The 57,671-nt window shown below is 72.9% G+C and carries 48 protein-coding genes (1 of these 48 only partly in view); 27 read left to right on the top strand and 21 right to left on the bottom strand.

The annotated features are described in order from the left end of the window. Positions 1 to 1,023: the 5' portion of a penicillin-binding transpeptidase domain-containing protein gene (locus AB0I42_RS00565; protein ID WP_357532814.1), read on the bottom strand. It extends 933 nt beyond the left edge of the window; 1,023 of the gene's 1,956 nt are visible here — the first part of the coding sequence; the start codon lies at positions 1,021 to 1,023; the stop codon falls past the left edge of the window. Between the two features lie 266 nt (positions 1,024 to 1,289). Between AB0I42_RS00565 and AB0I42_RS00560 the strand changes: the two genes are divergently transcribed. After that, positions 1,290 to 6,374, top strand: a complete 5,085-nt coding sequence (locus AB0I42_RS00560; RefSeq protein WP_357532812.1) for an NAD-glutamate dehydrogenase — start codon at positions 1,290 to 1,292, stop codon at positions 6,372 to 6,374. Between the two features lie 61 nt (positions 6,375 to 6,435). On the opposite strand, the gene AB0I42_RS00555 is transcribed toward AB0I42_RS00560, so the two are convergent. Beyond that, on the bottom strand, positions 6,436 to 6,843 hold the full coding sequence (locus AB0I42_RS00555) for a four-helix bundle copper-binding protein (protein ID WP_357532811.1): 408 nt from the start codon (positions 6,841 to 6,843) through the stop codon (positions 6,436 to 6,438). Positions 6,844 to 6,994: 151 nt separating this feature from the next. On the opposite strand from AB0I42_RS00555, the gene AB0I42_RS00550 reads away from it, so the two are divergent. After that, positions 6,995 to 9,217 carry a heavy metal translocating P-type ATPase gene (locus AB0I42_RS00550; protein WP_357532810.1) on the top strand — a complete coding sequence of 741 codons (2,223 nt, stop codon included), beginning with the start codon at positions 6,995 to 6,997 and terminating at the stop codon, positions 9,215 to 9,217. Between the two features lie 51 nt (positions 9,218 to 9,268). Here the strand turns inward: AB0I42_RS00550 and AB0I42_RS00545 are convergent, their stop codons facing one another. The 3 genes from AB0I42_RS00545 to AB0I42_RS00535 all read right to left on the bottom strand — a co-directional run bounded on the left by AB0I42_RS00545 (position 9,269) and on the right by AB0I42_RS00535 (position 11,733). Beyond that, positions 9,269 to 9,409 (bottom strand): hypothetical protein, encoded by a 141-nt coding sequence (locus AB0I42_RS00545; RefSeq protein WP_357532808.1) that lies wholly within the window; start codon positions 9,407 to 9,409, stop codon positions 9,269 to 9,271. 10 nt (positions 9,410 to 9,419) lie between these two features. Next, positions 9,420 to 10,625 (bottom strand): glycosyltransferase family 2 protein, encoded by a 1,206-nt coding sequence (locus tag AB0I42_RS00540; protein ID WP_357532806.1) that lies wholly within the window; start codon positions 10,623 to 10,625, stop codon positions 9,420 to 9,422. A 184-nt stretch (positions 10,626 to 10,809) separates the two neighbouring features. Further along, the gene (locus tag AB0I42_RS00535; RefSeq protein WP_357532804.1) at positions 10,810 to 11,733 is read right to left on the bottom strand and encodes an AraC family transcriptional regulator; all 924 of its coding nucleotides are present in this window, start codon (positions 11,731 to 11,733) and stop codon (positions 10,810 to 10,812) included. 89 nt (positions 11,734 to 11,822) lie between these two features. Here AB0I42_RS00535 and AB0I42_RS00530 point away from each other — a divergent pair, with 89 nt between their 5' ends. Continuing rightward, complete coding sequence (locus AB0I42_RS00530; RefSeq protein WP_357532802.1) at positions 11,823 to 12,743, top strand: NADP-dependent oxidoreductase; 921 nt, start codon at positions 11,823 to 11,825, stop codon at positions 12,741 to 12,743. On the opposite strand, the gene AB0I42_RS00525 is transcribed toward AB0I42_RS00530, so the two are convergent. The 4 genes from AB0I42_RS00525 to AB0I42_RS00510 all read right to left on the bottom strand — a co-directional run bounded on the left by AB0I42_RS00525 (position 12,744) and on the right by AB0I42_RS00510 (position 15,993). After that, the gene (locus AB0I42_RS00525) at positions 12,744 to 13,442 is read right to left on the bottom strand and encodes a TetR family transcriptional regulator (protein WP_357532801.1); all 699 of its coding nucleotides are present in this window, start codon (positions 13,440 to 13,442) and stop codon (positions 12,744 to 12,746) included. Further along, positions 13,405 to 13,854: a DCC1-like thiol-disulfide oxidoreductase family protein gene (locus AB0I42_RS00520; protein WP_357532799.1), complete on the bottom strand. Its 450-nt coding sequence runs from the start codon at positions 13,852 to 13,854 to the stop codon at positions 13,405 to 13,407. Before AB0I42_RS00520 ends, AB0I42_RS00525 begins: the two co-directional genes overlap by 38 nt. Then, a complete protein-coding gene (locus tag AB0I42_RS00515) occupies positions 13,851 to 14,396 on the bottom strand; it encodes a hypothetical protein (RefSeq protein WP_357532797.1) in 546 nt (181 codons plus the stop codon). Before AB0I42_RS00515 ends, AB0I42_RS00520 begins: the two co-directional genes overlap by 4 nt. Positions 14,397 to 14,538: 142 nt before the next feature. Next, positions 14,539 to 15,993, bottom strand: coding sequence for a glycoside hydrolase family 3 N-terminal domain-containing protein (locus AB0I42_RS00510; protein WP_357532796.1), 1,455 nt, complete (start codon positions 15,991 to 15,993; stop codon positions 14,539 to 14,541). Between the two features lie 159 nt (positions 15,994 to 16,152). On the opposite strand from AB0I42_RS00510, the gene AB0I42_RS00505 reads away from it, so the two are divergent. The 4 genes from AB0I42_RS00505 (at position 16,153) to AB0I42_RS00490 (ending at position 21,726) form a co-directional block, all read left to right on the top strand. Beyond that, positions 16,153 to 17,328 carry an ROK family transcriptional regulator gene (locus tag AB0I42_RS00505; protein ID WP_357532795.1) on the top strand — a complete coding sequence of 392 codons (1,176 nt, stop codon included), beginning with the start codon at positions 16,153 to 16,155 and terminating at the stop codon, positions 17,326 to 17,328. A 155-nt stretch (positions 17,329 to 17,483) separates the two neighbouring features. Beyond that, positions 17,484 to 19,046 carry an N-acetylmuramoyl-L-alanine amidase gene (locus tag AB0I42_RS00500; protein WP_357532794.1) on the top strand — a complete coding sequence of 521 codons (1,563 nt, stop codon included), beginning with the start codon at positions 17,484 to 17,486 and terminating at the stop codon, positions 19,044 to 19,046. Between the two features lie 133 nt (positions 19,047 to 19,179). Next, on the top strand, positions 19,180 to 19,980 hold the full coding sequence (locus tag AB0I42_RS00495) for an ABC transporter ATP-binding protein (protein ID WP_357532792.1): 801 nt from the start codon (positions 19,180 to 19,182) through the stop codon (positions 19,978 to 19,980). A 117-nt stretch (positions 19,981 to 20,097) separates the two neighbouring features. Next, on the top strand, positions 20,098 to 21,726 hold the full coding sequence (locus AB0I42_RS00490; protein ID WP_357532790.1) for a cellulase family glycosylhydrolase: 1,629 nt from the start codon (positions 20,098 to 20,100) through the stop codon (positions 21,724 to 21,726). A gap of 86 nt (positions 21,727 to 21,812) precedes the next feature. Here the strand turns inward: AB0I42_RS00490 and AB0I42_RS00485 are convergent, their stop codons facing one another. Further along, on the bottom strand, positions 21,813 to 22,799 hold the full coding sequence (locus AB0I42_RS00485; protein WP_357532788.1) for an LLM class flavin-dependent oxidoreductase: 987 nt from the start codon (positions 22,797 to 22,799) through the stop codon (positions 21,813 to 21,815). A 95-nt stretch (positions 22,800 to 22,894) separates the two neighbouring features. On the opposite strand from AB0I42_RS00485, the gene AB0I42_RS00480 reads away from it, so the two are divergent. Together AB0I42_RS00480 and AB0I42_RS00475 are read left to right on the top strand one after the other, a co-directional pair. Further along, entirely contained in the window at positions 22,895 to 23,785 is an 891-nt protein-coding gene (locus tag AB0I42_RS00480) for a ribokinase (protein ID WP_357532786.1), read from the top strand. Positions 23,786 to 23,849: 64 nt separating this feature from the next. Next, entirely contained in the window at positions 23,850 to 24,260 is a 411-nt protein-coding gene (locus AB0I42_RS00475) for a YccF domain-containing protein (RefSeq protein ID WP_357532785.1), read from the top strand. Between the two features lie 42 nt (positions 24,261 to 24,302). On the opposite strand, the gene AB0I42_RS00470 is transcribed toward AB0I42_RS00475, so the two are convergent. From AB0I42_RS00470 to AB0I42_RS00455, 4 genes are all read right to left on the bottom strand, one after another. Next, on the bottom strand, positions 24,303 to 25,115 hold the full coding sequence (locus AB0I42_RS00470) for a hypothetical protein (RefSeq protein ID WP_357532783.1): 813 nt from the start codon (positions 25,113 to 25,115) through the stop codon (positions 24,303 to 24,305). A gap of 125 nt (positions 25,116 to 25,240) precedes the next feature. Next, positions 25,241 to 26,257, bottom strand: coding sequence for a LacI family DNA-binding transcriptional regulator (locus tag AB0I42_RS00465; RefSeq protein ID WP_357532781.1), 1,017 nt, complete (start codon positions 26,255 to 26,257; stop codon positions 25,241 to 25,243). Between the two features lie 223 nt (positions 26,258 to 26,480). Next, on the bottom strand, positions 26,481 to 26,960 hold the full coding sequence (locus AB0I42_RS00460) for a DUF6232 family protein (RefSeq protein ID WP_357532779.1): 480 nt from the start codon (positions 26,958 to 26,960) through the stop codon (positions 26,481 to 26,483). A 62-nt stretch (positions 26,961 to 27,022) separates the two neighbouring features. After that, positions 27,023 to 27,631: a DUF6232 family protein gene (locus AB0I42_RS00455; RefSeq protein WP_357533423.1), complete on the bottom strand. Its 609-nt coding sequence runs from the start codon at positions 27,629 to 27,631 to the stop codon at positions 27,023 to 27,025. Positions 27,632 to 27,780: 149 nt separating this feature from the next. Here AB0I42_RS00455 and AB0I42_RS00450 point away from each other — a divergent pair, with 149 nt between their 5' ends. From AB0I42_RS00450 to AB0I42_RS00440, 3 genes are all read left to right on the top strand, one after another. Then, complete coding sequence (locus AB0I42_RS00450; protein ID WP_357532777.1) at positions 27,781 to 28,554, top strand: enoyl-CoA hydratase-related protein; 774 nt, start codon at positions 27,781 to 27,783, stop codon at positions 28,552 to 28,554. A 158-nt stretch (positions 28,555 to 28,712) separates the two neighbouring features. Then, on the top strand, positions 28,713 to 30,716 hold the full coding sequence (locus AB0I42_RS00445) for an Hsp70 family protein (protein WP_357532775.1): 2,004 nt from the start codon (positions 28,713 to 28,715) through the stop codon (positions 30,714 to 30,716). Positions 30,717 to 30,790: 74 nt separating this feature from the next. Next, a complete protein-coding gene (locus tag AB0I42_RS00440) occupies positions 30,791 to 32,413 on the top strand; it encodes an acetolactate synthase (RefSeq protein ID WP_357532774.1) in 1,623 nt (540 codons plus the stop codon). Here AB0I42_RS00440 and AB0I42_RS00435 read toward each other — a convergent pair. The 4 genes from AB0I42_RS00435 to AB0I42_RS00420 form a co-directional block, all read right to left on the bottom strand. After that, positions 32,386 to 33,945 (bottom strand): hypothetical protein, encoded by a 1,560-nt coding sequence (locus AB0I42_RS00435; protein ID WP_357532772.1) that lies wholly within the window; start codon positions 33,943 to 33,945, stop codon positions 32,386 to 32,388. The genes AB0I42_RS00440 and AB0I42_RS00435 overlap by 28 nt on opposite strands. A gap of 98 nt (positions 33,946 to 34,043) precedes the next feature. Continuing rightward, positions 34,044 to 34,466, bottom strand: a complete 423-nt coding sequence (locus AB0I42_RS00430) for a PLD nuclease N-terminal domain-containing protein (RefSeq protein ID WP_357532770.1) — start codon at positions 34,464 to 34,466, stop codon at positions 34,044 to 34,046. Positions 34,467 to 34,493: 27 nt separating this feature from the next. Further along, positions 34,494 to 34,808 carry a DUF202 domain-containing protein gene (locus tag AB0I42_RS00425; protein ID WP_357532768.1) on the bottom strand — a complete coding sequence of 105 codons (315 nt, stop codon included), beginning with the start codon at positions 34,806 to 34,808 and terminating at the stop codon, positions 34,494 to 34,496. A gap of 144 nt (positions 34,809 to 34,952) precedes the next feature. Beyond that, positions 34,953 to 35,345 (bottom strand): DUF202 domain-containing protein, encoded by a 393-nt coding sequence (locus AB0I42_RS00420; RefSeq protein ID WP_357532766.1) that lies wholly within the window; start codon positions 35,343 to 35,345, stop codon positions 34,953 to 34,955. Positions 35,346 to 35,386: 41 nt separating this feature from the next. Here AB0I42_RS00420 and AB0I42_RS00415 point away from each other — a divergent pair, with 41 nt between their 5' ends. From AB0I42_RS00415 to gatB, 14 genes are all read left to right on the top strand, one after another. After that, on the top strand, positions 35,387 to 36,184 hold the full coding sequence (locus AB0I42_RS00415) for a GNAT family N-acetyltransferase (RefSeq protein ID WP_357532764.1): 798 nt from the start codon (positions 35,387 to 35,389) through the stop codon (positions 36,182 to 36,184). A gap of 2 nt (positions 36,185 to 36,186) precedes the next feature. Then, positions 36,187 to 36,594: a hypothetical protein gene (locus AB0I42_RS00410; RefSeq protein ID WP_357532762.1), complete on the top strand. Its 408-nt coding sequence runs from the start codon at positions 36,187 to 36,189 to the stop codon at positions 36,592 to 36,594. A 200-nt stretch (positions 36,595 to 36,794) separates the two neighbouring features. After that, positions 36,795 to 37,589 (top strand): electron transfer flavoprotein subunit beta/FixA family protein, encoded by a 795-nt coding sequence (locus AB0I42_RS00405; protein ID WP_357532760.1) that lies wholly within the window; start codon positions 36,795 to 36,797, stop codon positions 37,587 to 37,589. 12 nt (positions 37,590 to 37,601) lie between these two features. Next, positions 37,602 to 38,561, top strand: a complete 960-nt coding sequence (locus AB0I42_RS00400) for an electron transfer flavoprotein subunit alpha/FixB family protein (RefSeq protein WP_357532758.1) — start codon at positions 37,602 to 37,604, stop codon at positions 38,559 to 38,561. Between the two features lie 94 nt (positions 38,562 to 38,655). After that, positions 38,656 to 39,834, top strand: a complete 1,179-nt coding sequence (locus tag AB0I42_RS00395; RefSeq protein WP_357532756.1) for a cysteine desulfurase family protein — start codon at positions 38,656 to 38,658, stop codon at positions 39,832 to 39,834. Positions 39,835 to 39,918: 84 nt separating this feature from the next. Next, the gene (mnmA, locus tag AB0I42_RS00390; RefSeq protein ID WP_357532754.1) at positions 39,919 to 40,989 is read left to right on the top strand and encodes a tRNA 2-thiouridine(34) synthase MnmA; all 1,071 of its coding nucleotides are present in this window, start codon (positions 39,919 to 39,921) and stop codon (positions 40,987 to 40,989) included. A gap of 948 nt (positions 40,990 to 41,937) precedes the next feature. Continuing rightward, on the top strand, positions 41,938 to 42,942 hold the full coding sequence (locus tag AB0I42_RS00385) for a methionine synthase (protein ID WP_357532752.1): 1,005 nt from the start codon (positions 41,938 to 41,940) through the stop codon (positions 42,940 to 42,942). A 216-nt stretch (positions 42,943 to 43,158) separates the two neighbouring features. Next, positions 43,159 to 44,178 (top strand): ADP-ribosylglycohydrolase family protein, encoded by a 1,020-nt coding sequence (locus AB0I42_RS00380; RefSeq protein ID WP_357532750.1) that lies wholly within the window; start codon positions 43,159 to 43,161, stop codon positions 44,176 to 44,178. Positions 44,179 to 44,218: 40 nt separating this feature from the next. Continuing rightward, positions 44,219 to 44,344, top strand: a complete 126-nt coding sequence (locus AB0I42_RS00375; protein ID WP_357532749.1) for a hypothetical protein — start codon at positions 44,219 to 44,221, stop codon at positions 44,342 to 44,344. A gap of 172 nt (positions 44,345 to 44,516) precedes the next feature. Continuing rightward, entirely contained in the window at positions 44,517 to 46,643 is a 2,127-nt protein-coding gene (gene ligA / locus AB0I42_RS00370; RefSeq protein ID WP_357532747.1) for an NAD-dependent DNA ligase LigA, read from the top strand. Positions 46,644 to 46,843: 200 nt separating this feature from the next. Then, positions 46,844 to 48,964 carry an EAL domain-containing protein gene (locus AB0I42_RS00365; protein WP_357532745.1) on the top strand — a complete coding sequence of 707 codons (2,121 nt, stop codon included), beginning with the start codon at positions 46,844 to 46,846 and terminating at the stop codon, positions 48,962 to 48,964. 219 nt (positions 48,965 to 49,183) lie between these two features. Further along, positions 49,184 to 49,483: an Asp-tRNA(Asn)/Glu-tRNA(Gln) amidotransferase subunit GatC gene (gene gatC / locus AB0I42_RS00360; protein WP_357532744.1), complete on the top strand. Its 300-nt coding sequence runs from the start codon at positions 49,184 to 49,186 to the stop codon at positions 49,481 to 49,483. Between the two features lie 2 nt (positions 49,484 to 49,485). Continuing rightward, positions 49,486 to 50,964 carry an Asp-tRNA(Asn)/Glu-tRNA(Gln) amidotransferase subunit GatA gene (gene gatA, locus AB0I42_RS00355; protein ID WP_357533421.1) on the top strand — a complete coding sequence of 493 codons (1,479 nt, stop codon included), beginning with the start codon at positions 49,486 to 49,488 and terminating at the stop codon, positions 50,962 to 50,964. 110 nt (positions 50,965 to 51,074) lie between these two features. Continuing rightward, the gene (gatB, locus tag AB0I42_RS00350; protein WP_357532743.1) at positions 51,075 to 52,577 is read left to right on the top strand and encodes an Asp-tRNA(Asn)/Glu-tRNA(Gln) amidotransferase subunit GatB; all 1,503 of its coding nucleotides are present in this window, start codon (positions 51,075 to 51,077) and stop codon (positions 52,575 to 52,577) included. A gap of 44 nt (positions 52,578 to 52,621) precedes the next feature. On the opposite strand, the gene AB0I42_RS00345 is transcribed toward gatB, so the two are convergent. The 3 genes from AB0I42_RS00345 to AB0I42_RS00335 all read right to left on the bottom strand — a co-directional run bounded on the left by AB0I42_RS00345 (position 52,622) and on the right by AB0I42_RS00335 (position 56,763). Then, positions 52,622 to 54,232 carry a metallophosphoesterase gene (locus tag AB0I42_RS00345; RefSeq protein WP_357532741.1) on the bottom strand — a complete coding sequence of 537 codons (1,611 nt, stop codon included), beginning with the start codon at positions 54,230 to 54,232 and terminating at the stop codon, positions 52,622 to 52,624. 77 nt (positions 54,233 to 54,309) lie between these two features. Then, on the bottom strand, positions 54,310 to 55,485 hold the full coding sequence (locus AB0I42_RS00340; protein WP_357532739.1) for a PQQ-dependent sugar dehydrogenase: 1,176 nt from the start codon (positions 55,483 to 55,485) through the stop codon (positions 54,310 to 54,312). A gap of 192 nt (positions 55,486 to 55,677) precedes the next feature. After that, entirely contained in the window at positions 55,678 to 56,763 is a 1,086-nt protein-coding gene (locus AB0I42_RS00335) for a hypothetical protein (RefSeq protein WP_357532737.1), read from the bottom strand. A 212-nt stretch (positions 56,764 to 56,975) separates the two neighbouring features. Here AB0I42_RS00335 and AB0I42_RS00330 point away from each other — a divergent pair, with 212 nt between their 5' ends. Then, on the top strand, positions 56,976 to 57,599 hold the full coding sequence (locus tag AB0I42_RS00330; RefSeq protein WP_357532736.1) for a GNAT family N-acetyltransferase: 624 nt from the start codon (positions 56,976 to 56,978) through the stop codon (positions 57,597 to 57,599). The last annotated feature ends 72 nt before the right edge of the window (positions 57,600 to 57,671 follow it).

Genomic DNA, 57,671 nt, shown 5'->3' with positions numbered 1-57,671 from the left:
CTCGCCGCGGAAAACCTCGGTGCCGGTCTGGGCGACGGTGCCGTCCGGCCCCTTGCGCACGATGGTGACGGCGACCCCGCCGGTGCCGCGTAGCCGCTGCTCGTAGCGCCCCTGCAGGCCGCCGTGGCCGACCAGGTCGCCGAGGACGTACGCGTCGGGGTCGCGCTCCATGTCCTCCTTGGTCACCGCGTCGACGGTGCCGAGCAGGGCGCGGGCGAAGTCCCGGGTCGGCGCGAGGTCGCGGGTCGACTCCTGGAACTTGGTGCCGGGCAGGTCGCGGATCCGGCCCCGGATCTGGTCGTACGCCTCCCGGCGCAGGGTGACGACCTCGACGAACGCGTCGGGCTTGGCCTGGGCGAGCCGGTCCGGCAGCCCGCTGAGGTCGACCGCCGGGATCGCCGGCCGGATCGCCTTGAAGGCGGCGTCCAGTGCCTTGACCAGGGCCGGAGCGTCGTCGACCTCGCTGGGCTGCACCCCGACGGTGACCACCGGCCGGGCGGCGAAGACCGGTTGGCCGGCGCCGTCGAGGATGCCGCCGCGCGGGGCGGGCAGCCGGGCGAGGCTCAGCTGGTCGCCGTCGGTGAGCTGCTCCTGCACCACCTTCGGTTCCCAGATCACCTGCCAGGCGTCGTCGCCGCCGCGGGTGAGCCGTACCTGGGTCGGGTAGGTCCAGTGGGTGCCCCCGGGCAGCGTCCAGTCGACGGTGACGGTGGCGACCGCCACGTCGTTGGTGACCTCGGCCCGGCCGCTGCGCTTCAAAGCCGGCGGGTTGGCGGCGAGGTCGCCGCTGAGGTGCTTGATCTGCCCGGCGACGTCGGCCGCCGGCAGCTTGCGGCCGGCCGGGTCGACGAACGCGACGGCGGCGAGCTCGCCGGTCGGCCAGCCGCCGAGCAGCGCGTCGACGGCCTGGTCCGGCCCGTCGTCGGCGCCGCATCCGGTGAGCAGGCCGGCGGCCATCGTCAGGCCCGCCAGCGCCGCCGCGATCCGCCGCCCGACCCCGGACCCGTTGCTCGACCCCCGCATGTCAGCTCCCCCTTCCGACCGGTGTCGACCATCGACCGTAGTACGGCCGGCCGATTCGTGGTGTCCGGGTATCGGGGCACTGACCGGCGCGGACACCGGTGGTACGGCGGCCGAGGTGATGACGGCGGGCCGATGGGTACTCCTTGCCGGTGCCACGTCGGGTTCCAGACGCTGGGCACACCGATCCACCGGACGGCGATCCGGACGGCAGGGCCTAGGCTGGGGCGGAGTGACCCACAGCGTAGTGGGCCGAGGGGAGTGCACGGATGGACCGGCGGCCGGTGACCAGACCGGAACCCGCCCTCCGGCAGGATGACAGCCGGATCGACGAGTTCCACACTTCAATGGTCGAGGCGGACATCGGAGTGAGCTTGGACACTCTCTATGACGAGGGTCTAGCGATCAATCCGACCGCGGACGACATCGAGGATGTCGACCTTGACGAGCAGGTTCCCAGCGCCGAGCGGCTGGTCGCCCAGGCGGTGGCGCTCGCCGGGCGGGACCAGGACGCGGCAGCCCTGACCGACCGCTTCTGGCGGTTCGCCGCCGACGAGGAACTGGTCGGCTGTACGCCGGAGGAGATGGTCGAGGCCGCCCTGGCCCACCGCCAGCTCGCCGAGCAGCGGCTGCCGGGCGAGCTGAAGCTCCAGATCAGCCAGCCGGTCGGTGACCAGCAGCACACCGTGATCCAGATCGTCACCGACGACATGCCGTTCCTGGTGAGTTCGGTGACCGCGCTGCTCAACACCCGTCAGTTGGACCTGCACCTGCTGGTGCACCCGCTCGTGGTCGTACGCCGGGAGGCCGGCGGCCGGCTGACCGAGGTCGCCGCCGAGGTGGAGCCGGACGACGCGATCGACGGCGACCAGGTCGAGAGCTGGATGCGGCTGGAGATCGACCCGGTCCGCGACGCCGAGGACCGGGAGCGGCTGCGTGCCGACCTGACCCGGGTGCTCACCGACGTGCGCGAGGCGGTCGAGGACTGGCAGTCGATGCGCGAGCGCGCTCTCGCGCTGGCCGACGAGCTGGACACGGTACGGGTCCCGGAGAGCCGGCTGCCGGTGCCGGAGAAGGACATCACCGACTCGGTGGAGCTGCTGCGCTGGATGGCGTACGAGCACTTCACGTTCCTCGGCTACCGCGAATACCGGCTGGCCGGCGCCACCGGCCGCCCGGACGGGGAGAACCGGACGCTGGAGGCGGTGCCCGGCACCGGGCTGGGCATCCTGCGCCAGGACCCGGTGGGGCAGCCCGTCGGGGCCGGCCAGCACGCGCCCCGGGCGCTGGCGTCGATGACGCCGGAGGCGGCCGACAAGGTGCTGGAGAAGCGTCTGCTGATCATCACCAAGGCCAACTCGCGGGCGACCGTGCACCGGTCGGCCTACCTGGACTACATCGGCTTCAAGACGTTCGACGAGCACGGCGAGGTGGTCGGCGAGAAGCGGTTCCTGGGGCTGTTCTCCAGCGCCGCCTACCGGGCCAGCGTCCGTGACCTGCCGGTGGTCAGGCGCAAGGTCGCCGAGGTGATGGAGCGGTCCGGGCTGAGCCCGCGCAGCCACTCCGGCAAGGATCTGATGCAGATCCTGGAGACCTATCCGCGCGACGAGCTGTTCCAGATCAAGACCGACGACCTATACCACGCGGTGATCGGCGTGCTGCGGATGGCGGGCCGCCGGCAGTTGCGTCTCTTCCTGCGCCGGGACGGCTACGGCCGGTTCATCTCGTGCCTGATCTACCTGCCCCGCGACCGGTTCACCACCCAGAACCGGCTGCGGATGCAGGAGATCCTGCTCGCCGAGCTGAACGGGATCGGGGTCGACTACACCACCCGGGTCACCGAGTCGGTGCTCGCCCGGGTGCACTTCATCGTGCGTACCGACCCGGCCGACCCGCCGGGCCAGTTCGACGCCGACGCGCTCGCCGAGCACCTCGCCGACGCGACCCGGCTGTGGGGCGACGACTTCCGGCTGGTGCTGGAACGCAAGCTCGGCGACGAGCAGGCCAAGGTGCTGCACGCCCGCTACGCCGACGCCTTCCCCGACGGCTACCGCGACGACCAGACGCCGTACGAGGCGTTGAAGGACCTGGCGAAACTCGAACTGCTCGAGGAACCGGGCCAGCTCGAGATGCACATGTTCCGCAAGCACAAACCGGCCGGTGAGCCGATCGAGCCGGGCGACCGGACGGTGCGGTTCAAGGTCTACCGGTACGGCGAGCCGATGGTGCTGTCCGCCGTACTGCCGGTGCTGCACTCGCTCGGGGTCAGCGTCGTCGACGAGCGGCCGTACGAGATCACCCGCTCCGACGGGCGGATCTTCCTCTACGACTTCGGGCTGGAGTTGCCGCCGGACGCGCGGGAGCTGACCGGCGTACGCCCGCACGTGGAGAACGCGTTCTCGGCGACCTGGCGCGGTGAGGCCGAGGTCGACGGGTTCAACGAGCTGGTGCTGCGGGCCGGGCTGACCTGGCGGCAGGTGGTGGTGCTGCGGGCGTACGCGAAATACCTGCGCCAGGCCGGCGCGATCTTCTCGCAGGAATACATGGAGGCGACGTTCATCGCCTACCCGGCGATCGCGGCGCTGCTGGTGCGGCTCTTCGAGATCCGGTTCGATCCGCGGCGGGGACTGTCGGCCGAGGAACGCACCCTGGAGAGCAAGGAGCTGCTGACCGCGGTCGGGCAGCAGCTCGACGACGTGGCCAGCCTCGACCAGGACCGCATCCTGCGCTCCTACCTGACGCTGATCCAGGCCACCCTGCGGACCAGCTTCTACCAGCGTGGCGACGACGGGCGCCCGAAGTCGTACGTGGCGTTCAAGCTCGACCCGCAGGCGATCCCGGACCTGCCGGCGCCCCGGCCGAAGTACGAGATCTTCGTCTACTCGCCCCGGCTGGAGGGCGTACACCTGCGGTTCGGGCCGGTGGCCCGGGGCGGGCTGCGCTGGTCCGACCGGCGCGAGGACTTCCGTACCGAGGTGCTGGGCCTGGTCAAGGCGCAGATGGTGAAGAACGCCGTGATCGTGCCGGTCGGCGCAAAGGGCGGCTTCGTGCTAAAGCAGTTGCCGGGCGACCGGGACGAGGCGGTCGCCTGCTACAAGCTGTTCATCTCGGCGCTGCTCGACGTCACCGACAACATCGTCAGCGGCGAGATCGTCCCGCCGGCCGAGGTCGTACGCCACGACGGCGACGACCCCTACCTGGTGGTGGCGGCCGACAAGGGCACGGCGACGTTCTCCGACATCGCCAACGAGATCTCGAGGGCGCACCGGTTCTGGCTCGGTGACGCGTTCGCGTCCGGCGGTTCGGCGGGCTACGACCACAAGAGGATGGGCATCACCGCGCGCGGTGCCTGGGAGTCGGTCAAGCGGCACTTCCGGGACATGGGGCTGGACACCCAGACCGAGGACTTCACGGTGGTCGGCGTCGGTGACATGTCGGGTGACGTGTTCGGCAACGGCATGCTGCTGTCGGAGCACATCCGGCTGGTGGGCGCGTTCGACCACCGGCACATCTTCCTCGACCCCGACCCGGACGCGGCCCGCTCGTACGCCGAGCGCCGCCGGCTGTTCGACCTGCCGCGTTCCTCGTGGACCGACTACGACACACAGTTGATCTCCGAGGGCGGCGGCGTCTTCCCCCGTACGGCCAAGTCGGTGCCGATCTCGCCGCAGGTCCGCGCGGCGCTCGACCTCGACGCGCAGGTCACCTCGATGTCGCCGCAGGATCTGATGAAGGCGATCCTCCAGGCACCGGTGGACCTGGTGTGGAACGGCGGCATCGGCACGTACGTGAAGGCGGCGACCGAGTCCAACGCCGAGGTGGGCGACAAGTCCAACGACGCGATCCGGGTCAACGGGCGCCAGCTGCGGGCCCGGGTGGTCGGCGAGGGCGGCAACCTGGGCTTCACCCAGCTCGGCCGGATCGAGTACGCGATGGCCGGTGGCCGGGGCGGGAACACCGCCGGGCCGGGTGGCACAGGCGGGCGCATCTACACCGACTTCATCGACAACTCGGCCGGGGTCGACTGCTCCGACCACGAGGTCAACATCAAGATCCTGCTCGGCGGTGCGATCACCGACGGCGAGCTGACCCGCCCGGAGCGCGACGAGCTGCTGGCGGAGATGACCGACGAGGTCGCCGAGCTGGTGCTGCGCGACAACTACGAGCAGGCCAGGGCGCTGGGCAGCGCCCGGGCCGGCGCGCAGTCGCTGCTGCCGGTGCACCGGCGGATGCTCACCGAGCTGGAACGCGCCGGCCATCTCGACCGGGCGCTGGAGGCGCTGCCCTCCGACGAGGAACTCGCCGCCCGGGCCGACACCGGCCTGACCCTGCCCGAGTTCGCCGTCCTGATGGCCTACGTCAAGATCGTGCTGGAGCGGGAGATCCTCGGCGACGCCCTCGTCGACGAGCCGTGGACGGCGCGGGTGCTGACCGACTACTTCCCGACGCCGCTGCGAGACCGGTTCGCCCACCGGATGCCCGGTCACCGGCTGCGCCGGGAGATCGTCTCCACCGCGCTGGTCAACGAGGTGATCAACCGGGGCGGTATCTCGTTCGTCTTCCGGGCGGTCGAGGAGACCGGCGCGTCGGCGGCCGACGTGATCCGGGCGTACGTGGTGGTCCGTGAGGTGTTCGCCCTCGACGAGTTGTGGGCGGCGGTCGAGCGGCTGGACAACCAGGTGCCCACCGAGGCGCAGACCTCGGTCCACCTGGAGGCCCGGCGGCTGCTCGACCGGGCGGTGCGGTGGCTGGTGACCAACCGCCGCTCGCCGCTCGACGTGCCGGCCGAGATCGATCGGTTGCGGGCCGGGGTGTCCCGGTTGCTCACCCGGTTGGACGAGCTGTTCGCCGGCGCCGAGCGGGAGGCACTCCAGGGGCACGTCGCGGTCAACATGGGTCGTGGGCTGCCCCGCGAGGTGGCCGAGCGGGCGACCCGGATCATGTACAGCTTCGGTCTGCTCGACGTCGTCGAGACGGCTGCCGAGACCGGGCGGGAAGTCGACGAGGTCGCCGGGGTCTACTTCGCGCTGTCCGAGCGGTTCCGGGTCGACGCGCTGCTGTCGAAGATCTCGCTGCTGCCGCGGGAGGACCGGTGGCAGACGCTGGCCCGGATGGCGTTGCGCTACGACCTCTACGCCGCCCTCGCCGCGCTGACCGTCGAGGTGCTCAACTCGACGTCGGCGGCCGACGACGCGCCGGAGCGGGTGGCCCAGTGGGAGGCGGGTAACGCCACCTCGATCACCCGTGCCTACAAGGCGATGGGGGAGTTCGACGAGTCGCGGGCCGACCTGGCGGCGCTGTCGGTGCTGCTGCGTCAGATCCGGACTCTGGTCCGTACGAGCGGCAAGGGCTGACGCCGGCGCCGAACGGATGCCGCCGCCCGGGATCGGGCGGCGGCATCGGTGTCCGTGGGGGTCAGGTGAGCCCGTCCAGCAGTTCCTGGCAGGCCCGCTCGCAGTGGCGGCAGGCTTCGGCGCAGACCCGGCAGTGTTCGTGCATGGCCGCGTGCCGGTCGCACTCCTCGGCGCAGCTCCGGCATGCCGCGACGCAGGCGACCAGCATGGCGCGGGTCACGTTGCGGTCGTAGCCGGTGTGCCGGGACAGCACCCGGCTGGTCGTCTCGCACAGGTCGGCGCAGTCGAGGTTGATTCGGATGCAGACGGTCAGCGCGGCGACCTGTTCCTCGCTGAGGCAGGCGTCGGCGCAGGCGGTGCACGCCTGGGCGCAGGCGACGGAGGCGTCGACGGCCGTGTTGAGCAGGGCCCGGTCGAGCCCGCCGAACTCCCCCGGGTGGCTTCCGAGTATCGAGCTGGCGTAGGACATCAGGACCACTCCCCGTTCGCGTCTGCTGAACCGTGCCCACGGCAGCCGGTGGGGTACCCGGCCCCCGGTGACCCAAACGGCCTGTCCTATACCGCTGGGGGGTAGGGGTAGGCTCGATGGAGCGGAGAACCGGGCCGGCGGGAGGAGCGGGGTGGCCACCAACCTGATCGAGCTCACCATCGGCGGGATGACCTGCGCGTCCTGTGCGTCCAGGATCGAGAAGAAGCTCAACCGGATCGACGGCGTCACCGCGACCGTCAACTACGCCACCGAGAAGGCCACCGTCACCGCCGCGCCGACGGTCACCCCCGCCGACCTCATCGCGGTCGTCGAGCAGACCGGCTACACCGCCGTGCTGCCGGCCCCGCCCGCCGGCCCGGCCGACGGCGACGGCGCCGAGACCGCCCAGAACGCCGAGCTGCGCCTGCTACGCGACCGGCTGCTGGTCTCGGTCGTGCTCGCCGTACCGGTGATCGCCCTGGCCATGGTCCCGCCGCTGCAGTTCACCAACTGGCAGTGGCTCTCGCTCACCCTCGCCGCCCCGGTCGTGGTCTGGGCCGGCCTGCCGTTCCACCGGGCCGCCTGGACCAACCTGCGGCACGGCGCGGCGACCATGGACACCCTCGTCTCGCTCGGCACCCTCGCCGCCTTCGGCTGGTCGCTCTGGGCGCTGTTCCTCGGCACCGCCGGCCATCCCGGCATGACCCACGGCTTCGAGTGGACCGTGCCGCGCGGCGCCGGTGCCGGCACCATCTACCTGGAGACGGCCGCCGGGGTGACCATGTTCATCCTCGCCGGCCGCTACTTCGAGGCGCGTGCCAAGCGCCGGGCCGGCGCCGCGCTGCGCGCCCTGCTCGACCTCGGCGCCAAGGACGTCGCGGTGCTGCGCGGCGGCGTCGAGACCCGCGTCCCGATCGCCGAGCTCGCGGTCGGCGACACCTTCGTCGTACGGCCCGGCGAGAAGATCGCCACCGACGGCGTGGTCGACGACGGCACCTCCGCCGTCGACCTGAGCATGGTCACCGGCGAGTCGGTGCCGGTCGAGGTCGGCCCCGGCGACCAGGTGGTCGGCGGCACCGTGAACGCCGGCGGCCGGCTGCTGGTCACCGCCACCCGGGTCGGCGACGACACCCAGCTTGCCCAGATGGCCCGGCTGGTCGAGCAGGCGCAGAGCGGAAAGGCACGGGTGCAGCGGCTCGCCGACCGGATCAGCGGAGTCTTCGTACCCGTGGTCATCGCGCTGGCCGCCGGGACGCTCGGCTACTGGCTGGGCACCGGCGCCGGAACCGTCACGGCGTTCACCGCCGCGGTCGCCGTGCTGATCATCGCCTGCCCGTGCGCCCTCGGCCTGGCCACCCCGACCGCGCTGCTGGTCGGCACCGGCCGGGCCGCCCAGCTCGGCATCCTGATCAAGGGGCCGGAGGCGCTGGAGTCGACCCGCCGCGTCGACACCGTCGTGCTCGACAAGACCGGCACGGTCACCGCCGGGCGGATGGCCCTGGTCGACACCGTCGCCGTCGAGGGCGAGGACCCGGAGCGTGTCCGGCGGCTCGCCGCCGCGGTCGAGGCCGCCTCCGAACACCCGATCGGCCGGGCCGTGGCGGCCGCCGTACCCGGGCCGCTGCCGCCGGTCACCGGGTTCGCCGCCGTCGAGGGACTCGGCGTACGCGGCACCGTCGACGGGCACGAGGTCGTCGCCGGCCGGGCCGCCTTCGCCGGCGAACTGCCCGGAGCACTCGCCACCGCGGCGGCCGAGGCCGAGTCGGCCGGCCGCACGGTGGTCACCGTCGGCTGGGACCAGCGGGTCCGCGGCCTGCTGGTGGTCGCCGACACGGTACGGCCGACCAGCCGACAGGCGGTCACCGCGCTGCGCGGGCTCGGCCTGACCCCGGTGCTGCTCACCGGCGACAACGCCGCGGCGGCCCGGGCCGCCGCCGACGAGGTCGGGATCGACGAGGTGTTCGCCGGGGTCATGCCGGCCGGCAAGGTCGACGTCGTACGCCGGCTCCAGGAGCGGGGTGCGGCGGTGGCGATGGTCGGCGACGGGGTCAACGACGCGGCCGCCCTCGCCCAGGCCGACCTCGGACTGGCGATGGGCAGCGGCACCGACGTGGCGATCGAGGCCAGCGACCTGACCCTGGTCCGGGGCGACCTGATGGCGGCGGTCGACGCGATCCGGATGTCCCGGCGCACGCTGCGGGTGATCAAGAGCAATCTGTTCTGGGCGTTCGCCTACAACGTGGCGGCGATCCCGCTGGCCGCCGCCGGGGTGCTCAGCCCGATGATCGCCGGTGCCGCGATGGCGCTGTCGTCGGTCTTCGTGGTGACCAACAGCCTCCGCCTGCGCCGCTTCCACCCGACCCGCCCCTCATGATCCCCGTGATCAGGGAGATCATGGCCGGGGCCGGCGCCGGGGCGGACCTGCTCAGCCGATCCGGCGGCGGGCCTTCGCGCCCCACTGGGCCACGGTCACCAGCAGCGCGCCGACCGCCAGCGTGATCGCGCCGATCACGCCGACCGCGGCCGCCGAAGCGCCGGTCAGGGGCAGTTCCTGGTTGGCTGACATGCCGTACTCCTCATACTCGGGTGGGTCGCGGGGTGCCGATACGGGCGGGCGACGCCCACACGCACCGGTCGACGGTCGGCTGGCGGATGGCCTTCACCAGCGCGTGCACCATGACGACCCGGTAGAGCAGGTCGGTCAGGGTGATCAGGGGCAGGAAGAGGACCAGCCGGGGCCGGCGCAGCCGCCAGGCGGCCAGCAGCACCCAGACCGACTGACCGGCCAGGAGCAGCAGTAGTCCGGTGCCGGCGCCGAGGCCGGCGGTGGCCAGCACCCACACGGTCAGCGGCGCGCCGACGACGTACAGCGCCCAGTGCAGCATCAGCAGCACGTACGCGTAGTCGAAGCGGGTGGCCCGGCGGCCGACCCGGTGGCCGATGACGCCCTGGAAGGTGCCCCACATCCAGCGCAGGTTCTGCCGGTACCAGTCCCGCATGCTGGTCGGATCCTGCAGGTGGGCCACGGCGCGCGGAGCGTAGACGACCCGGCCGAGGCGCCGCCGGTGCGTCTCCAGCACCCAGTACGTGTCGTCCACGATGTACGGCGGCCGCTGCGGCAGGACGGCGTCGAGCAGTTCGGTGCGGTAGAGCGAGTTGCTGCCGGAGATGCAGTTCATGACGTTGAAGTGGCTCTGGATCCGGCGGGTGAGCACCTGGTAGCTCCAGTAGCTGTAGGCCCGCTTGGCCAGCCACGGGTTCCACCGGCGCTCCTTCGGCCACCAGGTCACGTTGTGGCCGACGACGATGGCGGTCTGGTCCTCCAGGTGGGCCAGAGCGGCGGTGACGAAGCCGGCGTCGACGAGCACGTCGTCGTCGAGGATCGCGACCGCGCGGAATCTGGTGCCGAGCCCGAACCGCACGTACCCGGCGTGCAGCGCGGCGGGCTTGCCGACGTTGACGGGGAGGGTGAGGACGTGGGCGCCGGCCTCGCCAGCGATCCGGGCGGTGTCGTCGGTCGATGCGTCGGAGACGACGTAGACGGGGACGCCGGTGGCCCGGGCGGCCGTGACGGCCGACGCGATTGTCGACGCACCGTTACGACAGGCGATCATGATGGCCACCTGGTCGGCGCCGACCGGGCCGTACCGGGGGTAGGCCGGTGGGCGGCGCCGGTGCGCGGCACGGTCCGGCCGGACGAATCCGTACACGAACGCGACGATCACGGAAAGTAGCAGCAGGCTGCTGAATGCGATGGATGCGATCAGGAAAGACTTCAGCATTTGCATGCCTTTGCGCAGGTTGCGGGCGTAGTGAAGCGCCGCAGCGGCGCGGCTGTCGGTAACGCTACGTAGCGTCCCTCCGGGCGCCAAGGGTGACCCGTCCGAATTGGCCGTTCGGCCAACTTGGCTCGGATTTGCGGCTTACATCGGTAGGGGAACTGATCGACGCTTGGCCTGAGCGCGATTACTCAGAGTGCCGATACCTGCCGGGGGCGACGCCGAACCGGCGCTTGAACGCATTGGCGAACGCGAACTCCGAGGCGTAGCCGACCCGAGCCGCGATCGAACTCAGCGGCGCGTCGGACCCCCGGAGCCGGCGGGCCGCGAGGGTCATCCGCCACCAGGTCAGGTAGCCCAGCGGCGGCTGGCCGACGAGCGCCGTGAAGCGGCGGGCGAACGCCGCCCGGGACAGCCCCGCCTCGGCGGCCAGGGCCGCGACCGTCCAGGAACGGGCCGGATCCCGGTGCATCGCCCGCAGCGCGGCGCCGACCGCCCGGTCGGCGAGGGCCGCCGGCCAGCCGGTGGCGGGGCCCGGCGTCGACCGCTCCTCCAACCAGGCCCGCAGGATGTGGAGCAGGAGGGTGTCGAGCAGGGCGGGAACGATGGCATCGGTGCCGGGCCGGGGCTGCCGCAGTTCGGTGGTGAGCAGTTCCACGGTCGCCCGCAGCACGGGATACCGGTCGAGGTGCGCCGGAAGGTGGACGAGTTCGGGCAGGTCGTGCAGCAGGGGATGGGTACGGGCCGGTTCGAGTTCGTAGGCGCCGCAGAGCGTCACGGTGGCCGGCACGCCGCTTCCGGCGGGCGGGTCGACGGCGGTGTAGCGCCCGACGGAGTCCGGATCGCAGTCCGGTCCGGTGACCGGGGTCGACGGGCTGTCGGCCAGCACGTGCCCCGGCCCGTGCGGACGGAACACCACGTCACCGACGGCCAGTGGCACCGGGTCGGTGTCCGGCCGGATCAGCCAGCACGGCCCCGCCAGGACCATCTGGAAGCCGGCCGAACCGGGTACGGCGGCGAACCGTCGCGCCCACGGTGCGGGCCAGGCCAGCAGTGCGGCCCGTGGCCGGCCGGTCCGCATGACCGCGAGCATGTCGCTGAGCACGTCCATCCCGGGCAGTATCCGTCGCAAGACGATCGGGTATGGACCGAGGAGCCGTACGCATGGTCCGGTTCCGCCGTCGTTCATAGATTCGGGACATGCGAGCCATGCGAATCCACGGGTACGGCGACGTGTCGGTCATCCGCCAGGACATCGTTCCCCGCCCGGTGCCGGGCCACGGCGAGGTGCTGATCCGCGTCGCGGGGACCTCGTTCAACCCTTCCGAGCTCGGACTGCGGTCCGGCCTGCTCAGCTCCGTCTTCCCGCTGGACCTGCCGTACACGCTCGGCTGGGACGTCGCCGGCACGGTCGTCGCGGTCGGTGGCGGGTCCACTCTCGTCGTGGGGGACCGGGTCGTCGGCCGGGTCGACAGCGGCGGCGCCGCGGCCGAGTACGTGACGGCCGCGGCCGACCGTCTCGTCCGGGCGCCCGCCGCCGTCCCGCTCACCGACGCCGCGGCCATCCCGGTCGCCGGTCTCACCGCGTGGCAGGCGGTGTTCGAGCACGCCCGCGTCACGCCCGGGCAGTGGGTGCTCGTCAACGGCGCGGGCGGCGGTGTCGGCGGGTTCGCCGTCCAACTCGCCCGGCACGCCGGAGCACGGGTCGTCGCCACCGCCAGCCCCCGCAGCGCCGACGCCGTACGTCGACTCGGCGCCGACCGGGTCGTCGACTACACCACCACGCCGCTCGACGACGCGCTCCCCGGGCCGGTCGACGCCGTGCTCAACCTGGTCGCGACCGGTCCGGAACGGGTGGCGGCCCTGCTGCCGCGGGTACGGCCGGGCGGCGTGCTGGTCAGCATCACCGTCGGGGTCGAGGTGCCCGCCGGCGTACCGGTGACGGCGAGCCAGTTCGTCGCGCGCAACGACCCGGCCCAGCTCGCCGAGTTGGTGAAGCTCGTCGATGCCGGCGCGGTCCGGGTCGACGTCGCCGCGTCCCGCCCGCTGGCCGACCTGGCCGCCGTGCACCGGGCCGCCGAGGCCGGCCTGACCCGGGGCAAGATCGTCCTCGTCCCGTGACTACTGGCGCAGGCTCCGGATCAGCGCCATGACCTCCCGGGTCACCGGGCGCAGCACCCGCAGCCGGGACAGCCCCACCAGCCGGTCGATCAGCGGGGTGGCCCCGTCGATCAGCCGGCGGGTCTTGGCCTGCCCCGGCGACCGGTCGTGCACCCAGTAGAGGACCACCCCCATGTACGCCAGCCACAGCAGCTCCGGCAGGTCGGCGCGCAGTTCCGGGTCCACCTTCGCCGTCGACCCCTCGACCACCTCGCGGAACAGCGCGATCGACGCCTCCCGTGCCCCCGACGACTCGGCCGAGAACGGGCTCAGCGGCGAGGTCGGCTCGGCGGCCGTCTTGAAGAACGTCGCCGCGAACGCGTGGTAGGGCGCGTTCGCGTCGATGCCGGCGTGCAGCACCCCGCGCAGCCGGGCCGCGAAGTCCGACTCGTTGTGCAGCACGGGTGTCGCCGCGGCTCGGTGTTCGACCTGCGTGCCGGCGTAGAACTCCTGGATCAGGTGTTCCTTCGAACCGAAGTAGTAGTAGGCGTTGCCGACCGCGACGCCCGCCTCCTTCGCGATTGCGCGCATCGTCGTCTGGGTGTAGCCGCGCTCGCGGAAGAGTCGCATCGCGGTGTCGAGGATGAGCCGGCGGGTCTGCTCGCCCTTGGCGGTCGCCGGCTCAGCCGCAGCGGTCGTCGGCACACTCGCTTCGCTCATCGTCACCACCGTAGTACGGCTCCCGGTAGCGTTCCCGCAGCGCCGACGCGGTCTTCACGACCCGCCTCGCCACCGGCAGCAGGTCCGGCCGGGCGAGCCGGTCGGCCAGCGCCCGGTAGTCGGCGAGCGCCCACAGGCAGGCCAGCCAGGCGCCGTCGCCGACGTACACCTCGCCGGTGTCGGCGATCACGCTGATGTCCCGCAGCGTCGCGGCGTGGTCGAGGTCGGGGAACAGCAGCCGGGCCTGGGGCGATCCGGCCGGCACGAACGACAGCGGTACGAGCTGGTCGCGCGCCGCCAGCCAGGCGCGGGCCGTACGGCAGACCGGGCACCGCTCGTCGTAGAGGACGGTGAACCCGGCGATCCCACCGCCCCCGTGTGCGGTGGGATCGCCGGGCCGGGCACCGGTCACGGCTGCGCCGGCGGCTGGTGCGGCGGCGTGGGCGGCCCGGCCGGGGGAGCGGCTTCGGGCGACAAGCCGGGGCGGGCGGCGCCGGGATGCTGCGGCGGTACGGGCGGCCGGCCCGGCGGGAACCCGACCGGGCCACCGGCGTACGGGCCGGCCATGGCGAGCCGGCCGGCGGGCGGCACCGGCGGCCGGGGGGCCTGTTGCCGCAGCCGTCCGCGCCGGTAGCGGTTGAGGGCGAAGACGTTGAAGAAGTGCAGGATGCCCAGCACCAGGAGCATCAGGCCGATCTTCAGCGACAGCTCCTCCATCGCGTGGGCCATCGAGGTGATCCGGCCGCCGTAGCGCAGGTTGAACATGGCGAAGCCGAGGTTGAGCAGGTAGAAGCCGACCACGAGCAGGCTGTTGATCGCCTTGGCCAGCTTGCTGTCGTCGAAGACCTCGACGAGGAAGACGAGCCCGTTGCGCGACAGTACGCCGGCCACCCAGACGACCAGCCCGATGCTGATCACGAGGTAGCTCAGGTACATCCAGACCTTCAGGTCCACCGTCGACCCCTTTCTCGAACGTGTTCAAGTTTTGGTCGTCCTGAGCGTACGACTGCTTTTGAACGCGTTCAAGCGAGACGCCGCTCACACGGAGGCGGCACCGCACCCCGCGATCGGGTGCGGTGCCGCCGGAAGGTGGTGGTCAGCCGGCCAGGCCGAGGGTCTCCGCCGCCGCGCGGCCGTTGGCGTGGCTGGCGCCGTACGTCGTCACGAAGGCGCGTACGCCCGCCGGCCGCCAGGGCGACGGCCAGCCCATCTCGACCAGGACCACCGGGTGGGTGGCGGCCAGCGCCTCGACCAGCGCCGGTGCCTCGGCCAGCCGGTGCACGTGCCGCCCGACCAGCACGATCGGCCGGCCGCCGGCCCGTTCCACCAGGTCGGGTACGTCGGTCTCGGTGGCCACCACGCGCAGTTGCTCGGCGCCGCCGACGTGCGGGCCGAGGCCCCACGGCACCCGCCCCTCGGCGATCGTCGACGACGACACGAGTTGCACCACGAGGGGCGTACCCAGGTCGGTGAGGGTGCCCTCGACGCGGACCGCGCGCCGGGCGGCCGCGTACCCGAGGTCGGTCGCCACGGTCTCGTCCGGCGCGGCGGCCCGGGTCCAGGCGGCGAGTTCGGCGGCGCGGCCGGCGGCCTGCTCGACCCGGGCGAGGTCGAGCCGGCCGTCGCCGAGGGCCGCGACGACATGCGCCACCACCTCCTCGACCAGCGTCGGCTCGTCGATGTCGGCGCCGATGCAGAGCAGGTCGGCGCCGGCCGCCAGGGCGCGTACGGCCGCCGGGGCGACGCCACCGGCGGCGAGCGCGGCCCCCTTCATCTCCAGGGCGTCGGTGACGACCGCGCCGGTGAAGCCGTATTCGTCGCGGAGCAGGTCGACCAGGACGGCGCTGGTGAAGGTGGCCGGCGCGGGACCGGTCAGGGCCGGCACCCGGATGTGCGCGGTCATGACGGCCTTGGCGTCGGCGGCGATGACCGCCGCGAAGGGCGGCAGGTCGCGGGCCCGCAGCACGGACAGCGGTACGTCGACGGTCGGCAGTTCGTGGTGCGAGTCGGTGACCGTGGCGCCGTGGCCGGGGAAGTGCTTCGCGCAGGCGGCGACTCCGGCGGTCTGGAGTCCGGTGACCGCGGCGGCGGCGTGGGCGGCGACCCGGACCGGGTCGCCGCCGAACGAGCGGGTGCCGATGATCGGGTTGTCGTCGTGTGAGTTGACGTCGACGGTCGGCGCGAGGTTGAGGGTGACGCCGGCGGCCGCGAGTTCGGTGCCGATGGCCTGGTAGACGCGCCGGGTGAGGCCGACGTCGCCGACCGCGCCGAGGGCGGCGTTGCCCGGGTACGGGCTGCCGGTGGCGTGCGCGAGCCGGGTGACGTCGCCGCCCTCCTCGTCGATGGCGACGACGACGTCGGGGCGGGCCTGGCGCAGCGCGGCGGTGGTCGCGGCGACCTGGGCGGGGTCGACGACGTTGCGGCCGAAGAGGGTGTGCCCGGCGAGCCCGTCGGCGACCAGTTCGACCGCCCAGGGCGGGGGTGCGGTCCCCGGGAACGCCGCGAGCAGGGTGCGCAGCACGAGCCGCCGAAGTCCTGGGTCGATCGTCACCTGGTCTCCCTCTTGCCCCGCCGGCGCGCGTCACGTGCCGGCAGGGGTCATCCTGTCGCCGGTGGGTGCCGGCCGTTGTCATGATCTGCGATTACGCTACGGCTACCGGTAAGGCCCAGTTATCGATAAGAAACTTTACTAAATATAGAGGACGTCTCCATGGCTTCCACCCGTCTGCCCGGCACACCCCGCCTCCTCCGTGCGCTCAACGACCGCGCCGCCCTGGAACTTCTGCTCGACCGGGGCCCGCTCACCCGCGCCCAGCTCGGCGAGCTGACCGGCCTGTCCAAGGTCACCGCCTCCCAGCTCGTCGAACGCCTGGAGGAGCGCGGCCTGGTCACCCGGGTCGGCGAGCAGGCCGGCGGCCGCGGCCCCAACGCCCAGCTCTACGCGGTCACCCCGGGCAGCGCGTACGTCGTCGGCGTCGACGTCGGCCCGGACCGGGTGGTCGCCGCCTGCGCCGACATCACCGGCGGGGTGATCGGCCGGGTCGAGCAGTCCACCCGCGACACCGACGACCCGGTCGGCGTGGTGCACAACGCGGTCGTCCAGGCGGCCGGCGAGGCGCATGCCCAGCTCGCCAGCGTACGCCGGGTGGTGCTCGGCACCCCCGGTCTGGTCGACCCCGCCACCGGCGACATCACGTTCGCGTTCAACCTGCCGCGCTGGCACCGCGGGCTGCTCGCCGCGCTGCGCGAGGACCTGCGCATCCCGGTCGTGTTCGAGAACGACGTCAACCTGGCGGCGGTCGCCGAGGCGCACACCGGGGCGGCCCGTGGTGTCGACAACTTCGTCCTGGTCTGGGCCGGCGTCGGTATCGGTCTCGCCATCATGATCAACGGGCGGATGCACCACGGCAGCACCGGCGCGGCCGGCGAGATCGGCTATCTCCCGGTGCCCGGCGCGCCCATCCCGCGCGACGTGTCGCGCCGGGCCAAGCCCGCCTTCCAGCAGGTCGCCGGCGCCGACGCGATCCGGGCGGTGGCCCGCGAGCACGGCTTCCGGGCGGCCACCGCCGCCGAGGCCGTGCGCGCGGCGATCGCGGCCGGGACCGAGGGTGGCCCGTTCCTCGACGAGCTGGCCCGCCGGCTGGCCCTCGGTGTGGCCGGCACCTGTGTGGTGCTCGACCCGCCGCTGGTCGTGCTGACCGGCGAGGTCGGCCAGGCCGGCGGCAGCGCGCTGGCCGAGCGGGTGCAGCACGAGGTGGCCGCGATCACGCTGGTGTCGCCCCGGGTGCAGGTGACCGAGCTGACCGAGGAGCCGGTGCTCCAGGGCGCGTTGCGCACCGCGCTGGACGCGGTCCGGGACGAGGTCTTCGGGTCGACGGTCGGCTGAGCCGGTGCCCGCGCCACATCCCGTCATGTGAAGGAATTCTTCAACAAAGTAAACAGTACTGCAAGCTCTCGACATAGATGGATATCTGGCTATACCGTTCGGTCACCCGACGTCCCCGGCGACCGGGGGCGTCCATCACTTCGGGAGGAGTGACGGTGACCGTACGAAACCCCCTGCGTCGAGCCGCCCGCCTGATCGGCGGCGGCGCCCTCGTCCTGGCCGTCGGCCTGTCCGCCCAACCGGCCCAGGCCGCGCCGGCAGACCGGGCCCTGGGTGCGGCCGACCCGCTCGCCGCCGCCTTCGAGGCCGCGGCCCAGCGCTACGACGTGCCGCGCGACCTGCTCGCGGCGCTCGGCTACGCCGAGACCCGTCTCGACGGGCACGACGGCGAGCCGAGCGCCTCGAACGGCTACGGCGTCATGCACCTGACCAGCAACCCGAACGTCCGGACCCTCGACGAGGCGGCCGCCCTCACCAAGCTGCCCGCCACCGAACTGCGCACCGACACCGCCGCCAACATCACCGGGGCCGCCGCCGTGCTCCGGTCGTACGCCGACGCGGCCGGGCTGACCGACGTCCAGCGCGACGACGTCGACCGCTGGTACGGCGTGGTGGCCCGCTACGGCGGCGGCTCCACCCCGGCGACCACCCGCCTCTACGCCGACGCCGTCTACGACCTGCTCGGCACCGGCTTCGCCGCCGGCGGCGCGCTCAGGATCCCCGGCCGCCCGGTCGCCCCACAGCGCGGCGCGCTCGCCTCGGTCGCCCCGGTCGGTGCCGCCGACCCCGGCATCGGCACGCTGAGCGCCGACTACGGCCCGGCCGCCTGGGCGCCCGCGCACAGCAACAACTACACCGTGTCCAGCCGGGAGTCGACGTACGACATCCGCTACGTGATCATCCACGTGGCACAGGGCTCGTACGCCGGCACGGTGAGCTGGTTCCAGAACCCCGGTGCCGGGGTCAGCGCCCACTACACGATCCGCTCGTCGGACGGCGCGGTCACCCAGTCCGTACGGGACAAGGACGTCGCCTGGCACGCCGGCAACTGGACCTACAACACCCAGTCGATCGGCATCGAGCACGAGGGCTTCGTCAACAACGCCTCGTGGTTCACCGACGCGATGTACCGCTCGTCGGCCGCGCTCACCCGGCACCTGGCCAACCGGTACAACATCCCGAAGACCCGTTCGTACATCCTCGGCCACAACCAGGTGCCGGGTGCCACGCACACCGACCCGGGGCCGAACTGGAACTGGACCCGCTTCATGGAGCTGGTCAACGGTGGCGGCACCACCCCGCCGCCGAGCTGGACGTCCACCGTCGACAACGACACCGCGGGCCGGTTCACCGCCAGCGGCAACTGGGGCTCGTCGGCGTACTCCAGCCAGCGGCACGGCGCCAACTACCGGTTCGCCGACCCGGTCCTGGCCAGCGACTCGGCCTGGTACAAGTTCAACATCCCGGCGACGGCGACGTACCGGGTCGACGCCTGGTGGCCGGCCGACGCGGGATACAACAACTCGACCCCGTACGTCATCGTCACCTCCGGCGGGAACCAGACGGTCAACGTCAACCAACGGCTGACCGGCGGCCAGTGGCGGGTGCTCGGCACCTACACCCTGACCGCCGGTGACGCCAACAAGGTCGCGGTGAGTCGCTGGACCTCCGGTACCGGTCTGGTCATCGCCGACGCGATCCGCATCACCCGGGTCTGACCCGGCGCGCCACGCGCCCCCACCCACGCCCCGCGATCTTGCACTTATCTCCCCCTTTCACGGCCTATGTCGGGCGACGAGTGCAAGATCGCGGGGGCGGGGGGCGGGGAACGTCGAGGTGGTGCGTGGTTGGATGGGCATCGTGGCGGACGAGGACCTGGTGATCGACCTCGACGGGGTCGGCGTGCAACGATCCGGCAACCACCTGCTGCGCGACGTGACGTGGCAGGTCGAACTCGACGAGCGGTGGGTGGTGCTCGGGCCCAACGGGGCCGGCAAGACCACCATGCTCAACCTCGCCGCCGGTCGGCTGCACCCGACCACCGGCACGGCCCGGATCCTCGGCGAACGGATCGGCCGCACCGACGTCAACGAGCTGCGTACCCGGATCGGCCTGTCGACGGCGGCGCTCGCCGAGCGGATCCCGGCGCGGGAGCGGGTCGTCGACGTGGTCGTGACCGCAGCGTGGTCGGTGGTGGGCCGGTTCCGGGAGAGCTACGACCCGGCCGACGAGGCCCGCGCCCGCGGGCTGCTCGCCCAGCTCGGGGTCGCCGGGCTCGCCGAGCGGGACTACGGCACCCTGTCGGAGGGGGAGCGCAAGCGGGTGCAGGTGGCCCGGGCGCTGATGACCGACCCGGAGCTTCTGCTGCTCGACGAGCCGGCGGCCGGGCTCGACCTGGGCGGCCGGGAGGACCTGGTCGCCCGGCTGGGCGAGCTGGCGATGGACCCCGATGCCCCGGCGATCGTGCTGGTCACCCACCACGTCGAGGAGATCCCGCCGGGCTTCACCCACGCCCTGCTCGTGCGTGACGGCGAAATCGTGGCGCAGGGGCTGATCGGCCGGACGCTGACCGGTGAGCTGTTGTCCAAGACGTTCGGCGTGTCGCTGATCGTCGACCGGCACGGCGACCGGTTCACCGCCCGGGCGGCCTGAATTCCGCTGCCACCACTGTGTGGATTGCTGTCGATGGGTTGACCTGACTGTAAGTCATCTTTACAGTTCTGTTTCGACGCGTGTCGGCAGCACCCCCACGACAGTAGAGGCAGTGAAATGTCCAGACTGCGCTTGATTGCGGCCGGGGTCTCCGCCGCCGCGCTTGCCCTCGCCGGCGTCCTGGTGGCCGCCCCCGGCGCACATGCCGCGACCGCCAGCTTCGCCAAGGTCCAGGACTGGGGCAGTGGCTACGAGGCCCGCTTCACCGTCCGTAACGACACCAGCAGCACGATCACGAGCTGGCGGGTCGACTTCGACCTGCCGTCCGGCTCGACCCTCGGCAGCTACTGGGACGCCCTGCTCACCAGCAGCGGCAACCGGCACAGCTTCACCAACCGGTCCTGGAACGGCACCCTGACCGCCGGTGCCACCGCCACCTTCGGCTTCATCGTCAACGGCGCGGGCACCCCGGCCAACTGCACGGTCAACGGCGGCTCCTGCACCGGCGGCGGGAGCGGCGACACCCAGGCCCCGACCGTGCCCGGCAACCTGCGGTCCACCGGCACCACCTCGTCGAGCGTGTCGCTGGCCTGGAACGCGTCGACCGACAACGTCGGCGTGACCGGCTACGACGTCTACCGCGGCGGCACGATCGCCACCACGGTCACCGGCACCAGCGCCACCATCAGCGGCCTGAGCCCGTCGACCTCGTACGCCTTCTCGGTGCGCGCCCGCGACGCCGCCGGCAACACCTCGGCGCAAACCGGCGCGCTCAACGTCACCACCGCGTCCGGCCCCGGGACCGGCGGCACCCCCGCCGCCATCAACGGCCAGCTCCGGGTCTGCGGTGTCCAGCTCTGCAACCGGTACAACCGCCCGATCCAGCTGCGCGGCATGAGCACCCACGGCATCCAGTGGTACGCCCAGTGCGTCAACAACGCCTCGCTGGACGCGCTCGCCACCGACTGGAACGCCGACGTGCTGCGCATCTCCATGTACATCCAGGAGGGCGGCTACGAGACCAACCCGCGGCTGTTCACCGACCGGGTGCACGACTACATCGAGCGGGCCACCGCCCGCGGCATGTACGCGATCGTCGACTGGCACATGCTCACCCCGGGCGACCCCAACCACAACCTGGCCCGCGCCCGCACCTTCTTCACCGAGATCGCGCAGCGCCACAAGGACAAGACCAACATCCTGTACGAGGTGGCCAACGAGCCCAACGGGGTGAGCTGGTCGTCGATCAAGAGCTACGCCGAGCAGATCATCCCGGTCATCCGGGCCCAGGACCCGGACGGCGTCGTGCTGGTCGGCACCCGCGCCTGGTCGTCGCTCGGCCTCTCCGAGAGCTCGTCGGAGACCGAGATCATCAACAACCCGGTCAACGCGACGAACATCATGTACACGTTCCACTTCTACGCCGCGTCGCACGGCACGACGTACCTCAACGCGCTGTCCCGGGCCGCCGACCGGCTGCCGATCTTCGTCACCGAGTTCGGCACCCAGACCGCGTCCGGCGACGGGGCGAACGACTTCACCCGCGCCCAGCAGTACCTCGACCTGATGGCGACGAAGAAGATCAGTTGGGTCAACTGGAACTTCTCCGACGACTTCCGCAGCGGCGCCGTCTTCAACACCGGCACCTGCAACGGCAGCTCGTACACCGGCACCGCGGTGCTCAAGCCGGCCGGTGTCTGGATCCGCGACCGCATCCGTACCCCGGACAACTTCCCGACCAGCTGACGGTTCCGCGGCGGGGCGGGACGGCCATGGCCGTCCCGCCCCGTCCGTCTGTCCCGGGCGCACGTCCGGGGGCAGGGGTACGACCCTCAGGACCGGGTGCGCAGGGTGGGGAGCAGTTCGTCGGCGGCGAGGGTGATCTGGGCGACGGCGAGCTGCGGATCGGTCGGCGGGCGGAGCACGATCGCGTCGGCCCCGGCCGCCCCGATCCGGTCGTACGCCGCGAGGCACTGTTCGGCCGTACCGGCCATCGCGAACCGGTCCACCCACGCCTCCGGCAGCGCCGCCGCCAGCCCGTCCACATCGGACGAGGCGGCCGTCAGGGCGGCCAACTCGTCGGCGAGTTCGGCGTCGCCGGGCTGCAGGCGCCCGCCGGCCAGCCGGATCGCGATCTCGCGCCGGGCGGTCCGCCGGTCGGGGTCGAACTCGAAGTCGACGTAGACGGTCAGCCGGTGGTCGTCGGTGCGGCCCGCCTCCCGCCGGCCCTCGTCGATCATCTCCCGGGCCCAGCCGATGTAGGCCGGGCTCGCCCCCTCGGCCAGGATCGTGCCGTCGGCGACCCGCCCGGACAGCCGCATCGACCGTTCGGCGCGTACGCCGAGGGACAGCGGCGGCACCTGGGCCGGCGGGAACTCCAGCGCCACGTCGGTCAGCCGGGCGTACCGACCGTCCACTGTGACCGTCTCGCCGGCGAGCAGCGCGCGTACGGCCTGGACGGTCTCGCCGAGCACCGCAAGCGGCGACGGGTGGGCGGCCCCGACCTGTTCGAGCCACCCGCCGACGCCGTGGCCGAAACCGGGCAGCACCCGGCCGGGGAACAGCCGGCAGAGGTTGGCCAGTTCCATCGCGGCCAGGGCGGGGTTGCGGAACGCCGCCGGCAGGATGCCGATCCCGACCCGCAGCCGCTCGGTGCACGCGAGGGCGACCGCCGCCGCCGACACCGCACCGGTGAAGAAGCAGTCCTCGACGACCCACAACTCGTCGTATCCGGCGCGTTCGACCAGCCGTGCGTAGGCCGGCAGGTTCTCCGGCGCGTTCTCACAGCGGTACATGACCCCGATCGGCATCCGTCCCATGCCTGGCAAGCCTGCCAGACCGGACGCCCGCCCGCGCCCCGGCCACCGCCGGACGCACCGGTCCATAGACTGGCGGCCGGATCGGGAGGTGGGTCGTGCAGCGTGTCCGGATCGCCGTCGTCGGCAGCGCCAACATGGACCTGGTGGCGGTGGCGCCGTCGCTGCCCCGACCGGGCGAGACGGTGCTCGGCACCGACTTCGTGATGGTGTCCGGCGGCAAGGGGGCCAACCAGGCGGTCGCGGTCAGCCGGGCCGGCGGCTCGTGCGTGATGCTCGGCGCGATCGGCTCCGACTCCTTCGGCGTCACGCTGAAGGCCCGCATCGCCGGCGCCGGTGTCGACGTGTCGCAGTTGCGGGTCGTCTACGGCACGTCCGGTGTCGCGCTGGTGGTGGTGAACGCCGCCGGCGAGAACACCATCGTGGTCACCCCGGGTGCCAACGGTGCGTTCACCGCGCTGACCGGGCCGGAACTGGACGCCGTACGGGACGCCGACATCATGATCGCCCAACTGGAGATCCCGGTCGAGACGGTGACCGAGGCGGCGCTGGCCGCCCGTGCGGCGGGCACCCGGGTGGTGCTCAACGCCGCGCCGGCCCGGGCCCTGCCCACCGCGTTGCTCGACGCGGTGGACCTGCTGGTGGTCAACGAGGTCGAGGCGCAGGCGCTCACCGGCCGGGGCCGCGAGGAGCCGGCGGCGTTGCTGTCGGTCGTGCCGCGCGCGGTGCTGACCCTCGGCGACGCCGGGGCCTGGTACGTCGACCGCGACGGCGCCGCCGTGCACGTCCCGGCGTATCCGGTGCGGGCGGTGGACTCGACCGCCGCCGGTGACGCCTTCACCGGGGCGCTCGCCGTCGCCTGGGGCGAGGGACGGGACCTGGTCGAGGCGACCCGCTGGGCGTGCGCGGCCGGGGCGGCGTGCGTACGCCGGGTCGGCGCCTCGGTCTCGCTGCCGCACCGCGCGGACATCGACGCCCTCTTCGGCTGACCGGCCCGGTGGGGGGGTGCCGGGCCGAACCGGCACCGTTGCCCCGATCGGGCACCATTGGTACATGATCCGCTTCATCCTGAACCTGCTCTGGCTCGTCTTCGGCAGCGGTATCGTGCTCGCGATCGGCTACGGCATCGCGGCGCTCATCTGTTTCGTGCTCGTGGTGACCATCCCGTTCGGGGTGGCGTCGCTGCGGCTGGCCTACTACTCGCTGTGGCCCTTCGGTCGCACCCTGGTGCCCAAGCCGGGGGCCGGCGTCGGGTCGGGCATCGCCAACATCCTGTGGGTGGTGCTCGCCGGCTGGTGGCTGGCGCTCATGCACATCGTCGCCGGGATCGGGCTGTGCGTGTCGATCGTCGGCATTCCGTTCGGGATCGCGAACTTCAAGCTGGTGCCCGCGGCGTTCTGGCCGCTCGGCCGCGAGGTGGTCGAGATCGACGACCTGCGCCGGCCGGGCACCGTCACGGCGTGACGGCGGTCCCGCCCGGTCGGACCGACCGGGCGGGACCCGTGGTCAGTTGTTGTCGTCGGCCAGCCGCTCTTCGCCGCGCCGGCGCAGCATCCGCAGGCCGGGGATGCCGGCGACGGCGAGCTTCAGGTCGCGGGTCACCTCCAGCAGGTCGTGGATGTCCGGGCCGACCCGGTCGAGGGTGCCAAGGATCGGCAGCACGTCGGAAGTGAGGTGTTCGGTCAACCGGGGCAGCTCGTCGACCAGCCGGATCGCCGCGTCGACCTCCTCCGGGGACAGTTGCTCGACGAAGCGGACGGCCATCGGCGCGGCCTTCTGCAGCGTCGGCGCGTACGTCGTGAGCAACTCGTCGGCCTTGCCCGCCGTGCCCTCGACCCGACCGACCACCCCGGCGGCCTTGGCGGCGACCGCCTCGGCCGCGCCGACCACGACGCCGGCCGAGCCGGCGACCTTCTCGACGTCGGCGAGCACCGTGCCGGCGGCGGTGGCGATCCGGGTCACCTCGGTGATCGTGGCCGACGCGGCGTCGGTGATCGTGTCGACCTGACCGACGGCCGCCTTCGCGGCGGTGGTGATCTCGTCGACGTTGCCGACGGCCCGCTTCGCGGCATCGGTGATCTCGCCGACCTGACCGACCGCCCGCTCGGCGGCACCGACCGCGCTCTCGGCCCGGTCGAGGACCGTCTCGACCCGGTCGACGACCCGGTTGATCCGGTTGACCAGTGCCTCGACGCTGTCGAGCACGGCGAACGCGCGGGCCGGTACGGCGGCCAGCGTCCCGGCGGTGTCCACCGCCTGGCCGACGGCGGCCCTGGTCAGGCCGAACACGGCGGAGGGGCGGGGGAGCGGCAGCGGCATCCCCACATTGTGCGTCGGCGGGACCACCGTCGCCCACGCCGGTCCGGTCGACCCGCTTACGTGGCCCGGTCGAGCCGCCCACGCCGGCCCGGTCGATCCCGCTTACGCCGGCCCGGTCGGTCCGGTCACGTGGTGCCGGCCGGCGCGGCGCCGGCCGCGCTCGCCCGCACGACGAGGTCGACGGGGAAGACCAGGCGCCAGCGGGCGGCGGCCCCGCCGTCGAGCAGCGTCCTGGTCGCGGCGGCGGCCATCTCCTCGACCGGCAGACGTACGGTCGTCATCGGCGGGTTGACGGCCGTCGCGATGACGCTGTCGTCGAAGCCCACCACGCTGACGTCGTCCGGCACCCGGCGACCGGCGGCGGTGAGGGCCTGGATGGCGCCGGCCGCCATCAGGTCGCTGGCCGCGAAGACCGCGTCGATGTCCGGCCGGGTCGCGATCAGGCGGGCGGTCGCCCGGTAGCCCGCCTCCCGGCGGAACTGGCCGTCGCCGGTGATGTCGGGCAGGCCGGTGGCGCGGATCGCGTCGAGGTGCCCGACCCGGCGGCTGGCCGCGCAGGTGTTGCCGGCCGGCCCGTGGACGGCGGCGATCCGGCGCCGGCCGAGGTCGTGCAGGTGGGTGATCGCGGCATGGGCGCCCTGCGCGTTCCGGGCCTCCACCGCGGGCACCCGGTCCGCCGTCGCGCCGAGGGACACGACCCGTTCGCACCGGTCGTGGAACCGGGTGGCCAGCGGTGGCGGGACGTTGACGAGAATCGCGCCCTGGGTGGTCGTCCGCGCGATCTCGTCGATCGACCGGTGTGCGGCGCCCTCGGCGAGGAGGCGTACCCGCAGGTGGGTGTCGGTGCCGGCGAGCGCCGACAGGACTCCGGCGACCACCCGGCTGAGGTACGGGTTGGTGCCGAACCGGGCCGAGTCCGTCTCGAAGCCGACGGCGACGAGGTCGATGACGTCGGTCCGGCCGAGGGCCAGCATGCGGGCCGCCGGGTTGGGCCGGTAGCCGAGCCGGTCGACGGCCTGGTGGACGCGCGAGCGTGCCTCGGCGGACGTGCCCCGGCCATTGTTGATCACTCGGGAGGCGGTGGCGCGGGAGACGCCGGCCACCCGGGCGACGTCCTCGATCGTCGGTCTCCGGTCCTGCATGTCGACGGCCTCCCTCCGGCGCCCGGTTCAACTCATCCAGAGAGCGCTCTCGCGATCTGGTCGCATTCATGCCGAATCAGGTGCTGATCCCCACACTGTAAGGCAGGTCAGGGTGTCAGAGTAGGTGAGAGAGCGCTCTCTAAGCTAGGGGCCGATTAGGTCGTCACGGCGCGCCGATCCGGCCACCCCGGATCGGCGCCGCGCCGCCTGGCCGGACCCGCCGTCATCGCGGCTCACCGTGTTCGACGGCACGCTGCACGGCCCGGTAGATCTGCCCGAACCGGTGCGCGTCGGAGGTGCGCAGCAGCAGGACCTCCTCGCCGGCACACTGCACCCAGATCTCGTTGACGGCTCCACCCCGCGAGTACGAACGGTCGAGCCAGCCGAGCGGCACCTCCAGGAACGGTGCGAGCGCGAACGCCCCGACGGCGCAGACGGCGACGATGATCAGGGCCAGACTCCAGTTGGCCCGGTCGACCGCGGAGTAGGCGAGCGAGAGCAGGCAGACGACCGCGACCAGCGGCGGGGCCGAGACAAGAAAGATCAGCAGGCCGCGTACGGCAACCCGGGTGAAGGTCCGCGCCGACCCGCGCCCGCGCTGGTGCCAGACGTACGTCAGGTCGGCCATCCGGTAGCTGCGCCCCTCGACGTGGATCGAGGTCGAGGTCACCTGCACCGAATCGTCCCGATAGAAGAGCGTCACCCTTCCAGCAAAGCGCGTCGGCCGGAAGACGGACAGACCTTCTTTCGATCACCCGACGACAGTTACGTCGATCGTGGACCGGCCGGGCGCGGGATCCGCCCACCCGCCGGGGTACGGCGCCGGGCCGGTGCCGGGCCGGACGCCGGCGGAACCACTGAGGCGGGACCCGGCGCGCGCCGCACCGGCGGCCCGGCCCGGCCGGGACTCGGCCGGGGAGCCGGCGGGGCCTCCAGCGCCCGCTGCAACGCCCGGTAGATCCGGCCGAACCGGGCGGCGTCGGGTGTGTGCAGCAGCAGCACCGGCGCGCCCCGCACCTCGGCCCAGATCTCCAGGTCGTGCACGCCCCGCTCGTACGACCGGTCGAGGCGGCCGAGCAGCAGGTCGGCGAGCGGGCCGACGGCCAGCCCGACCAGCACCGAGGCGGCGACGACCGCGATCGTCACGGTCACCGAGGCACGGAGCTGCACCGCCACGGCGATGCCGAACGCGGCGGCGACCAGCGGGCCGGCCATGGCGACGCCGATGGCGCCCCGCCCGGCCAGCATCCGCCAGTTGCGGGTGCCCCGCTGGTGCCAGACCCGGGTCAGCGAGTCCAGCGGGTAGGCGCGCGGTCCCACCCGGATGGCCTCCGAGGTGACCTGCACGGCCCGGTCGCGGTAATAGGTGATCATCACAGTGCCCATGTCGAGTCCGTCTCCACGTAACCTACCCAGGACGAGCGGCCGTGGCGCCCGCACGACCGTGATCCGGCCGTGCGGCCAACCGGATGACGTAGACCTGATACGGACCGGACGGCCGGAACCGAGAGGAAGGCGGCACCGTGGGCGAATTCGTACGCGTGGAGATCAACGACGGCATCGGCACGATCCGGCTGGAGCGGCCGCCGATGAACGCCCTGAACAGCGTCGTACAGGAGGAGTTGCGGGCCGCGGCCCAGGCCACCACCGCCGATCCCGGCGTCAAGGCGGTGATCGTGTACGGCGGCGAGAAGGTCTTCGCGGCCGGCGCCGACATCAAGGAGATGGCCGGGATGTCGTACGCCGACATGGCCGACCGCGCCGTCGAACTGTCCAGCGCGCTCGGTGCCATCGCCCGCATCCCCAAGCCGGTCGTCGCCGCGATCACCGGCTACGCCCTCGGCGGCGGCTGCGAGCTGGCGCTGGCCTGTGACTGGCGGGTCGTCGCCGACGACGCGAAGCTCGGCCAGCCGGAGATCAAGCTCGGCGTCATCCCCGGCGCCGGCGGCACCCAGCGGCTGGCCCGCCTGGTCGGCCCGGCCCGGGCCAAGGACATCATCCTCTCCGGCCGGATGGTCGACGCCCAGGAGGCGCTGCGGATCGGGCTCGCCGACCGGGTGGTCCCGGCCGACCGGGTCTACGCGGAGGCGGTCGCGCTGGTCACCCCGTACGTCGACGGACCGACCCAGGCGGTACGCGCCGCGAAGCTCGCCATCGACGGCGGCCTGGAAATGGATCTGGCGTCCGGTCTGGCCTGGGAGAGCCAGCTCTTCGCGGCGCTGTTCGCCACCGACGACCGGCGGGAGGGCATGGCAGCCTTCGTGGAGAAGCGCAAGCCGGACTTCACCGGCCGCTGACCAGGACCTCCGGGCCGGCTCCGGGGACACGCCGCCCCGGGCCGCCGGACCACCGTCGGCCCGGTCGCCCCGGGGGGTGCCGGGCCGGCCCGTCGGGTGTCCGACGGCAGTGTCCTCGATCGACAGCGCGGCGGCCCGCCGGCCGTACACTCGGCGTCATGCCAGCCAACCCGGCGCCGCCATCCGGGCACGCCCTCGGCGTCGATTTCGGCACCTCACACACTGTCGCGGTGGTCCGATGGCCGGACGGCCGGGCCCGCCCGTTGCTGGTCGACGGCTCGCCCCTGCTGCCGTCGGCGGTCTACGCCGAACCGGGCGGGGGTGTTTCGGTCGGCCGCGACGCCGTGCACAGCGCCCGGCTCGACCCGTCCCGGTTCGAGCCCAACCCGAAGCGCCGCATCGACGAGGGCACGGTGCTGCTCGGCGACCGCGAGGTGCCGGTGGTCGACCTCATGGCGGCGGTGCTCGGGCGGGTGGCCGAGGAATGGCGGCGCACCGTCGGTCAGGTCACCCCGCGACTGACCCTCACCTGTCCGGCGACCTGGGGTGCGACCCGGCGCGGCCAGCTTGCCGACGCGGCCGGCCGCGCCGGGCTGGGGCAGGCCCGCCTGGTGGCCGAGCCGGTCGCCGCCGCCACCTACTTCGCCGAGGTGCTCGGCCGGGACGTGCCGATCGGGTCGGTCGTGGTGGTGCACGACTTCGGCGCCGGCACGTTCGACGCCAGCGTCGTCGCCCGCCGGGCAACCGGGTTCGAGGTGCTCGCCGTCGACGGGTGCGACGACGTCGGCGGGCTCGACATCGACGCCGCGGTGCTGGCCCACCTGCGCACCACCTACGCCGACCGCGGCAGCCGGGAGTGGGAGCGGCTCGCGAATCCGTCCACGGTGGAGGAACGGCGGGCCAAGCGGCAGCTGTGGGACGACGTACGGGTGGCCAAGGAGCGGTTGTCGAGGCGGCCGGCGGCCGACCTGGTGATCCCGCTGCTCGACCTGGAGGTGCACCTGACCCGGGAGGAACTGGAGGGGCTGGCCCGGCCGTTGCTGGAGCAGACCATCCGGGTGACCCGGGGCGTCATGGGCCGGGCCAACCTGGCCGACGGTCAGGTCGCCGGCGTCTTCCTGGTCGGCGGTTCCAGCCGTATCCCGTTGCTGGCCACGATGCTGCACCGGACGCTGGGCACCGCCCCGGTCGTGATCGAACAGCCGGAACTGGTGGTGGCCGAGGGAAGCGTCCTGGCCGGCACGGCCCTGCTGGCCAGCGGCCCGTCAGGCGCCGAGCCGCCACCCCCGCCGCCGATCCCCGGCCCGCTGTCTCCGCCACCGATCCCCGGCCCGGCGATGCCGGTCTCCGGGCCGTTGGTTTCCGCGCCACCGGTCTCCGGGCCGCCGGTTCCCGCGCCACTGGTCTCCGGGTCGCCGGTTCCCGCCCCACCGGTCTTCGGGCCACCGGCCGGACATCCGGCGCCGACGTCCGGCGCGCCCGTCTCCGGGGCACCGGTGTCGGGTGCGCCCGTCTCCGGGCCGCCCGTACCGGTCTCACCGGTAGCCGGCCAGCCGCCACGCACCGTCGGGCGGGTCATCGTGCCCGACGCCGTGCCGCCGCCCGGCCGGCCGGCCACCGGTCCGGCCAGTCCGCCGGTGGCACCCACCAGGCAACTGCCGCGGGTCCCCGGTCAGCCGCCGGTCGCCCCGCCATCGGCCGGGCCGGCCCGGACCGACCCGACCCGGATCGAGCCGGTGCCGCCCCGCGCCGGGCCGCTCCCGTCGCCCCCGCGGCCGGCACCCCGGACCGCGCCCACCCGCCTCGACCCCGACCCGCCCCGGTTCGCCGCCGAGCCGCCCCGCCCGGCCGGCGTCCCGCTCCGTCCGGTGTCACCGCCCCCGCGTCAGGTCCCCGTACCCCGTCCGGTGTCGCCGCCCCCGCGCCAGGTCTCCGTACCCCGTCCGGTGTCGCCGCCCGGGCCGCCTCCGGCGTACCCGTCGGCGCCGGTCCGCCGGCGGCCGGGACCGGTCCGCCGGACCCTGCGCACCCTGTTCGTGCTCACGGTGCTGGTGGGTACCCCGGTGCTGGCCGGTGTGATCGCCTTCCGGGTGGGCGAGGGGGAGTCCTTCGCCGAGGTGGTGACCGACCTGCTCGGCATGATCGGCATTCGCCTTAGGTGAGTCCTGTTCATGTTCTGTGAAACTGGCCGGTAACCTGCACCGTGGATCGACGACACGATGGGAGTGGATGGCGCATGACGGAGCAGATCGAGGGACACGGCGGGGAACTTGCCCTCGCCGCCCTGCGGGCGGCCGGGGTCAACGAGATGTTCACCCTCTCCGGCGGGCACGTCTTCCCGCTCTACGACGCGGCGCACAAGACCGAATTCCCGATCTACGACGTACGCCACGAGCAGTCCGCGGTCTTCGCCGCCGAGGCGGTCGCCAAGCTCCAGCGTCGCCCCGGCCTCGCCGTACTCACCGCCGGCCCCGGTGTCACCAACGGGATCTCCGGCCTGACGAGCGCCCACTTCAACGCCTCGCCGGTGCTGGTCATCGGCGGCCGGGCGCCGGCCTTCCGGTGGGGCTCGGGCAGCCTCCAGGAGATCGACCACCTGCCGCTGGTCAGCCCGGTCACCAAGAAGGCGGCGACCGTCTTCGCCACCGACGAGATCCCGGCCGCCGTACGCGACGCGCTCACCGCCGCCCTCACCCCGCACCGCGGCCCGGTCTTCCTCGACCTGCCGCTGGAGGTGTTCTTCTCCACCGGTGAGGCCGACGCCCCGGCCGCCCCCGACGTCCCGGTCGTCGAGTACGACCCCGAGGAGGTGGCGCGGGCCGCGACCCTGATCGCCGGTGCCGTCCGCCCGGTCATCATCGCCGGCTCCGACGTCTACGCCGCCGACGCGGTCGCCGCGCTGCGCGAGGCGGCCGAGGCGTTGCAGGTGCCGGTCTTCACCAACGGCATGGGCCGGGGGGCGCTGCCGCCGCAGCACCCGCTCGCCTTCGCCAAGGCCCGCCGTACGGCGCTGCGCGGCGCCGACGTGATCGTGGTCATCGGCACCCCGCTGGACTTCCGGCTCAGCTTCGGCGACTTCGACGGCGCCCAGGTGGTGCACATCGTCGACGCGCCCGGGCAGCGGGCCACGCACGTCGAGGCGACCGTCTCGCCCGCCGGCGACCTGCGGCTGATCCTGTCCGCCCTGGCCGACCACCGGGGCGACCGCGAGGACCACAGTGGATGGGTCGCCGACCTGCGGGCCGCCGAGGACGCCGCCCGGGCCCGCGACGCCGAGGAGATGGCCGCCGAGACCGACCCGATCCGGCCCGCCCGGATCTACGGCGAACTGCGCCGCGTCCTCGCCGCCGACGCGGTCACCATCGGCGACGGTGGCGACTTCGTGTCGTACGCCGGCCGCTACCTCGAACCGTCGGTGCCCGGCACCTGGCTCGACCCCGGGCCGTACGGCTGCCTCGGCACCGGCATGGGCTACGCGATGGGCGCCCGGGTCACGTACCCCGACCGGCAGATCTGTGTCCTGATGGGCGACGGTGCCGCCGGGTTCTCGCTGATGGACGTCGAGTCGCTGGTCCGGCAGAAGCTGCCGGTCGTGATCGTGGTCGGCAACAACGGCATCTGGGGGCTGGAGAAGCATCCGATGCGCGCGATGTACGGCTACGACGTCGCCGCCGACCTGCAGCCGGAGCTGCGTTACGACGAGGTGGTCCGGGCGCTGGGCGGCGCCGGGGAGACGGTGGCGAAGGCCGCCGACCTCGGTCCGGCCCTCAACCGCGCGTTCGACGCCGGAGTGCCGTATCTGGTGAACGTCCTCACCGACCCCGCCGACGCCTACCCGCGTTCGTCCACTCTGGCCTGAGCCGTCGGTTCGTCGTGGTCCCCGCGCTGGAGCGGCAGCGCGGGGACGGCCGGCTCGGCACCCCCGCCGGCGAGACCGCCGGCCGGGGTGTTCCGGCGGACCGCCAGCAACGGCAGCAGCAGGACACCGAGCACGTACGGCGCCGCCATGTAGCGTGCCGCCTGCACGTTGTTGACGATCATCACCGAGATCTGGTTGCCGGCCGACAGCGTGGCGAAGGCGAGCAGTGCCGGCTCCCGCCGCCGCCAGGCGGCGAACCCGATCACCGCGTAGGCCACGTACGTCCACGTGGCACCCCGCCACAGCAGCCACTCCAGGCCGGGCTCGTTGGCGAGCCGGGTGAGTTTCGTGCCGACCCGGTGCACCCGTCTGTTCAGCGGTCGCATGCGCACGGTGCGGCTGAACGGGCTCCGCTGGAAGGCGGCGTCCCGCTCGACCCAGATCTTCAGGCCCCACTCCGAGGGGTTGCGGCTGATCGCGCCGGCCGGCAGCGGGTTCCAGCCGATCGAACTACGGCAGATCCGGGCGTCCACGATCGTGCCGGGCGCCCGCCGCAGCGCGGCGACCCAGACGTCGACGAGCGCGTCACCGTTGACCGAGGCGGCCCGCCGGTCGAACGGCCGGGCGTAGGTGAGCCCGTCGGCGTGGTAGCAGTCGGCGGAGTCGCGCCAGTGTGACAGGGGAGCGACCCGGGCCATCAACTCGGTGTGCCGGCGCGGAAAACCGGCCGGGTCGGCGGCGTACGCGACCGAGATGTCGGCGAACATCGCCTCGTACGCCACGATCGACCCGCTGTCGCGCACCCCGAGTGCCGGCAGCAGCGCCCAGTTGGTCAGCAGGGCGGCCGTCGCGGCGGCGGCCGCCGGGACCAGCAGCCGCCGGGCGGGCCGCAGCAGCAGCGCGCAGGCGACCGCGACGACGCCCACGACGATGAAGCCGTTCTGCCGGAAGAGGCAGATCAGCGTCATCTCCACGGCGGCGGCGGCGAGCAGTCCGGCCGGCAGGACCGGACGCAGTCCGTCCCGGCGCCGGGCCACCGCCCGGGCCAGGGTGCCGAGCAGGAAGACGTGGCAGATGACGAACGGCACGTCTTTCCAGACGGCGACGACGAACCCGCCGACGGGTGGCAGGGCCACCACGACGACCGCGGCGCCGGCCGCCAGCCAGCCCGGTACGCCGGCCCGGCGCAGCCCGCCGACGGCGTGGGCCAGCCCGATCGCCATCGCCACGGTCTGCAGGAAGGTCAGCGCACCGAGCCCGCCGAAGATCTGCAGCGACAGCCAGACCAGACCCGTGTACGTGACCGGATGGTGGGTGTTCCAGGTGCCGGTGGTCGACTGGGTGATGTAGGCGAGCGAGTCGGGGCTGAACAGGCCGGGATGGTGGACCGCCCACCAGAAGAGCAGCCCGAGCTGGGTGAGGACGTATGTGGCCAGAACCGGCCCGGGCAGCCGGCGACCCGCCGCCGGGGAGGGGCGGCGGCTGGTGGCGACTGCGGTTCCGGCGGCGGTCGGTGGCGTGCCGTCGTGCATGGAAGCCGTCTCTCGGGTCGTGCACCGGGAGGGGACGGTCGCGGTGGGTGGACGCCCGATTCTACGGCTTTGTAAGGGAACGCGGTGCCCCGTCGAGTTCAGCTCTCCGGGGTGGCGTCCCCACGTGGCTGCTCGCCGGCCGGCCGGCGTACGTCGCTCTCCTGTTCACCGGCCTGCCGGCGCAGGTCACCCTCGCGGCGACGCAGGTCCTCCTCCCAGCGCTGGAACATCTCGCGGTCCTGCCGGGCCTGCTCGGCCTCCAGCGACCGCAGGAACTCCGGATCGTCCTCGGGCGCGAGCGGGCGCGGCCGCTCGACGACCGGCCGGGCATCCGGGCGGACCGGCCGGCCGACCCAGAAGTACGCGGCCGGGCCGAGCAGCGGAACGAAAAGGATGAGAAGGATCCACACGGCGCGGGGCAGGGCGCGGATCTCGGTCTTCTCCGGCGTCAGGCAACTGATCAGCGCGGCCGCCGCGAGTGCGACGTGTGCCACGAAAAGGAATAGGAACAGGCGGGCCATCCCGCAATGATGCCCCGCCGGAACGGCTCAGCCCAGGCAGACCAGAACAAGTACGGTCCCGAGTACGGCATAGCCCACGATGATCAGGGCGGCCAGCGGCAGGGTACGGCCGGCAACGGGCGGCCGACCGGCCCGCAGCACGGCGGCCCGGCGCCGGCCCAGGACGAGCAGCCCGACCCAGCCGAGCAGCGCCGCCGTGACGAGCAGCGCACCCGGCACCGGGCCGATCCCCGGTGCGGTGAGCACGGCCCGGGCGGCGAGCACGGCGACCGCGAGCGCCCCGATCGAGGTACGCCGCCAGGCGAGAGTGGTCCGCTCGGGCTGCAACCCCGGATCGCTCACGACGTGCCCGCGCTTCGCTCCGGCCCGTCGTGAGTAGTCCTGAGCTGTCTGGTTCGCTCGCTGCGCTCGCTCACGACGGGCCTGCGCTTCGCTCCGGCCCGTCGTGAGTGGCCCTGAGCTGTCTGGTTCGCTCGCTGCGCTCGCTCACGGTGCCGGCTCGCCCCGGGCGGCCTGGATCAGGACGGCCACGATCAGCAGCGTGGCGCCGGCACCGATGACGGCGGCGAGCACGAGCGGGAAACGTGAGGTCGGCAGGTCGGTGCCGAGCCGCATGGCCCGCTCGGTACGGGTCCAGTGCGCGACCGCCCGTACCGCCACGGCCGCGCCCAGCGCGAGCAGTCCCACGGCGATCACCTCCCGCAGGTACGGCAGCGGCAGCGGCGGCAGGAACTGGGCGGCGGCCAGCCCACCGGCGACCAGCGCGAGGCCGGTGCGGATCCAGGCCAGGAACGTCCGTTCGTTGGCCAGCGAGAACCGGTAGTCCGGCGTGTTGCCGACCCGTCTGGTTTCCTCGGGGTCGAACCACTGTCGGAGCATGAAACGGATTATCCGGTGGACTGGACCCATAGGCTGGTCAAGTGACCGATCTTGACATTGACGCGCTGCGCCGGACGTACGACAACCAGCTCCGGGCCCGGGTGCCCGATCCGCTGCCGGAGGGGACGGTGGTCGAGCACGACGGTCCGCTGGTCCGGATGCTCTACGCCGGCGAGGGTGGCTTTCTCACCTACCGCGACCTGGGCGGGCTCACCGACGCCGGGCTCGACGACCTGATCGCGCGGCAGCGGGACCTGTTCAAGACGCTCGGCCGGGAGGTCGAGTGGAAGCTGCACGGCCACGACGAGCCGGCGGACCTCGGCGACCGGCTACGGGCCGCGGGCTTCGAGCCGCAGGAGCAGGAGACGGTGGTGATCGGCCCGGTCGCCCCGCTGGCGGCGATGCTGCCGGTGCCGCCGGAGGGGGTCGAGCTGCGTGAGGTGACCGCCCGGGCCGACCTGGACCGGATCGCGCGGATGGAGGAGCAGGTCTGGAACGATTCGCGGGGCTGGCTCGCCGACGGGCTGGAGCGGGAGATCGCCGCGGACCCGCACTCGGTGACGGTCGTGGTCGCGGAGGCCGACGGTGAGGTGGTCAGCGCGGGCTGGGTGCGCTACGTGACCGGTACGCCGTTCGCCACGCTGTGGGGCGGTTCGACGCTGGAGAGTTGGCGGCGGCGGGGGATCTACCGGGCGCTGGTCACCTACCGGGCCCGGCAGGCCGGGGTCCTCGGCTACACGATGTTGCAGGTCGACGCCTCCGACGACAGCCGGCCGATCCTGGAGCGGCTCGGGTTCGTGGCGGTCACCACCACCACCCCGTACGTCTACACTCCCTGACCGTGGGTGAGGCACTGAGCGCGGACGAGAAGATGACCTTGAAGACCGCCGCGTTCGGGGCGGTCTTCCTGGTTTCCAATGCCGACCCGGGGCTGCGTGCCCTGGTCAGGGAGAGTTACGCCGCGTCCGGGGTGATCGTCGAGACCGGTGGTCTGGTGCGTGAGGCGCTGACCACCGGCGGCCTGCCCGATCTGCGGGGCGAGTCGCCCACCGAACTCGCGACGGCCGTGTTGCCGGCGCTGGAGGAGTCGGTGGCGCTGCTGGCCGACCGGGCGCCGGACGAGTTGGCGAACTTCCGTTCGGCGGTCATCAAGACGGCCGAGCAGGCCGCCGCCGCGGCGTCCGGGATCAGCCCCGCCGAGGCGGAGATGCTGGACCGGATCCGGGCCGCGCTCGGCGTGGCCGGCTGATCCTTCCGCGACACGCCCCCGGCGTCTGTGGTGAGTTGTGTCACGTCAGGTGCCACGTCGACCTAAGCTACTTGTGGGTAACATCGGTCGTGGGAAACTCCACAGCCGCCCCTTGTTGACCGAACGTTCAGGTAGGCGAGAGGCTGCGCCCGGGACCGGGTGAGCGTTTGTAACACCTACAGGAGGGTCGTCGAAACACGATGAACATCGTCGTACTCGTCAAGCAGGTGCCAGACTCCGGCTCGGAACGGAGCCTGCGCACAGACGACAACACCGTCGACCGGGAGTCGGCAAACAACGTCATCAACGAGATGGACGAATACGCCATCGAAGAGGCGCTGAAGATCAAGGAAGCGTCCGGCGGCGACATCACCATCCTGACCATGGGCCCCGACAAGGCCACCGACACCATCCGCAAGGCGCTGTCGATGAGCCGCGGCAGCGTCTTCATCGACCGGGCCGTACACGTCGTCGACCCCGCCCTGCACGGGTCCTGCGCCGTCGCCACCTCCAAGGTGCTCGCCGCCGCACTCGGCACCCTCAACGCCGACCTGGTCCTGTGCGGCGCGGAGTCCACCGACGGCCGGGTCCAGGTGCTCCCGCACATGCTCGCCGAGCGGCTCGGCATCGCCGCCCTCACCGGCGCGCGGAAGCTCACCATCGACGGCGGCACCCTCACCGTCGAGCGGCAGACCGAAGAGGGATACGAGGTCGTCACGGCCAGCACCCCGGCGGTCGTCTCGGTCTGGGACACCATCAACGAGCCCGGCTACCCCTCCTTCAAGGGCATCATGGCCGCCAAGAAGAAGCCGGTGCAGACCCTGTCGCTGGCCGACCTCGGGGTCGCCGCCGGCGACGTCGGCTTCGACGGAGCCACCAGCGCGGTCGTCGAACACGCCAAGCGGCCGCCGCGCACCGGCGGCACCCGAATCACCAACGAGGGCGAGGGCGGCGTCAAGCTGGTCGAGTTCCTCGCTTCCGAGAAGTTCGTGTGAGAGGTAGCGGTCATGGCTGAGGTACTCGTCGTCGTCGAAGCCACCCGGGAATTCGGCGTCAAGAAGGTAACGCTCGAACTGCTCACCCTCGCCCGTCAGCTCGGCAGCCCCTCCGCCGTCGTACTCGGCGGACCGGGCGCCACGGCGCGACTGTCCGACAAGCTCGCCGAGTACGGCGCCGAAAAGATCTACGCGGCCGAGAGCGAGGAGATCGACGGCTACCTGGTGGCGCCCAAGGCCACCGTCGTCGCCGAACTCGTCAAGCGGGTCCAGCCCGCCGCCGTCCTGCTCGCCGCCAGCCAGGAGGGCAAGGAGATCGCCGGCCGGCTCGCCGTCAAGCTCGACAACGGCGTCCTGTCCGACATCGTCGACCTCGCCGCCGACGGCACCGCCACCCAGGTCGCGTTCGCCGGCTCGACGATCGTCAAGTCCAAGGTGACCCGCGGCCTGCCGCTGGCTACCCTGCGGCCCAACTCGCTCGCCCCGGCGCCCGCCCCGGCCACCCCGGCCGTGGAGCAGGTCGAGGTGCAGCTCGGTGCCGCCGACAAGCTCACCCGCGTGGTCGAGCGGGTCGCCGAGCAGAAGGGGGCCCGGCCCGAGCTGACCGAGGCGTCCGTGGTCGTCTCCGGCGGTCGCGGCGTCGGCAGCGCCGACGGCTTCAAGCTCGTCGAGGATCTCGCCGACGCGCTCGGTGGCGCCGTCGGCGCCTCCCGCGCGGCCGTCGACGCCGGCTACTACCCGCACCAGTTCCAGGTCGGGCAGACCGGCAAGACCGTCACCCCGCAGCTCTACATCGCGCTCGGCATCTCCGGCGCGATCCAGCACCGGGCCGGCATGCAGACCTCGAAGACGATCGTCGCGGTCAACAAGGCCGACGACGCCCCCATCTGGGAACTGGCCGACTTCGGCGTCGTCGGCAAGCTCGAGGAGGTCGTACCACAGGCCATCGAGGAGATCCGCAAGCGCAAGTGAACCCGGCTGCCCGGTGACCGCCAGGTCACCGGGCCGCCGCATTGTCGACGCTGGCCGCGGGTGTGCCCGGCCCCGACGGATAGGCTGGAGAGCGATGGCCTATCTGGATCACGCCGCCACCACGCCGATGCTCGACGAGGTGATCGAGGCATACGTCGCCACCGCCCGCGAGGTGGGCAACGCGTCGTCGCTGCATGCCGCCGGCCGGTCCGCCCGCCGCCGAATCGAGGAGTCGCGCGAACGCGTCGCGGCGGCCCTCGGCGCCCGCCCGTCCGAGGTCATCTTCACCGGCGGCGGCACCGAGAGCGACAACCTCGCGGTCAAGGGCATCTTCTGGGCCCGCCGGGCCGCCGACCCGGGCCGTACCCACGTCGTCGCCAGCGCGGTCGAACACCACGCCGTGCTCGACACCGTCGAATGGCTGGAACGGCACGAGGGCGCCAGCGTGACCTGGCTGCCGGTCGACGCCGCCGGCCGGCTCGACCCCGACGGGCTGCGCGCCGTGCTCACCGCCCAGGACGGGCAGGTCGCCCTGGTCACCGCGATGTGGGCCAACAACGAGGTCGGCACCCTGCAACCGGTCGAGAAGCTCGCCGCGGTCGCCGCCGAGCACGACGTCCCGTTCCACACCGACGCGATCCAGGCCGTCGGCCAGGTGCCGGTCGACTTCGCCGCCAGCGGGGCCGCCGCCCTCACCGTCACCGGCCACAAGCTCGGCGGGCCGGCCGGGGTGGGGGCGCTGCTGCTGGCCCGCGAGGTGGCCTGCACACCGCTGCTGCACGGCGGCGGGCAGGAACGCGACGTACGCTCCGGAACCCTGGACACCGCCGGCATCGTGGCGTTCGCCGTCGCCGTCGAGATGGCCGTACGCGACCAGCGCCGGTACGCCGAGCAGGTCGGCGCACTACGCGACGAACTCGTCCGGCGGGTACGGGCCGCCATACCCGACGCGGTCTACAACGGTGATCCGGCCGACCGGCTGCCCGGCAACGCACACTTCTCGTTCCCGGGCTGCGAGGGCGACGCGCTGCTGCTCCTGCTCGACGCCGGCGGCATCGCCTGCTCGACCGGGTCGGCGTGCTCGGCCGGCGTGGCCCAACCGTCCCACGTGCTGCTGGCCATGGGCGCCGACGACGACCGGGCCCGGTCCTCGCTGCGCTTCACCCTCGGCCACACCTCCACCGGCGCCGACGTCGACGCGTTGCTGAACGTGCTGCCGGGCGCCGTCGAACGGGCCCGCCGGGCCGGGGCGGTCCGGTCCAGCCGTACCTGACCGGGGTGGTGCGGGGCCGCGGCGCCGGCGTGCCGGGCGGGCGGTGCGGGCGGCTACCCTCGACGGAGCGAAAGGAGCGGTGCGGTGAAGGTCTTGGCAGCCATGTCCGGCGGGGTCGACTCGGCGGTCGCCGCCGCGCGGGCGGTGGCGACCGGACACGACGTCACCGGGGTGCACCTCGCGCTGGCCCGCAACCCGCAGACCTACCGGTCCGGCGCGCGCGGCTGCTGCACGCTGGAGGACTCCCGCGACGCCCGGCGGGCCGCCGACGTGATCGGCATCCCGTTCTACGTCTGGGACATGGCCGACCGGTTCCACGAGGACGTCGTCGACGACTTCGTGGCCGAGTACGCCGCCGGCCGTACCCCGAACCCGTGCCTGCGCTGCAACGAGAAGATCAAGTTCGAGGCGGTGCTCGACCGGGCGGTGGCGCTGGGCTTCGACGCCGTCGTGACCGGTCACCACGCCCGGCTCGGCCCCGATGGGCTGCTGCGGCGCAGCGTCGACACCGCCAAGGACCAGTCGTACGTGCTCGCGGTGCTGCGCCGCGACCAGCTCGACCGTTCGATCTTCCCGCTCGGCGACTCCACCAAGGCGCAGGTCCGCGAGGAGGCCACCCGACTCGGGCTCGCCGTCGCCGACAAGCCCGACTCACACGACATCTGCTTCATCGCCGACGGCGACACCCGGCGGTTCCTCGCCGAGCGGCTCGGCGAGACGCCCGGCGACATCGTCGACGGCGCCAGCGGCGCGGTGGTCGGCGCGCACACCGGGGCGTACGCCTACACGGTGGGCCAGCGACGCGGGCTGGCGCTCGGCGTACCGGCGCCGGACGGCCAGCCGCGCTACGTGCTGTCGATCACCCCGAAGACCAACACGGTGACCGTCGGACCGGCCACGGCGCTGGAGGTGTCCAGCGTGACCGCCGACCGTCCGGTATGGACCGCCGGGCCGGCTCCCGTGGCGCCGGTCGAGTGCGAGGTGCAGCTGCGCGCCCACGGCTCGGTCGTGCCGGCGACGGTCACCGTCGACGACGGTGTGCTGCGGGCGGAGATGCGCCGGCCGGTACGCGGGGTGGCGGCCGGTCAGGCGATCGTCGCGTACCGCCCGGACCCGGCCGGCGACATCGTCCTGGGATCGGCGACCATCCGCTGACGGCGCAGGCCAGCCATGGCTGGCAGGCCGGCGGGCCGGCGGTGGCAAGGTCGACGGCGGTGCTCCCCGGCGACCGTTCGTGATCGTCTGCGGTTCAGACACCTCGGCTACGGCGTGTCGAACGCCTGTGCCGCAGACGATCGAGGCCGGGTGTCGGGCGGTCGGGCGGTCGGGTGCCGGCGGTCGGGTGTCGGGCGGTCGGTGCGGCTGGTCGGGTGGGCTGGTGGGGTATCGCCGTTCCGGTCCACAACAAAGTCCGCGTATCCCCAGCGAGTTTGCTGTGGACCGGGACAGCAACCCCGGTTTGCTGCCTGCCCCGAGGCCGCTGGTGATCGTCTGCTGTCCAGCCGTTCGACTCGCCGTGTCGTGACGGCGGAACAGCAGACGATCACCGCACTGAACCGCCCCGCCCGCTGTTACCCGCCCAAGGACCCGCCGCCCGGCCTGGCCCCGCCCACCGCGTTTTGCCTCACCCGCCCGGCCTGGCACCGCCCACCGCCCTTCGCCCCCACCCGCCCGGCCGGGCCCCGCCCACTGCGCTTGGCCCCCACCTGCTCGGCTTCGTCATACCTGCTCGGCTTCGCTCCACCTGCTCGGCTTCGCCCGACAGCGTTTGGCCCCGCCGCACCTGCTGCGTCCGCCTCGTCTCGCCTCGTCACGCTGATCAAGGTCTTGTTGACGGTTTTCCCAGTTCGTTTGTCCTTTACATCCCCTTGATCGGCGCGGCTGCGGCGGGCGCGGGGCTGTGGCGGGCCTTCGCGCGGCTGTGGCGAGCCTTTGCGGGCTGTGGCGGGCTTCTGGCGGGCTTCGTGGGCTGTGGCGGGCCTTCACACGGCTGGGAGGCCGGCTGTGGCCGGCCCTCGCCGGGGCTTCGCGTGGTTGTGGGGCGGGCGTGGTGCGAGCCCGGTCCGGCGGGTGGTGGTGAGTGGGTGCGTAGAGTCAGCGGGCGTGACTGACGCTACGTGGCCGTGGCCGGTGGGTTCGGCGTCCGGGATCGGCTCGATGCCCGGGACCGATGTCGCGGAGGCGCAACGGATCATCTTCGGCGAGCTGCCCACCCTGCCCCACCTGCCCGAGCTGCCGGAGCGCGGACCGGGCGCCGACATGATCGGCCGGGGCGCCGGGCTGCTCGTCGACCTGCCGGTGGAGTTGTATGCCGGTCGCTGGCGCATCGCCGGGCATCCGGGTCGTGACCTGCGTCGTACGCATGATCTGCTGGAACGCGACCTGGACCAGTTGACCGAGCAGGGCGACGGGCTGGCCGGGCCGGTCAAGATCCAGGCGGTCGGGCCGCTGACCCTCGCGGCCGGGATCGACCTGCCGATCGGCGGCCGGATGCTGCGTGACCACGGGGCGGTACGCGACCTGGCCGGTTCGCTCGCCGAGGGGTTGCGGAACCACGTCGCGGACGTACGGCGGCGGCTGCCCCGGGCCACCGTGCTGCTGCAACTCGACGAACCCTCGTTGCCCGCGGTGCTGGCCGGACGGGTGCCGACCGAGAGCGGCTTCAGCGCCTACCGGGCGGTGGAGCCGGGTACCGCGACGGCGTTGCTGCGCGAGGTGGTCGAGGCGGTGGACACGCCGGTGGTCGTGCACTGCTGCGCGCCGGACGTACCGCTCGACCTGGTGCGGGCGGCCGGGGCGACCGCCGTGGCCCTGGACCTGGCGCTGATCGGGCAGCTCGACCCGTTGGGGGAGGCCATCGACGCCGGGCTCGGACTCTTCGCCGGTGCGGCGCCGGCGGTGGCGCCGCCCGGTGCCCGTCCGCCGACGTCGGCCGGGGTCGCCCAGCGGGTCCGCCGGGTGTGGGGCGAGTTGGGGTTCCCGGCCCGCCGGCTGGCCGAGCAGGTCGTGGTGACGCCCGCCTGCGGGCTGGCCGGGGCCACCCCGGCTTACGCCCGCGCGGTCCTCACCGCCTGCCGGGACGCCGGCCGCCGCCTGCACGAGGACTGAAGCGCCCGGCCCGTGGACCGGGTGGGGTGATCGTCTGCTGCTCAGCAGTGCCCGGCCCGGCGTGTCGACTGCCGCAACCGCAGACGATCACCGTCCGGGAAGCGCGAACGGGCCGGGAAGCGCGGGCGGGCCAGGGCGAGCGGGCTGGGGAGCGCGAGCGGGCCAGCCAGCGCGGGCCAGGGCGGGCGGGCTGGGCGCTGGCCCGGATGGGCGATCATGGTCGGCATGTCCCGATCCGACTCCGCCCCCCGCCGCGCCTCCGGTTCACTGTTCGGTCTCGCGTACGGTGACGCCCTCGGCAAGCCGACCGAGTTCATGACCGTCGCGGCGATCACCGCCCGGTACGGCCCCGACGGCCCGCGTGAACTGGCCGGGAATCCCGCGCTGGTCACCGACGACACCCAGATGGGACTGGCCGTGGCGTGGGCGCTGCGCGAGGCACCCGCGGCGACGCCCGCCGTGCTGGAGCCGCTCCTGCGTCGACGGTTTCTCGACTGGGCGATCAGCCCGGACAACAACCGGGCGCCGGGCAACACCTGCCTGCGTGCCTGTGCCGAGTTGTCCACCGGTCGCCGGTGGCAGGAGGCGACGGTCGCCGACTCGAAGGGCTGTGGCGCCAACATGCGGGTCACCCCGGTCGGCCTGGTTCCCGGATACGACCTGGACACGCTCGCCGGTGTCGCGCAGTTGCAGGCCGGCCTCACCCACGGCCACCCGACCGGGCTCGCGGCGAGCGAGCTGACCGCGTACGCGGTCCGGGTCGTGCGTGACGGCGCCGATCTGACCGAGCTGCCGCGACTGCTGCGGGACCGGGCCGTCGGGCAGCGTCGGGTCTACCGGGGTGACTGGCTCGGCGACCTGTGGCGGCAGGGTGGCGCCGGCTCGCCGGAGGACTTCATCGCCGCCGGCTGGGACGAGTGCCTGGCGGTGCTGGACCGGCTCGACGCGGCGCTGGAGCGGCGCGACGACGGCGGTGACGTCTGCCGCGACACCGGGGAGGGCTGGATCGCCGAGGAGGCGCTGGCCAGTGCGCTGCTCTGCGTACTGCGGCACCCGGACGACCCGGTCTCGGCGCTGGCCCGGGGCGCCACCACCGCCGGCGACTCCGACTCGATCGCCTGCCTTGCCGGGGCGGTGCTCGGTGCCGCGTACGGGATGGCCGCCTGGCCCGACGGGTGGGCCGAGCGGATCGAGTACGCCGACCAGTTGGCCACGCTCGGCGCCGGCTGGGACTGAACCGGCCCGGTACGCGTCCCGCGTCGCTAGCGTCGGCGGGGTGAGCAGGAGTCCCCGCCGTCGTGGCGGGCTGCGGGTGGTGTTGCTGGCCATCGCGGCCGCGGCGCTGGTCTGTGTGCTCTGGATGGCCGGGGTCGCCGCCTTCCGGCTCTCGATCGGGCGGTAGCCGCCGCCCGACCCGCCCACCACCGCTCACGCCCGCCCCGCTTCGCCTCGCCCGGCCGGGCGAGCCGCGTGCCCGCCCCGTCCGGCCGGCGTGCCCGCCCCGTCCGGCCGGCGAGCCGCGTGCCGCACCGGTCCGGGCGGTCTTACCGTGCTGGTGAGCGAGGAGGTGGCCGGTGTCCGATGAACTGACCGGCGAACTGCCCACGCCCGAGCAGGAGGCCGGGGCGGGGGTCGAGCCGCCGCCGGACGTACGCGACCGGCACGCCACGCTGAGCGTGGAGGTCACCGACCACCAGTACCGCTATTACGTGCTCGACGCGCCGACGATCAGCGACGGCGAGTTCGACCGGCTGCTGCGTGAACTGGCGGAGTTGGAGGAGCGCTATCCGGCGCTGCGGACCCCGGATTCGCCGACCCAGCGGGTCGGCGGCACCTTCTCGACGCTGTTCACCCCGGTCGAGCACGCCGAGCGGATGATGTCGCTCGACAACGTCTTCGACGACGCCGAGCTGACCGCCTGGGCCGAGCGGGTGCGCCGGGACGCCGGGGGACCGGTGCCGTTGCTGTGCGAGCTGAAGGTCGACGGGGTCGCGATCAACCTGACGTACGAGGGCGGCCGGCTGGTGCGGGCGGCGACCCGTGGCGACGGCCGGACGGGGGAGGACGTGACCGGCAACGTCCGCGCGATCCGGGGTGTGCCGCGGCGGCTGTCCGGTGCCGGCGTACCGGAGCTGATCGAGGTGCGGGGCGAGATCTACTTCCCGGTCGAGGCGTTCGCCGACCTCAACGCGGGCCTGGTCGAGCAGGGCCGGCCGCCGTTCGCCAACCCGCGCAACGCCGCCGCCGGGAGCCTGCGGCAGAAGGACCCGCGGGTCACCGCCGGCCGGCCGTTGCGGCTGGTCGTGCACGGCATCGGGGCCCGGCGCGGGTTCGACCCGGCCACCCAGTCCGGGGCGTACACGGCGCTGAAGGGCTTCGGCCTGCCGACCGGCGAGCACGTCCGGGTGGTGCCGGACCTGGCCGGGGTACGCGAGTTCGTCGCCCACTACGCCGAGCACCGGCACGACGTCGGGTACGAGATCGACGGGGTGGTCGTCAAGGTCGACCCGGTGCCGATCCAGGGCCGGCTCGGCTCGACCAGCCGGGCGCCGCGCTGGGCGATCGCCTTCAAGTACCCGCCGGAGGAGGTCACCACGAAGCTGCTCGACATCGACGTGAACGTGGGGCGGACCGGCCGGGTGACGCCGTTCGCCGTACTCGAACCGGTCCGGGTCGCCGGCTCCACCGTCGCGCTGGCGACCCTGCACAACGCCCGCGAGGTGGCCCGCAAGGGCGTGCTGATCGGCGACACGGTGGTGGTGCGCAAGGCCGGTGACGTGATCCCCGAGATCCTCGGCCCGGTCGTCGACGTACGCCCGCCCGACGCCCGACCGTTCGTGATGCCGGACCGCTGCCCGGCGTGCGGTACGGCGCTGGCGCCGGCCCGGGAGAGCGACGTCGACATCCGCTGCCCGAACGCGCGGACCTGCCCGGCGCAGTTGCGCGAGCGGGTCTTCGCGCTGGCCGGGCGCGGCGCGCTCGACATCGAGGTGCTCGGCTACAAGGCGGCCGGCGCGCTGCTGGAGGCCGGGGCGATCGTCGACGAGGGCGATCTGTTCGATCTCGACGCCGGGAAGCTGGCGGGGGTGCCGTTCTTCGTCAACGCCGACGGCTCGCTGGGCGGCAACGCCGGCAAGCTGCTGGCCAGCCTGGCGGCCGCCGGCGACCGCCCGCTGTGGCGGGTGCTGGTGGCCCTGTCGATCCGGCACTGCGGCCCGACCGCCGCCCAGGCGCTGGCCCGGCACTTCGGCTCGATCGCGGCGATCGAGGCGGCATCGGAGGAGGAGTTGGCGTCGGTGGAGGGGGTCGGCCCGACGATCGCGGCGAGCGTGAAGGAGTGGTTCGGCGTCGACTGGCACCGTGAGGTGGTGCGCAAGTGGGCCGCCGCGGGCGTACGGATGACCGAGGAGCGGGCCGCCGAGGGGCCGCGTCCGCTGGAGGGGGTCACCGTCGTGGTGACCGGCACGTTGTCGAACTACTCGCGGGACGGGGCGGCGGAGGCGGTTCAGGCGCGCGGTGGGCGGGTTAGTGGCTCGGTGTCGAAGAAGACCAGCTTCGTGGTGGTCGGTGACAATCCCGGCTCGAAGGCGGACAAGGCAATTTCTCTGAAACTACCCATTTTGGATGAGGCAGGATTCGACGTTCTGCTGATGCAGGGGCCGGAGGCGGCCGCTAGCGTTGCCCAAAGTAGTGAATCATGAGCTTTGGGTAGTAAATCGCGGGTATTCTGCAGTCAATCGCGGAACGTGAGTATTTTCGGCAACTGATTACGTATTCCAAATTAGTCACGACACAGTCCCTTTGTCCCCCGAGGTCGCAGCCCTGGCCGGTCGGGGAGTTTGATGGAGCATCACCAGCGCGGCATCAGGTCGTGCCCCGGCGAGAGACGGCGGGAGGTCCGATGGAGGCCGCAGCGCAGCGGAACTCCGTTCCCCCCGAGCGGGCGTTGCCGTTCTTCACCTTCGTCACCGCGATCGTGACCCTGGCCGGCGCCGTCACCGCCGTGTCACTGGTCGCGCTCCCCAGCGAGATCCCGGCCCTGCCGGTCGGGTTCTGGCTGATGGCCGGCCTCGCCGTCGTCTGCGACGCCCGCCCCTTCACCCCGCCCGGCCGCCGCCAGAGTTCGGCGGTGTTCCCGTCGATCTGCTTCACCTTCGCCATCATGCTGCTGTGGGGCGAGGCACCGGCGATCGCCGTACAGGCGGCGGCCGTCGTCGTCGCCTCCTGGCGGATGCGGCACACCGTGTGGCGGACCGTGTTCAACATCGCCCAGTACGCCCTCGCCCTCACCGCCGCCTACACGGTCATCCGCCTGGCACCCGGCCTGCCGTACGTGGTGACGGTCGTCGCCGCGGCGGCGACCTGGTTCGCCGTCAAGTACGGCACCGTCACCGTCGCCATCCGGCTGCTGACCGGCGGCCACTGGTGGCGCTCGGTCAGCCACGGGCTCGCCTTCGAACTGCTCTCGACCGGTTCGCTGCTGCTGCTCGGCCCGATCCTGGCCAGCGCCGCGCGGACCAACGCCGCACTGATCCCGCTGGTCGTCGTACCGCTCTACGCCGTCTACCGGATGGCCCGGCTGTCGACCGAGCACGAACAGGTCGGCCGGCTCGACCCGCTCACCGGCCTGGCCAACCGCAAGGCACTGCTCGGCGAGGTCGCCGACCGGCTGCCCGCCCACGCCGAGCGCGCCGCCCGGCACGCCGCCGAACGGCACCTCGCCCTGCTCGTACTCGACCTCGACCGCTTCAAGCACGTCAACGACGCGCTCGGGCACGCCGTCGGCGACCGCCTCCTCGTCGAGGTCGCCGGCCGGCTGACGGCGGCCGTACGCCCGCAGGACGTGGTGGCCCGGCTCGGCGGCGACGAGTTCGCCATCCTCAGCGGGCGCCTCGCCGACCCGGCCGAGGCCACCGACCTCGCCGCCCGGATCGTCGAGGTGCTCGCCGAACCGGTACCGATCGACGGCCTCCCGCTCGACGTCGGCGGCTCGATCGGCGTCGCCGTCTACCCCGAGCACGGCGAGGACTTCGAGACCCTGATGCGGCACGCCGACGTCGCCATGTACGACGCGAAACATCGCGGCGACGCCGTCGCCGTGTACGCGCCGGACTCCGACCACAGCTCGCCGGAACGGCTCAGCCTCCTCGCCGACCTGCGCCGGGTCCTGGAGACGACCGGCCCGCAGCACTCCGGTGGCGGCCCGGCGACCGGCCGGGAAACCGCCACCGCCGGTCGGGCCGGTGCCACCGCCGGCCGCGAGGCCGGCGGCGCGGGCGAGATCACCATGTACTACCAGCCGCAGATCGAGATCGCGACCGGCGAGGTGGTGGGCGTCGAGGCACTGCTGCGCTGGCGGCACCCCCGGCGCGGGATGGTCGACCCCGAGGAACTGATCCGGGTCGCCGAGCAGAGCGCGGTGATGCGGCTGCTCACCCGGCGGGTCGTCGACGACGTGGTCGAACAGGTCGCCAAGTGGGCGGCGGCCGGCCTGCCGCTGCGGGCGGCACTCAACGTCAGCGTCCGCGACCTGCACACCGGTGAGATCGCCGACCAGATCGACGACCGGCTGACCCGCTACGGCGTACCGCCGGACCGGCTCCAACTGGAGATCACCGAGGGGGCGCTGATGGCCGACCCGCGCCGGGTCCTGGCCACCATCGCCCGGCTCGACCGGATCGGCGTCGCGATCGCGCTCGACGACTTCGGCACCGGCTACTCGTCCATGCAGCACCTGCGCCGGCTGCCGCTGTCCGAGGTCAAGGTCGACCGGTCGTTCGTACTCGGCATGACCGGCGACGCCGACGACGCCGCGATCGTCCGGTCGATCATCGAACTGGCCGGCGCGCTCGGGCTGCGGGTCGTGGCCGAAGGGGTCGAGGACGAGCGGACCTGGCGGATGCTGCACGAGGCGGGCTGCCACGTCGCCCAGGGCTGGTTCTACGCCCGCCCGATGCCCGCCGACGAGCTGGCCGCCTGGCTGGCCCGCTACCACCCCCTACGCCCCCACCTGACCACCTGACCCCGCCCCCACCCCGCCGCCCGACCGGGCTACGGCCGGCCCGGCGCCGCCCGCCGCAAGATCCGTGTGATCAGGGAGTTTGGCGGGCGGCGCGCCGGCGACACGCCAATAACAGTCCCTGATCACGGGGATCACGGGGGAGTTGGCGGGGCGGGGGGAGGCGCCGCCGGGGCGAGAAATAGACTCGGCCGGTCACGTTTACGCACGAAGGGGGCGCAGATGGCCGCCATCTCCCGCGAAGAGGTCGCGCATCTGGCGCGCCTGTCGCGGCTCGCAGTCACCGACACCGAGCTCGACACCTTCGCCGGCCAACTCGACGTCATCCTCCAGGCGGTCGCCCGGGTCGGTGAGGTCGCCGCCGCCGACATCCCGCCGACGTCGCACTCCGTGCCGCTGACCAACGTCCTGCGCGACGACGTGGTGGTGCCGGGCCTTACCCCCGCCGAGGCGCTGTCCGGTGCACCGGACGCCGAGGGCAACCGGTTCCGCGTACCGCGGATCCTCGACGAGGAGGCGTGACCATGGCCGACCTGACCAGACTGACCGCGACCGAGATCGCCGCGCGCATCGCGTCCGGCGAGGTCTCCGCGGTCGAGGTGACCGAGGCCCACCTCGACCGGATCGCCGCCGTCGACGAGCGGGTGCACGCCTTCCTGCACGTCGACGCCGAGGGCGCGCTCGACGCGGCCCGCGCCGTCGACACCCGCCGGGCCGCCGGCGAGGAACTGGGCCCGCTGGCCGGGGTGCCGATCGCCGTCAAGGACGTGCTGACCACCCGCGGCGTGCCGACCACGGCCGCGTCGCGCATCCTCGAAGGCTGGCGTCCGCCGTACGACGCGACGATCGTCGAGCGGTTGCGGGCCGCCGGCACCGTCATGCTCGGCAAGACCAACATGGACGAGTTCGCGATGGGCTCGTCGACCGAATACTCCGCCTACGGGCCGACGTTCAACCCCTGGGATCTCGGCCGTATCCCGGGCGGGTCGGGTGGCGGCAGCGCCGCCGCGCTGGCCGCCTACGAGGCGCCGCTCGCGATCGGCACCGACACCGGCGGTTCGATCCGGCAGCCGGGGGCGGTCACCGGCACCGTCGGGGCGAAGCCGACGTACGGCGGCACCTCCCGCTACGGCCTCATCGCCTTCTCGTCCTCTCTGGACACCCCGGGCCCGTGCGCCCGTACGGTGCTCGACGCCGCGCTGCTGCACTCGGTCATCGGCGGCCACGACCCGCGCGACTCGACCTCCGTCCCGCAGCCGGTGCCCGACGTCGTCGCCGCCGCCCGGGCCGGGGCGGCCGGCGACCTGACCGGCATGCGGCTCGGCCTGGTCCGCGAGTTCGCCACCGAGGCGGGCGGCGAGCCGGGTGTGACCGCCGCGTTCCGCGACGCCGTCGACGCGCTGACCAAGCTCGGCGCCGAGGTGGTCGAGGTGTCCTGCCCCCACTTCGAATACGCCCTGCCGGCCTACTACCTGATCGCGCCGAGCGAGTGCTCGTCCAACCTGGCCCGCTTCGACGGCGTGCGCTTCGGCCTGCGGACCGGCGACGACGGGGTGCGGTCGCTGGAGGAGGTCATGTCGCTGACCCGCGACATGGGCTTCGGCGCCGAGGTGAAGCGGCGCATCATGCTCGGCACCTACGCCCTCTCCTCGGGCTACTACGACGCCTACTACGGGCAGGCGCAGAAGGTCCGTACCCTGATCAGCCGCGACTTCACCGCCGCGTTCGAGCAGGTCGACGCGCTGATCTCGCCGACCACCCCGTTCGTGGCGTTCCCGCTCGGGTCGCGTACGGCCGACCCCTACCAGATGTACCTGGCCGACCTGTTCACGATCCCCAGCAACCTGTACGGCGGCCCGGCCATCTCCGTCCCCTGTGGACTGTCGGAGGGACTGCCGGTCGGGCTCCAGGTGATGGCGCCGACGATGGCCGACGACCGGATGTACCGGGTCGCCGCCGCCCTCGAATCCGCCGTCGGCACCCTGACCCCACCCGCCCTCTGACGAGTTCGACGCCCCCGGTCGGGACGCCGGGCCACCCCCGTCGGGGTGGCGCGGTGCTGCACTAGGCTGGTGCACGTTCTGTCCGGATGCCGTCGTGAGCTGGAGTGTTGATGAGCACGATCGTCCTGCCGCCATACGACGACGTCGTCGCGCGCTACGAGCCGGTGATCGGCCTGGAGACGCACGTCGAACTGGGCACGAACACGAAGATGTTCTGTGGCTGCCCGACCGACTTCGGTGGCGAGCCCAACACCCGGGTCTGCCCGGTCTGTCTCGGTCTGCCCGGCTCGCTGCCGGTCGCCAACCGGGCGGCGATCGAGGCGACGATCCGGATCGGGCTGGCGCTCAACTGCTCGATCGCGTCGTGGTGCCGCTTCGCCCGGAAGAACTACTTCTACCCGGACATGCCGAAGAACTTCCAGATCAGCCAGTACGACGAGCCGCTGTGCGTCGACGGCTGGCTGGACGTCGAGGTCGACGGTGAGATGGTCCGGATCGGCATCGAGCGGGTGCACCTCGAGGAGGACACCGGCAAGACGCTGCACATCGGCGGCGCGACCGGGCGGATCCACGGTGCGACCGAATCGCTGGTCGACTACAACCGGGCCGGTATCCCGCTGGTCGAGATCGTCACCAAGCCGATCCCGGGCACGGGCGCCAAGGCGCCGGACGTGGCCCGGGCCTACGTCACCGAACTGCGCGACGTGCTGCGCTCGCTCGGCGTCTCCGACGTACGCATGGAGGAGGGCTCGCTGCGCTGCGACGTCAACACGTCGCTGAACGTTCCCGGCGGCCCGTGGGGCACCCGCACCGAGACCAAGAACGTCAACTCGCTGCGCTCGGTCGAGCGGGCCGTCCGGTCGGAGATGCTGCGCCAGGCGGCGGTGCTCGACGGCGGCGGAAAGATCGTGCAGGAGACCCGGCACTTCCACGAGGACACCGGCGACACCACCCCGGGCCGCTCGAAGGAGACGGCGACCGACTACCGCTACTTCCCCGAGCCCGACCTGGTGCCGCTCGCGCCGGACGCCGCCTGGGTGGAGGAGTTGCGGACGGCCCTGCCCGAGCTGCCGCGGGTGCACCGCAAGCGGCTCCAGGAGCAGTGGGGCCTGTCCGACCTCGACATGCAGTCGGTGCTGAACGCCGGCGCGGTCGAGCTGATCGAGCAGACCATCGCCGCCGGTGCCACGCCGGCCGGTGCCCGCAAGTGGTGGCTGGGCGAGCTGTCCCGGCGCGCCAACGAGCAGGGCATCGAGCTGGCCGCCGTGGGCGCCACCCCGGAGCACGTGGCCGAGCTGCAGCGGCTGGTCGACGAGGGCAAGCTCAACGACAAGCTGGCCCGTGGGGTGCTCGAAGGCGTCGTCGCCGGGGAGGGCACCCCGTCGGAGATCATGACCGCCCGTGGCCTGGAGGTCGTCTCCGACACCGGCGCGCTGACCGCCGCCGTGGACGAGGCGATCGCCGCCAACCCGGCCATCGCCGACAAGATCCGGGACGGCAAGGTCGCCGCCGCCGGTGCCCTGGTCGGTGCGGTCATGAAAGCCACCCGGGGCCAGGCCGACGCCAAGACCGTACGCGACCTCGTCCTGTCCCGGCTCGGCGTCGAGGGCTGAACTCGCCGATTCGGCCGGCGCCACGCGGGCGCCGGCCGAATCGTTCAGCGGGTCGGGGACGGGGTCGGTGCCGTCGGTGACGGCGAACCGTTGAGCGGTACCTCCGGCACCTCGGGTTTGATCACGTGCCGTTCCAGTGCCACCTGCGACTGGCCGGTGCCGCCGACCTGGATGTCGTCGTACGCCTGGAGAGCCTTCTCGGCGTCGAAGTAGAGCACCGACATGGCCAGCGGCAGCGGCTCCTCGCCTTCGAGGCCGCGTAGCCCGGCGCCGCCGGTCGACCCCTGCACCAGCAGGCGGGTCGCCTGCTGGTCGGGGACCTGGCCCAGCATGCTCTCGGCACGTTTGTGGGTGTGGCCGGCCAGCACCAGCGGGGTCACGCCGGACAGCGGCCCGGCCGACGCCGGATCGTGGACGAGCGCGATGTCGACCGGCTCCGGGGTGGCCCGGATCGTGTCGGCGAGCCGCTGCCCGACGCCCTGGATCTGCTCCGTGGCCTGCTTCGTCTGGCCGGATCCGGCCGGGGACGTCTCCTTGTCCGGGGTGAAGCGCGGGTCGCCGATCCCGGCGATGCTCAGCCCGGCGACGTTCGCGATGGTGTTGTCGAGCACGACCGAGTTGCGCTGGCCGCCGATCGCCGCCTCGGTGGTCGGCGAGTCGTGGTTGCCGCGGATGTAGACGTACGGGACACCGAGCAGGCCGATGGAGCCGACGAAGGACGCCTCCGGCTCGCTGCCCCAGTCGGTGATGTCGCCGGTGTCGATCACCGCGTCGATGTCCCACTGCTCGACGATGGTGCGGATGATCTGCCAGGCGGTCGGGTTGAGGTGCAGGTCCGACACGTGCAGGATGCGGGTCGTGCCCTCGGCCGGCTCGTAGACCGGCAGCGTCGACACCGTCGTGTAGATCCGGCCGACGTTGCCGATCAGTCGCTGCAACTGCTCGGAGTATTTCGTGTAGTCGTTGGCGATCCGCCGTGCGTCACCGACGATCGCCGGTGCGTTGACCAGGAGTCCTTCGTACCGTGGCTCCTCGATCGACTGCGGGCGCAGGGTGAGCGCGGCCGTGCCGAGACTGCCGGCGGTGATCGCGAGCGCCAGCGCGCCGGACCAGGCGACCCGGCGTACGTTGCGGAACACCAGCGCCGACAGCACGAGGGTGGAGAGCACGGACACCGCGATCGTCTGCGCGCCGAGCCGGACGATTCCCGTGGTCACGTCGTGTACGGCGGTCTGGCTGGCCCGGGTGATCCCGGCCGGGTCGCCGATGAGTGCCTCGGTGCGGCGCTGGTCGAGCGCCCCGAGCCGGACGTTGAGGTGGGCCGGCCCGTCGTGGCTGTCGAGTTGCAGGGCGCCCAGCGGCGGGATGCTGAACGTGGTGCCGCCGTCGGTCGACGGGGTGATCGACATTTCGGCGGTGAACGGCCCGACGTCGATCTGGTTGCGGGCCCCGATGAGTACGCCCGCCACGACGCCGACGAGGGTGACGACGAGGACGGCCAGCCCCATCCCGATCCGGCGGCTGGCCCGCGACGCGGCGGCGCGCTGGAGATACCGGCCTGTGGCGCGTACGCCGTCGGGCAGCGGCCGGCCGCGCGCCGGTGTCTCCGGCGCGCCTTCGGCAGCACGGTCCTTGCCGGTTTTGTCCTCTTCCATGCTCACATCATCACCCTGCCCACGCGGCGATCTTGTGAAACGAACGCGCGTCGCGCGCGAATATCGGCTGCCCGTCGTCAGCTCTTACCCGCTCCGCCGCCGGAGAAGACCAACCGGAGGATGCGGTCGTCATCCGGCGCCGGCTCCCCCCGTCCGTCGTGATTGGAGGTGGTGACCCAGACCGACCCGTCGGGGGCGGTGACGGCGGTACGCAGCCGGCCGTACTCGCCGGTCAGCATCGCCCGGGGCTGCCCGAACACGGTGCCGGATCCGGTCAGTTCGACCAGCCACAGCCGTTCGCCGCGCAGACACGCCGCGATCAGCAGCCGCTCCAGCGCCGCGACGCCCGAGCACGACGACTCGTCGGTCCGCCAGGTGACCAGCGGATCGACAAATCTGGGGTCGTTGCCCCTGCCTTCCTTTTCGGGCCAGCCGTAGTTCTTACCCGGCTCGATCAGATTAATCTCGTCCCACGAACTCTGACCGAACTCGGTCGCGTAGAGGCGGCCCTCGCCGTTCCAGGCGATGCCCTGCACGTTGCGGTGGCCGAGCGACCAGACCAGCGAGTTGGGGAACGGGTTGCCGGCGGCGGGCTTGCCGTCCGGCGTCATCCGCAGGATCTTGCCGCCGAGACTCTCCCGGTCCTGGGCCAGCCCGCGCTCCGACGCGTCGCCGGTGGTGACGTAGAGGAAACCGTCCGGGCCGAACGCGATCCGGCCGCCGTTGTGGATGCCGGACAGCGGGATGCCGGTGACCACCGGGGTCGGCTCGCCGCCGAGGGTGAGCCGGGCGACCCGGTTGTCGTCCTCGGTCGAGTAGTAGACGTACACCGTCTGGTCGGTGGCGTAGTCGGGCGACACGGCGATGCCCATCAGCCCGCCCTCGCCGGCCGCGTCGACCTCGTCGAGGGTCTGCACGGTGGTGACCTTGAGGCCGTTCGTGTCCGACTCCGGACCGACCTTCAGGATCTTGGCGGTGTCCCGCTCGGTGACCAGTGCCCCGCCGTCGGGCAGGAACGCCACGCCCCACGGCACGCGCAGCCCCTTGGCCAGCACCGTCGAGGCGACCTCCTGGCCGGCGCCGGCGGGCGGGGTCGCCGACACCGACGGGGTCGGGAACGTCGGCGGCTCGCCGGCCGGGTCCGGGGGCGGGTCGCCGAAGGCGCAACCGCTGGTCAGGAGGACCAGGGTGGCGACGGCGGCGACGGCCGCGCGGGTGCGGCCGACAGGGGAGTACGGGGGACGGGCGTTCACCCCACCCACCCTATCCGGGTGACGCCCCGATCCCGTACGTCCCGCCCCGCCCTCCGCCCGCCGGGTCGGTCGCTCTCGTCCGGCGCTCCATGATCGCGCCGATCAAGGAGAAGTGTTCCGGCATTCGTCGCGTACCGGACACGACTTCTCCTTGATCAGCGGGCCTGCCGCGCCCGGGCGCGGCGCGGTGGGTCAGTCCTTGGAGGTGAAGGTGGACAGGAAGCGGTACGGCACCACGGTGCCGGCGTTGTTGAAGCAGATGATCGAGACGTTGGCGTCGAGCCCGACGTACGTCCACGGCCACGTCAGGTGGCAGTACTCGGGGCCGGTGCCCTGGGCGACCACCTGCGCGTGGGTCTCGGCGAAGGCGAGCTGGGGGTAGGTCAACTGCCAGATCGGCCCGCCGGACAGCGTGTTGAACCCGAAGCCGAGCAGGTAGTTGAAGTTGGTCTGACCGGCGAACGGCGAGAAGTAGCCGAAGTACTTCGGCGGCGCGAACGAGCCGATCACCGACCGCTCGCGGTGGTACGACAGGTTGAACTCGGTGGCGGTCAGCACGCCGGCCTGGTTGAAGCAGGTGACGATGGCGACGATGTCGAGCCCGCTCGGGCCCCAGTTGCCGATCTTGCAGCGGCGCGGGGCGCCGGCCGTGCTGATCGCCGTCACCTGGAGGTTGCCGGACGGGCCGGCGGTCCCCCCGACGCCCGCGAGGGTGACCTGGTACTGCCCGGGTGGGCCGGGAAGCACGCCGACGCCGCCCCCGGTCGAGTTGTACGCCTGCACGATGCCGCCGGCGGCGGTGGACCGTACGTAGGCGTGGGTGCCCTGGCTGACCGGGACGACGCCGGAACTCAACGTCCAGAGGATGGTGAACGCGGTGTCGGAGGGGCTGCCGCCGGGTGCGTGGCACTGCACGGTGACGAGCTGGTCGCCACCGGCCGGGCCCGAGTTCACCACCTCGCAGTAGTGGCCGGTGCGGTTGACCGGCGTGACGTGGACGATGCCGGGGACCGACGTGGCGAGCTGGGGGAACCTGACCTGGAACCGGCCGAGGGCGATCTTGCCGCCCAGGGCCCACAGTCCCGGGAAGCCCGGCTTCCAGCTTCCCCACTGGCGGGTGGTGTTGAGGATGGACCAGGTGGGCACGGTCGGGTTGTCGACGAGGGCGAAGCCCCAGCGGTCGGCGGCGGCGGCCTGCGCCGGGGCGGCCCCGGTCGGTACGACGGCCACCAGTGCCGCGACGAGCGCGGCGGCGAGTATGAAGGGACGGATGCGCATAACCACTCCCATCGAATGAGGTCGATTGGGAGTCGAGCATTACATTGTCAACTATCTATATCTGTCAGATCTTGCGCTCAGTCAGCATGGTGCCGAACCCGCCAAGCGCCCTATCCCGGGCCTCGACACCACGATCCCGACGGCCGGCTGCCCCGGCGCCGCCGCAGGCGGTACGGTCGGCGTCGCAGCACCGATCCCGGGAAGGGGAGCACGTGACACGCTCGGACCAGCGTCCCGCCCCGGTACGCCGGGTGGGGCCGGAAGCCGTCGCCGACGTGTCGGCCGTGCTGGCCGAGGCGTTCGACGGCTACCCGTTCACCGGCTGGACGGTCGCCGCCGACCGGCACCGGGACCGCCTCACCGGGCTGTTCCGGCTCACCGTCGAGCGGGTCGGCGTGCCGTACGGGGAGGTCTGGGCGGCCGACGGCGCCGACGGCCGGATCGCCGGCGCGGCCGTGTGGCTGTGGCCGGACCGGGAGATACCCGCGCCGGTGTGGGCCGCGCTCGCCCCGATGGAGGCGGAGTACGCCGGAGACCGCCGCGCGGCGATGGAAGTGGCCGGCACCATCTCCGCCGGACTGCGCCCGGACAGCCCGCACCTGGTGCTCGCCACCGTCGGCGTACGGCCCTCCGCGCGTGGGCGGGGGATCGGGCCGGCACTGCTCGCGCCGGCACTCGCCGAGGCGGACCGCACCGGCACACCGGCCTACCTGGAGACGTCGGCCCCGGCCAATCTCGACTTCTACCGCCGGCTGGGCTTCGCCGTACGGGCCCGGGCCCAGATCCCCGGCGGCCCCCAGGTCTGGGCGATGCACCGCCTACCCACCGCCACCTGAGCCGAAGCGGGGCGGCGCGGGGCGCGCGCCCCCGCCCCCCCCGCCCCGCCCGGCCTCCGCCCCCCGCGCGGG

Origin of the sequence: Polymorphospora sp. NPDC050346 (assembly GCF_040655695.1) — a bacterium.
Lineage (GTDB): Bacteria > Actinomycetota > Actinomycetes > Mycobacteriales > Micromonosporaceae > Polymorphospora > Polymorphospora lycopeni.
This window is presented reverse-complemented; position numbering and strand designations above follow the sequence as displayed.

Bases quoted from the DNA above. Each gene is read 5' to 3' on its own strand.
- AB0I42_RS00560 (WP_357532812.1), top strand. From the start codon at position 1,290: ATGGACCGGCGGCCGGTGACCAGACCGGAACCCGCCCTCCGGCAGGAT.
- AB0I42_RS00555 (WP_357532811.1), bottom strand. From the start codon at position 6,843: ATGTCCTACGCCAGCTCGATACTCGGAAGCCACCCGGGGGAGTTCGGC.
- AB0I42_RS00545 (WP_357532808.1), bottom strand. From the start codon at position 9,409: ATGTCAGCCAACCAGGAACTGCCCCTGACCGGCGCTTCGGCGGCCGCG.
- AB0I42_RS00540 (WP_357532806.1), bottom strand. From the start codon at position 10,625: ATGCTGAAGTCTTTCCTGATCGCATCCATCGCATTCAGCAGCCTGCTG.
- AB0I42_RS00535 (WP_357532804.1), bottom strand. From the start codon at position 11,733: ATGGACGTGCTCAGCGACATGCTCGCGGTCATGCGGACCGGCCGGCCA.
- AB0I42_RS00530 (WP_357532802.1), top strand. From the start codon at position 11,823: ATGCGAGCCATGCGAATCCACGGGTACGGCGACGTGTCGGTCATCCGC.
- AB0I42_RS00525 (WP_357532801.1), bottom strand. From the start codon at position 13,442: ATGAGCGAAGCGAGTGTGCCGACGACCGCTGCGGCTGAGCCGGCGACC.
- AB0I42_RS00505 (WP_357532795.1), top strand. From the start codon at position 16,153: ATGGCTTCCACCCGTCTGCCCGGCACACCCCGCCTCCTCCGTGCGCTC.
- AB0I42_RS00495 (WP_357532792.1), top strand. From the start codon at position 19,180: ATGGGCATCGTGGCGGACGAGGACCTGGTGATCGACCTCGACGGGGTC.
- AB0I42_RS00490 (WP_357532790.1), top strand. From the start codon at position 20,098: ATGTCCAGACTGCGCTTGATTGCGGCCGGGGTCTCCGCCGCCGCGCTT.
- AB0I42_RS00485 (WP_357532788.1), bottom strand. From the start codon at position 22,799: ATGGGACGGATGCCGATCGGGGTCATGTACCGCTGTGAGAACGCGCCG.
- AB0I42_RS00475 (WP_357532785.1), top strand. From the start codon at position 23,850: ATGATCCGCTTCATCCTGAACCTGCTCTGGCTCGTCTTCGGCAGCGGT.
- AB0I42_RS00470 (WP_357532783.1), bottom strand. From the start codon at position 25,115: ATGCCGCTGCCGCTCCCCCGCCCCTCCGCCGTGTTCGGCCTGACCAGG.
- AB0I42_RS00465 (WP_357532781.1), bottom strand. From the start codon at position 26,257: ATGCAGGACCGGAGACCGACGATCGAGGACGTCGCCCGGGTGGCCGGC.
- AB0I42_RS00455 (WP_357533423.1), bottom strand. From the start codon at position 27,631: ATGATCACCTATTACCGCGACCGGGCCGTGCAGGTCACCTCGGAGGCC.
- AB0I42_RS00445 (WP_357532775.1), top strand. From the start codon at position 28,713: ATGCCAGCCAACCCGGCGCCGCCATCCGGGCACGCCCTCGGCGTCGAT.
- AB0I42_RS00440 (WP_357532774.1), top strand. From the start codon at position 30,791: ATGACGGAGCAGATCGAGGGACACGGCGGGGAACTTGCCCTCGCCGCC.
- AB0I42_RS00435 (WP_357532772.1), bottom strand. From the start codon at position 33,945: ATGCACGACGGCACGCCACCGACCGCCGCCGGAACCGCAGTCGCCACC.
- AB0I42_RS00430 (WP_357532770.1), bottom strand. From the start codon at position 34,466: ATGGCCCGCCTGTTCCTATTCCTTTTCGTGGCACACGTCGCACTCGCG.
- AB0I42_RS00420 (WP_357532766.1), bottom strand. From the start codon at position 35,345: ATGCTCCGACAGTGGTTCGACCCCGAGGAAACCAGACGGGTCGGCAAC.
- AB0I42_RS00405 (WP_357532760.1), top strand. From the start codon at position 36,795: ATGAACATCGTCGTACTCGTCAAGCAGGTGCCAGACTCCGGCTCGGAA.
- AB0I42_RS00400 (WP_357532758.1), top strand. From the start codon at position 37,602: ATGGCTGAGGTACTCGTCGTCGTCGAAGCCACCCGGGAATTCGGCGTC.
- AB0I42_RS00395 (WP_357532756.1), top strand. From the start codon at position 38,656: ATGGCCTATCTGGATCACGCCGCCACCACGCCGATGCTCGACGAGGTG.
- AB0I42_RS00380 (WP_357532750.1), top strand. From the start codon at position 43,159: ATGGTCGGCATGTCCCGATCCGACTCCGCCCCCCGCCGCGCCTCCGGT.
- AB0I42_RS00365 (WP_357532745.1), top strand. From the start codon at position 46,844: ATGGAGGCCGCAGCGCAGCGGAACTCCGTTCCCCCCGAGCGGGCGTTG.
- gatC (WP_357532744.1), top strand. From the start codon at position 49,184: ATGGCCGCCATCTCCCGCGAAGAGGTCGCGCATCTGGCGCGCCTGTCG.
- gatA (WP_357533421.1), top strand. From the start codon at position 49,486: ATGGCCGACCTGACCAGACTGACCGCGACCGAGATCGCCGCGCGCATC.
- gatB (WP_357532743.1), top strand. From the start codon at position 51,075: ATGAGCACGATCGTCCTGCCGCCATACGACGACGTCGTCGCGCGCTAC.
- AB0I42_RS00345 (WP_357532741.1), bottom strand. From the start codon at position 54,232: ATGGAAGAGGACAAAACCGGCAAGGACCGTGCTGCCGAAGGCGCGCCG.
- AB0I42_RS00335 (WP_357532737.1), bottom strand. From the start codon at position 56,763: ATGCGCATCCGTCCCTTCATACTCGCCGCCGCGCTCGTCGCGGCACTG.